This is a genomic window from Paenibacillus sp. BAC0078 (assembly GCF_054483875.1).
Window position 1 is genome coordinate 57,672 of sequence record NZ_JBTLRW010000015.1, and the last position, 57,671, is coordinate 115,342.

51 protein-coding genes (2 of these 51 cut by a window edge) are annotated in these 57,671 nt (G+C 50.9%); 29 read left to right on the top strand and 22 right to left on the bottom strand.

Annotated elements, in window-relative coordinates:
* Both ACX1DY_RS23110 and ACX1DY_RS23115 read left to right on the top strand, forming a co-directional pair.
* Nucleotides 1-1,718: the 3' portion of an iron ABC transporter permease gene (locus tag ACX1DY_RS23110; protein ID WP_458966546.1), read on the top strand. Its footprint begins 340 nt before the window's first position; only the last 1,718 of its 2,058 coding nucleotides appear in the window; its start codon lies off the left edge, out of view; the stop codon is at nucleotides 1,716-1,718.
* Nucleotides 1,719-1,992: 274 nt separating this feature from the next.
* The gene (locus ACX1DY_RS23115; RefSeq protein WP_458966547.1) at nucleotides 1,993-3,117 is read left to right on the top strand and encodes an NADase-type glycan-binding domain-containing protein; all 1,125 of its coding nucleotides are present in this window, start codon (nucleotides 1,993-1,995) and stop codon (nucleotides 3,115-3,117) included.
* Nucleotides 3,118-3,131: 14 nt separating this feature from the next.
* Here ACX1DY_RS23115 and ACX1DY_RS23120 read toward each other — a convergent pair whose 3' ends face one another.
* Genes ACX1DY_RS23120 through ACX1DY_RS23130 form a run of 3 tightly spaced genes read right to left on the bottom strand, consistent with a single transcriptional unit; the run spans nucleotide 3,132 to nucleotide 6,711 of the window.
* Nucleotides 3,132-4,538 (bottom strand): ATP-binding protein, encoded by a 1,407-nt coding sequence (locus tag ACX1DY_RS23120; RefSeq protein ID WP_458966548.1) that lies wholly within the window; start codon nucleotides 4,536-4,538, stop codon nucleotides 3,132-3,134.
* The gene (locus ACX1DY_RS23125; RefSeq protein ID WP_458966549.1) at nucleotides 4,532-5,227 is read right to left on the bottom strand and encodes a response regulator transcription factor; all 696 of its coding nucleotides are present in this window, start codon (nucleotides 5,225-5,227) and stop codon (nucleotides 4,532-4,534) included. Before ACX1DY_RS23125 ends, ACX1DY_RS23120 begins: the two co-directional genes overlap by 7 nt.
* Nucleotides 5,228-5,241: 14 nt before the next feature.
* A complete protein-coding gene (locus ACX1DY_RS23130; protein WP_458966550.1) occupies nucleotides 5,242-6,711 on the bottom strand; it encodes an FG-GAP repeat domain-containing protein in 1,470 nt (489 codons plus the stop codon).
* 251 nt (nucleotides 6,712-6,962) lie between these two features.
* Between ACX1DY_RS23130 and ACX1DY_RS23135 the strand changes: the two genes are divergently transcribed.
* The 6 genes from ACX1DY_RS23135 (at nucleotide 6,963) to ACX1DY_RS23160 (ending at nucleotide 14,108) form a co-directional block, all read left to right on the top strand.
* Nucleotides 6,963-8,792: an APC family permease gene (locus tag ACX1DY_RS23135; RefSeq protein WP_458966551.1), complete on the top strand. Its 1,830-nt coding sequence runs from the start codon at nucleotides 6,963-6,965 to the stop codon at nucleotides 8,790-8,792.
* A gap of 221 nt (nucleotides 8,793-9,013) precedes the next feature.
* The gene (locus tag ACX1DY_RS23140) at nucleotides 9,014-10,366 is read left to right on the top strand and encodes an APC family permease (RefSeq protein ID WP_458966552.1); all 1,353 of its coding nucleotides are present in this window, start codon (nucleotides 9,014-9,016) and stop codon (nucleotides 10,364-10,366) included.
* A gap of 24 nt (nucleotides 10,367-10,390) precedes the next feature.
* A complete protein-coding gene (locus ACX1DY_RS23145; RefSeq protein ID WP_458966553.1) occupies nucleotides 10,391-11,170 on the top strand; it encodes a hypothetical protein in 780 nt (259 codons plus the stop codon).
* 33 nt (nucleotides 11,171-11,203) lie between these two features.
* Complete coding sequence (locus ACX1DY_RS23150) at nucleotides 11,204-12,460, top strand: aminotransferase class III-fold pyridoxal phosphate-dependent enzyme (RefSeq protein ID WP_458966554.1); 1,257 nt, start codon at nucleotides 11,204-11,206, stop codon at nucleotides 12,458-12,460.
* 97 nt (nucleotides 12,461-12,557) lie between these two features.
* Nucleotides 12,558-13,223, top strand: coding sequence for a TetR/AcrR family transcriptional regulator (locus ACX1DY_RS23155; protein ID WP_458966555.1), 666 nt, complete (start codon nucleotides 12,558-12,560; stop codon nucleotides 13,221-13,223).
* A 147-nt stretch (nucleotides 13,224-13,370) separates the two neighbouring features.
* Nucleotides 13,371-14,108 carry a hypothetical protein gene (locus tag ACX1DY_RS23160; protein ID WP_458966556.1) on the top strand — a complete coding sequence of 246 codons (738 nt, stop codon included), beginning with the start codon at nucleotides 13,371-13,373 and terminating at the stop codon, nucleotides 14,106-14,108.
* A gap of 10 nt (nucleotides 14,109-14,118) precedes the next feature.
* On the opposite strand, the gene ACX1DY_RS23165 is transcribed toward ACX1DY_RS23160, so the two are convergent.
* On the bottom strand, nucleotides 14,119-14,385 hold the full coding sequence (locus ACX1DY_RS23165) for a hypothetical protein (RefSeq protein ID WP_458966557.1): 267 nt from the start codon (nucleotides 14,383-14,385) through the stop codon (nucleotides 14,119-14,121).
* Between the two features lie 259 nt (nucleotides 14,386-14,644).
* Between ACX1DY_RS23165 and ACX1DY_RS23170 the strand changes: the two genes are divergently transcribed.
* Entirely contained in the window at nucleotides 14,645-15,352 is a 708-nt protein-coding gene (locus tag ACX1DY_RS23170) for a hypothetical protein (RefSeq protein WP_458966558.1), read from the top strand.
* 321 nt (nucleotides 15,353-15,673) lie between these two features.
* Here the strand turns inward: ACX1DY_RS23170 and ACX1DY_RS23175 are convergent, their stop codons facing one another.
* Nucleotides 15,674-18,013, bottom strand: a complete 2,340-nt coding sequence (locus tag ACX1DY_RS23175) for a helix-turn-helix domain-containing protein (RefSeq protein ID WP_458966559.1) — start codon at nucleotides 18,011-18,013, stop codon at nucleotides 15,674-15,676.
* A gap of 184 nt (nucleotides 18,014-18,197) precedes the next feature.
* Between ACX1DY_RS23175 and ACX1DY_RS23180 the strand changes: the two genes are divergently transcribed.
* Nucleotides 18,198-19,718 carry an extracellular solute-binding protein gene (locus tag ACX1DY_RS23180; protein ID WP_458966560.1) on the top strand — a complete coding sequence of 507 codons (1,521 nt, stop codon included), beginning with the start codon at nucleotides 18,198-18,200 and terminating at the stop codon, nucleotides 19,716-19,718.
* Nucleotides 19,719-19,738: 20 nt separating this feature from the next.
* On the opposite strand, the gene ACX1DY_RS23185 is transcribed toward ACX1DY_RS23180, so the two are convergent.
* Nucleotides 19,739-20,158, bottom strand: a complete 420-nt coding sequence (locus tag ACX1DY_RS23185; RefSeq protein ID WP_458966561.1) for a hypothetical protein — start codon at nucleotides 20,156-20,158, stop codon at nucleotides 19,739-19,741.
* A gap of 35 nt (nucleotides 20,159-20,193) precedes the next feature.
* Nucleotides 20,194-20,442 carry a hypothetical protein gene (locus tag ACX1DY_RS23190; RefSeq protein WP_458966562.1) on the bottom strand — a complete coding sequence of 83 codons (249 nt, stop codon included), beginning with the start codon at nucleotides 20,440-20,442 and terminating at the stop codon, nucleotides 20,194-20,196.
* Nucleotides 20,443-20,875: 433 nt separating this feature from the next.
* Here ACX1DY_RS23190 and ACX1DY_RS23195 point away from each other — a divergent pair, with 433 nt between their 5' ends.
* The 5 genes from ACX1DY_RS23195 (at nucleotide 20,876) to ACX1DY_RS23215 (ending at nucleotide 27,145) form a co-directional block, all read left to right on the top strand.
* Nucleotides 20,876-22,429: an extracellular solute-binding protein gene (locus ACX1DY_RS23195; protein ID WP_458966563.1), complete on the top strand. Its 1,554-nt coding sequence runs from the start codon at nucleotides 20,876-20,878 to the stop codon at nucleotides 22,427-22,429.
* Nucleotides 22,430-22,564: 135 nt separating this feature from the next.
* Nucleotides 22,565-23,533: an ABC transporter permease gene (locus ACX1DY_RS23200; RefSeq protein WP_458966632.1), complete on the top strand. Its 969-nt coding sequence runs from the start codon at nucleotides 22,565-22,567 to the stop codon at nucleotides 23,531-23,533.
* Between the two features lie 21 nt (nucleotides 23,534-23,554).
* On the top strand, nucleotides 23,555-24,430 hold the full coding sequence (locus ACX1DY_RS23205) for a carbohydrate ABC transporter permease (RefSeq protein WP_458966564.1): 876 nt from the start codon (nucleotides 23,555-23,557) through the stop codon (nucleotides 24,428-24,430).
* A gap of 53 nt (nucleotides 24,431-24,483) precedes the next feature.
* Nucleotides 24,484-25,596, top strand: coding sequence for a glycoside hydrolase family 88/105 protein (locus ACX1DY_RS23210; protein WP_458966565.1), 1,113 nt, complete (start codon nucleotides 24,484-24,486; stop codon nucleotides 25,594-25,596).
* A gap of 193 nt (nucleotides 25,597-25,789) precedes the next feature.
* A complete protein-coding gene (locus ACX1DY_RS23215; protein WP_458966633.1) occupies nucleotides 25,790-27,145 on the top strand; it encodes a glycoside hydrolase family 28 protein in 1,356 nt (451 codons plus the stop codon).
* A 101-nt stretch (nucleotides 27,146-27,246) separates the two neighbouring features.
* Here ACX1DY_RS23215 and ACX1DY_RS23220 read toward each other — a convergent pair whose 3' ends face one another.
* From ACX1DY_RS23220 to ACX1DY_RS23235, 4 genes are all read right to left on the bottom strand, one after another.
* Nucleotides 27,247-28,254 carry a FecCD family ABC transporter permease gene (locus ACX1DY_RS23220; protein WP_458966566.1) on the bottom strand — a complete coding sequence of 336 codons (1,008 nt, stop codon included), beginning with the start codon at nucleotides 28,252-28,254 and terminating at the stop codon, nucleotides 27,247-27,249.
* Nucleotides 28,251-29,261, bottom strand: coding sequence for a FecCD family ABC transporter permease (locus ACX1DY_RS23225; protein WP_458966567.1), 1,011 nt, complete (start codon nucleotides 29,259-29,261; stop codon nucleotides 28,251-28,253). The genes ACX1DY_RS23220 and ACX1DY_RS23225 overlap by 4 nt, the downstream gene beginning before the upstream one ends.
* Before the next feature lie 5 nt (nucleotides 29,262-29,266).
* A complete protein-coding gene (locus ACX1DY_RS23230) occupies nucleotides 29,267-30,211 on the bottom strand; it encodes an iron-hydroxamate ABC transporter substrate-binding protein (protein WP_458966568.1) in 945 nt (314 codons plus the stop codon).
* Between the two features lie 166 nt (nucleotides 30,212-30,377).
* Nucleotides 30,378-32,018, bottom strand: coding sequence for a helix-turn-helix domain-containing protein (locus ACX1DY_RS23235; protein ID WP_458966569.1), 1,641 nt, complete (start codon nucleotides 32,016-32,018; stop codon nucleotides 30,378-30,380).
* A gap of 258 nt (nucleotides 32,019-32,276) precedes the next feature.
* Between ACX1DY_RS23235 and ACX1DY_RS23240 the strand changes: the two genes are divergently transcribed.
* The 5 genes from ACX1DY_RS23240 (at nucleotide 32,277) to ACX1DY_RS23260 (ending at nucleotide 38,683) form a co-directional block, all read left to right on the top strand.
* On the top strand, nucleotides 32,277-33,287 hold the full coding sequence (locus tag ACX1DY_RS23240; RefSeq protein WP_458966570.1) for a beta-ketoacyl-ACP synthase 3: 1,011 nt from the start codon (nucleotides 32,277-32,279) through the stop codon (nucleotides 33,285-33,287).
* A gap of 775 nt (nucleotides 33,288-34,062) precedes the next feature.
* Nucleotides 34,063-34,683, top strand: coding sequence for a TVP38/TMEM64 family protein (locus ACX1DY_RS23245; protein WP_458966571.1), 621 nt, complete (start codon nucleotides 34,063-34,065; stop codon nucleotides 34,681-34,683).
* 156 nt (nucleotides 34,684-34,839) lie between these two features.
* Nucleotides 34,840-35,985 carry a sporulation protein YunB gene (gene yunB, locus ACX1DY_RS23250; RefSeq protein ID WP_458966572.1) on the top strand — a complete coding sequence of 382 codons (1,146 nt, stop codon included), beginning with the start codon at nucleotides 34,840-34,842 and terminating at the stop codon, nucleotides 35,983-35,985.
* Nucleotides 35,986-36,101: 116 nt separating this feature from the next.
* Complete coding sequence (locus ACX1DY_RS23255) at nucleotides 36,102-36,773, top strand: alpha/beta hydrolase (protein ID WP_458966573.1); 672 nt, start codon at nucleotides 36,102-36,104, stop codon at nucleotides 36,771-36,773.
* Nucleotides 36,774-36,982: 209 nt separating this feature from the next.
* The gene (locus ACX1DY_RS23260) at nucleotides 36,983-38,683 is read left to right on the top strand and encodes an alpha amylase N-terminal ig-like domain-containing protein (protein ID WP_458966574.1); all 1,701 of its coding nucleotides are present in this window, start codon (nucleotides 36,983-36,985) and stop codon (nucleotides 38,681-38,683) included.
* A 12-nt stretch (nucleotides 38,684-38,695) separates the two neighbouring features.
* Here the strand turns inward: ACX1DY_RS23260 and ACX1DY_RS23265 are convergent, their stop codons facing one another.
* Nucleotides 38,696-39,781, bottom strand: a complete 1,086-nt coding sequence (locus tag ACX1DY_RS23265; protein WP_458966575.1) for a M23 family metallopeptidase — start codon at nucleotides 39,779-39,781, stop codon at nucleotides 38,696-38,698.
* Nucleotides 39,782-40,087: 306 nt separating this feature from the next.
* Here ACX1DY_RS23265 and lipA point away from each other — a divergent pair, with 306 nt between their 5' ends.
* Together lipA and ACX1DY_RS23275 are read left to right on the top strand one after the other, a co-directional pair.
* Nucleotides 40,088-40,990 carry a lipoyl synthase gene (gene lipA / locus ACX1DY_RS23270; RefSeq protein WP_458966576.1) on the top strand — a complete coding sequence of 301 codons (903 nt, stop codon included), beginning with the start codon at nucleotides 40,088-40,090 and terminating at the stop codon, nucleotides 40,988-40,990.
* A gap of 414 nt (nucleotides 40,991-41,404) precedes the next feature.
* Nucleotides 41,405-42,016, top strand: coding sequence for a YutD family protein (locus ACX1DY_RS23275; protein WP_458966577.1), 612 nt, complete (start codon nucleotides 41,405-41,407; stop codon nucleotides 42,014-42,016).
* Nucleotides 42,017-42,154: 138 nt separating this feature from the next.
* Here ACX1DY_RS23275 and ACX1DY_RS23280 read toward each other — a convergent pair whose 3' ends face one another.
* The 4 genes from ACX1DY_RS23280 to ylbJ form a co-directional block, all read right to left on the bottom strand.
* A complete protein-coding gene (locus ACX1DY_RS23280) occupies nucleotides 42,155-43,618 on the bottom strand; it encodes a S41 family peptidase (RefSeq protein WP_458966578.1) in 1,464 nt (487 codons plus the stop codon).
* Nucleotides 43,619-43,671: 53 nt separating this feature from the next.
* Nucleotides 43,672-44,844, bottom strand: coding sequence for a stalk domain-containing protein (locus tag ACX1DY_RS23285; protein ID WP_458966579.1), 1,173 nt, complete (start codon nucleotides 44,842-44,844; stop codon nucleotides 43,672-43,674).
* A 174-nt stretch (nucleotides 44,845-45,018) separates the two neighbouring features.
* Nucleotides 45,019-45,822 (bottom strand): NAD kinase, encoded by an 804-nt coding sequence (locus ACX1DY_RS23290; protein ID WP_458966580.1) that lies wholly within the window; start codon nucleotides 45,820-45,822, stop codon nucleotides 45,019-45,021.
* A gap of 86 nt (nucleotides 45,823-45,908) precedes the next feature.
* Entirely contained in the window at nucleotides 45,909-47,159 is a 1,251-nt protein-coding gene (ylbJ, locus tag ACX1DY_RS23295) for a sporulation integral membrane protein YlbJ (protein WP_458966581.1), read from the bottom strand.
* Between the two features lie 406 nt (nucleotides 47,160-47,565).
* Here ylbJ and ACX1DY_RS23300 point away from each other — a divergent pair, with 406 nt between their 5' ends.
* Complete coding sequence (locus ACX1DY_RS23300; RefSeq protein WP_458966582.1) at nucleotides 47,566-47,949, top strand: globin domain-containing protein; 384 nt, start codon at nucleotides 47,566-47,568, stop codon at nucleotides 47,947-47,949.
* Between the two features lie 32 nt (nucleotides 47,950-47,981).
* Nucleotides 47,982-48,686: a DUF2225 domain-containing protein gene (locus ACX1DY_RS23305; protein ID WP_458966583.1), complete on the top strand. Its 705-nt coding sequence runs from the start codon at nucleotides 47,982-47,984 to the stop codon at nucleotides 48,684-48,686.
* Nucleotides 48,687-48,816: 130 nt separating this feature from the next.
* On the opposite strand, the gene ACX1DY_RS23310 is transcribed toward ACX1DY_RS23305, so the two are convergent.
* A complete protein-coding gene (locus ACX1DY_RS23310; RefSeq protein ID WP_458966584.1) occupies nucleotides 48,817-49,047 on the bottom strand; it encodes a hypothetical protein in 231 nt (76 codons plus the stop codon).
* Nucleotides 49,044-49,235 (bottom strand): YycC family protein, encoded by a 192-nt coding sequence (locus tag ACX1DY_RS23315; RefSeq protein WP_458966585.1) that lies wholly within the window; start codon nucleotides 49,233-49,235, stop codon nucleotides 49,044-49,046. The genes ACX1DY_RS23310 and ACX1DY_RS23315 overlap by 4 nt, the downstream gene beginning before the upstream one ends.
* A gap of 154 nt (nucleotides 49,236-49,389) precedes the next feature.
* Between ACX1DY_RS23315 and ACX1DY_RS23320 the strand changes: the two genes are divergently transcribed.
* The gene (locus ACX1DY_RS23320; protein WP_458966586.1) at nucleotides 49,390-51,189 is read left to right on the top strand and encodes a M3 family oligoendopeptidase; all 1,800 of its coding nucleotides are present in this window, start codon (nucleotides 49,390-49,392) and stop codon (nucleotides 51,187-51,189) included.
* Nucleotides 51,190-51,565: 376 nt separating this feature from the next.
* Nucleotides 51,566-51,976 (top strand): O-methyltransferase, encoded by a 411-nt coding sequence (locus tag ACX1DY_RS23325; RefSeq protein ID WP_458966587.1) that lies wholly within the window; start codon nucleotides 51,566-51,568, stop codon nucleotides 51,974-51,976.
* A gap of 122 nt (nucleotides 51,977-52,098) precedes the next feature.
* Here the strand turns inward: ACX1DY_RS23325 and ACX1DY_RS23330 are convergent, their stop codons facing one another.
* Together ACX1DY_RS23330 and ACX1DY_RS23335 are read right to left on the bottom strand one after the other, a co-directional pair.
* A complete protein-coding gene (locus ACX1DY_RS23330) occupies nucleotides 52,099-52,332 on the bottom strand; it encodes a small, acid-soluble spore protein, alpha/beta type (protein WP_458966588.1) in 234 nt (77 codons plus the stop codon).
* A gap of 101 nt (nucleotides 52,333-52,433) precedes the next feature.
* Nucleotides 52,434-53,408 (bottom strand): aldose epimerase family protein, encoded by a 975-nt coding sequence (locus tag ACX1DY_RS23335; RefSeq protein ID WP_458966589.1) that lies wholly within the window; start codon nucleotides 53,406-53,408, stop codon nucleotides 52,434-52,436.
* Nucleotides 53,409-53,848: 440 nt separating this feature from the next.
* Here ACX1DY_RS23335 and trpS point away from each other — a divergent pair, with 440 nt between their 5' ends.
* Entirely contained in the window at nucleotides 53,849-54,838 is a 990-nt protein-coding gene (gene trpS, locus ACX1DY_RS23340; protein ID WP_458966590.1) for a tryptophan--tRNA ligase, read from the top strand.
* On the opposite strand, the gene ACX1DY_RS23345 is transcribed toward trpS, so the two are convergent.
* Both ACX1DY_RS23345 and ACX1DY_RS23350 read right to left on the bottom strand, forming a co-directional pair.
* Nucleotides 54,835-55,029 (bottom strand): hypothetical protein, encoded by a 195-nt coding sequence (locus ACX1DY_RS23345; RefSeq protein WP_458966591.1) that lies wholly within the window; start codon nucleotides 55,027-55,029, stop codon nucleotides 54,835-54,837. The genes trpS and ACX1DY_RS23345 overlap by 4 nt on opposite strands.
* Before the next feature lie 173 nt (nucleotides 55,030-55,202).
* On the bottom strand, nucleotides 55,203-56,207 hold the full coding sequence (locus ACX1DY_RS23350) for a metal-dependent hydrolase (protein WP_458966592.1): 1,005 nt from the start codon (nucleotides 56,205-56,207) through the stop codon (nucleotides 55,203-55,205).
* A gap of 229 nt (nucleotides 56,208-56,436) precedes the next feature.
* Here ACX1DY_RS23350 and cyoE point away from each other — a divergent pair, with 229 nt between their 5' ends.
* Both cyoE and ACX1DY_RS23360 read left to right on the top strand, forming a co-directional pair.
* Complete coding sequence (cyoE, locus tag ACX1DY_RS23355) at nucleotides 56,437-57,369, top strand: heme o synthase (protein WP_458966593.1); 933 nt, start codon at nucleotides 56,437-56,439, stop codon at nucleotides 57,367-57,369.
* A gap of 16 nt (nucleotides 57,370-57,385) precedes the next feature.
* On the top strand, nucleotides 57,386-57,671 hold the start of the coding sequence (locus ACX1DY_RS23360; RefSeq protein ID WP_458966594.1) for an SCO family protein. Its footprint extends 332 nt past the window's final position; the window shows 286 of its 618 coding nt (coding positions 1-286); the start codon lies at nucleotides 57,386-57,388; the stop codon falls past the right edge of the window.

Consider the following 57,671-nt stretch of genomic DNA (forward strand, 5'->3'; position numbering starts at 1 on the left):
TGGTTCTTGGCATGGTTGCTTTTCCGGCTATACAGCAGCAGTATCCGTTTATACTGGCGGCGGCAGGGGGATTGCTGGCGGCGCTTACGGCCTATATCCTGAGCGGAGGGCGGAAGGCGACGCCTGTACGCCTGGCTTTATCAGGTATGATTGTGTCGATGGTGCTCGGAGCGTTTACTTCGGCGATTCATATATTCAAGAAGACGGAAACGCAAAATCTATTCTTATGGGGCTCGGGTTCGTTGATTCAGCTCGACTGGAGCGGCGTTCAGTATGCCTGGCCGTTCGTTCTTGCGCTGCTTGGGATTTCGGTGCTCGCAGGCAGGCAATTCGACACGCTTGAGCTGGACGAGTCCACTGCCCGCTCACTTGGACAGCGTGTAGGGCTGACCCGGGCGATCGGCCTCGGCCTATCGGTACTCATGGCTGCGATTGTGGTGAGTGTGGTCGGACCGATTGGGTTTGTGGGTCTGGTCGCTCCCCATCTTGTCCGCCTTAGCGGGGTTCGCAAGCATCGCTTCCTCATTCCCGCGAGCGCGATCTGGGGGGCGCTGCTTATTACAGCGGCAGATACGCTTGCGCGTATGGTACGCAGCAATGTGGGGGAAATGCCGGTCGGAGCGGTTATGGCGATTATCGGCGGACCTTGGCTGATTTGGCTGGTGCTGACCAAGATGAAAAATATATCCGGCGCAGGCCCGGGGCAGACCTCCATGAATATAGGAGGGGCGGCGCGGCGCATGCGCTTCATTCCGACCGTGACATTAATGGCCGTCTTGCTCATCGTGATTATCTTGGTGAGCTTGTCGCTTGGGGGAACGAGAATTCCGCTTGCCGAGCTGCTGAGCAGCCTTACCCACAAGGGGGAGTCATCGTATTCGGTTCTGCTGAATTTAAGGCTTCCACGCACACTCGTTGCGGCTTGCGGCGGTATTGCGCTTGCCATCAGCGGCGTCTTGATTCAAAGCGCTGTCCGCAATCCGCTGGCTGACGCCTCGATTATCGGCGTGACATCGGGAGCCGGCTTTGGCGCACTGCTTGTGCTGGTCGTATGGCCGGGGCTTACGATATTCGCATTGCCGATTGCTGCAATTGCAGGGGGGATAGTTGCCGCAGCCTTTGTGTTTACTTTAGCCTGGCGCAAAGCCTTGAATCCGTCCGTGCTCATCCTGCTCGGAATCGCGGTATCAGCAATCGGCTCTGCGGGCATACAGGCGATGATCGTCAAGGCAAGCCTGTGGAGCAGCTCATCATTTATCTGGTTAACGGGTTCAACGTATGGCCGGGGATGGGATCAATTTAGTATCCTTTTTGTATTTCTCATCATCCTTGTACCGATTGCCTATTATTTGGGACGCAGATTTGATTTGCTGGCGTTCGGCGATGAGAGCTCGACAGGGTTTGGCTTGCCGGTGCGCGGGACAAGACTCTGGGCGATGATTATCGGCGTACTGCTTGCTTCGGGAGCCGTTGCCAACGTAGGGACGATTGGTTTTCTGGGACTGATGGCGCCGCATGCGGTGCGGATGATGATTGGGCATCACACGAGACGCTCCATTATTTTGTCCGGGCTGCTGGGGGGATTAATGCTCGTCATTGCCGATACTGTCGGAAGAACCATCATGGCACCGACGGAAATTCCGTCAGGCCTCATTATTATGCTGATCGGAGCGCCGTATTTCCTGTTTCTCATGTACCGCTCACTTGTCAGCAAATAAGCACTGTAAAAGGATATGGATCAAGGGATGCCCTTGTTCCATATCCTTCTTTTGTTTCGTTACAGGGTTATTTTCTTAAAAATTCAATGTTCATTCTCCCTTGTATCCTTATTGAACCGTGGGTTATTATGGTCCTGCTGGAACGTGAAAAAATCAGTGCTGCCCAATTGGCGGAATACAAGATTGAGAAAAGGCTGTTTACCGTTTCGGATATTACGGCCTTAAGAATTAAAGCTTTATTGGGGGGCTATGAGAAATAGAAATGAGGATGAAGATGAAATTTCGAAAAAGTATGCTCTGTCTTTTGTTAAATGCTGTAATTTTGTTCTCTCTTTACAGTGTAAGTGCGGTTGCGGCGTCTTCAACTGCAGGCTCATCCGCTGCGGCGTATGGAGGCAAGTGGGTGGACAAGGCATTGGTCGAGGACGAGGACAGTGACGGTACGCTCAATCTTACGGTCAATCAACAGACAGGCAAAGCCAAATTGGAGTATGAGGTCTGGGATGGAGGAGAAACCTACACCTTTCAATCGGCAACCTTCATAACCATTGATGGACAACAACCTGTCAAGTTCACCTACAAATATAAGGAATATGACCAGTCAGGGGAAGAAAGATCTGCTAGCGGTGAGGGGAGCATCCAATTCAAGCCGGGCTTGATTGTGCTGCAGATGGGACAGCTTCCATCCGGTATAGAACCGATCTTTACGAAGCCGCGGAGCTTTATCCGTGATCCTTATGCGAAACAGGCCCCAAAACCCGGAGCTGACTTCGATATCGTATCTAAATACTGCAATTGCAAGCCATCCGCGCTGGTGAAATTCGATTACCCGGCTGGAGACAATGAAAGCAACAAGGAATGGATTCGTTATGTCAGCGTGTATGTAAGAGACATCTTTATAACCGAATACAAGGTCAACCTTCACACCAATACGGCTACAAATCTCAAGGATTCATGGTCGAATGCCTATCAATCCTATAACAAAATCCAGGCTTCAAAAATTACAGCAACCTCTACTCTGCCTAAATCTAAGACATCATCCTACAGCCCCAATCAAGTGATGGATGGCGACTCGGCCACATGCTGGTGCGAAGGGGTTAAGGGGAGCGGAGTCGGGCAAAGCTTCACAATCCAGTTCACCAAACCTATTGAAATTGAAGGTCTCAAAATTTTACCCGGCTATGGCAAAAGCGTCTCCGCTTATCTGGAAAACAACAGTGTGCGCAAAGCCAGAGTAACCTTCTCCGATGGAACATCCACTATTCTGGATTTCACGAAGGGATACTATTTTGAGCTGCCGGAAATCAAAAGGACGAGCAGCATTAAGTTCACTATAATGGAGGTTACTCCAGGCACCAAGTATAACGATACTTGTGTATCGGAGCTGGCTGTTTTCTGACGGAGTGCCTCTTCCTAGCTCTCCTGCTGAATCTGGTAACGCGGCAGCTCCACAATGACGGTGGTTCCTTTGCTGAATTCGCTTTCGATGCGGAGATGGCCGCCGTGCAGCTCGATAATCTCCTTACAGATAGCAAGGCCCAGGCCGCTGCCGGACTGGCGGGATTTGCCCTTGAAGAATTTGGTGCCGAGCTTCGTCAGGTCGTCTTCCTCTATGCCTTCACCATTATCCGCTACTGTAATAATAATTAGTGTTTCATTGGAGATTGCCGAAAGTGAGATTGCTCCCTGGGCCGGGGTGAACTTGAAGGCATTATCCAGCAGATTGACAAAAACCTGCTTCAGGCGGTTGAAATCCCCGTCTACAGGCAGCGGCTCATCCGGAATATCGGCGTACAGGCGGATCTGCTTGGTTGACCCGCGGTACCGGAATTGCAGCAGCAAATCCTCAAGCAGTCCCCGCAGATCATAAGGCTGAAGCACAAGCTTCAGCTCTCCGGCCTGGAATTTGGAGAAATCCAGCAGGTCTTCAACCAATCCGATCAGGCGGTCGGTTTCTCCGGTTACGACCTCAAGCCCCTGCAGAGTCTCTTCCTTATCCGACAAATCACCCACAAGCAGTGTTTCGCCCCAGCCTTTGATGGAGGTAAGGGGGGTGCGCAGCTCGTGCGTGACGGAGGAGATGAAGTCGTATTTGATTTTTTCGCTTTTGATCATTTCCTCTGCCATGTAATTCAGGGTGTCGGCTAAGGTGCCGATCTCATCGTCATGCTGCTTCGCCGCTCTAACGGCAAAATTGCCGGTAGCCATTTCTTCAGCGACAGCGGTTAATTGCCGAATCGGCCCTACAATCCGCTTGGCGATAATTACACTCAGCAAGAAACCGAACGCAATGACCAGCAGCCCCACCCAGGAAGCATTCAGGATAATTTTTAAGATCACACTGTACAAGGGCTCTGCGGAGACAGAATAGCGCAGCACGCCGATATTTGCGCCGGATTCTTTCAGGGCTATGGATACGGCCAGAATCCGTTCACCGTTAAACGGGGTAAGCCCCTGATAGCTACCCTTGCCGTTTGTCAGGGCAGCTTTTACATCGGGGGTATTCACACGTTCGGAGCTTGCGAAGCCGAAGGAGTTGATAATGACATTTCCTTCAGCGTCCAGCACTTCAACCTTGCTGCTCTCTTCAGGCGAGAGGTTCTCCAGTATATATCTGGCCCGTTCGTTAATAGAGTAGCCCTCCAGATATTTATTGAAAAAGGTAGCGGAGGTTGTGGCCCGTGAATTCAGCGTCTCCATGGCGCTGCCCAGATAATAATAGTGGACAGCCGCAATAAATACCCCCTCCAGCAGCAGGACAATCAGAAGGAGAACAAGGGTGATATAGATGATAAGCCGAGACCTGATTCCCTTCAGCAATGTTGGACCCTCCATAGATAGCCGAATCCCCACACCGTTTCGAGGTACTGGGGCCCGGATGGACCCTGCCCGATTTTTTGCCGGATTCGGCTGATATTGACGTCTACAATCTTTAGCTCGCCCATAAAATATTGCCCCCATACGGAGGTCAGAATATCATCGCGGTTCATCGCCTTGTTAGGCTGCTCCATGAGCAGCTTCACAATGGCGAACTCGGTAGGTGTCAGGGGGATATCGAGCTTATCCTTCAGCAATTTGCGTTCATCCAGCATCAGTGTGAAGGGGGGCAGCTCAATGTGGTTCCCGGCCAGTGGCGCTTCCCCTGGATACATCCGCCGGTACAAGGAGCGTACCCGCGCAACCAGCTCCACCGGACTGAACGGCTTGATGACATAGTCGTCAGCACCGGATTCCAGTCCCATGACCTTGTCTATCTCCTGGCTTTTGGCAGTCAGCATAATAATGCCGAGCCGGGGGAACTGTCTGCGCAGTCGTCCGCACACTTCAAAGCCGCTGATTCCTGGAAGCATCAGATCCAGAATTGCGATGTCAAAATCCTTATGATCCCCGGCAACAGCCAGAGCTTCTTCCCCTGTGACGGCTTCGACAACCTCGAAGCCCGCACGCTTGAGATTCACCCGCAGAAGATCGCGTATAGGCTTCTCGTCTTCCAGTACCAGCACCTTCATAGTTCCCCTCCTAATTAAAGCTGAGGCTTCTGCGGTGTGCCGGCCAGCCGCTGTACTTCATCCAATGTCAGCTTAAGCTGTTCATATTCCTGTAGAGAAGGTCCGGTCAGCTTGCTGCCTGCTGTAGCGGATGGCAGAACAGCAACGAGTACCGTAGGCTCCGTGTCATCATCCGTATTCTGTAATTCATAGAGCAGCGTATAAGAAGCATTCTCCGCCAGCAGCTTGGCTTCGGCCGTCTGCCACTCCTTCTTGGTGAGCAGCCGCAGCTCCAGCAGCGGAGCTTTCAGAGAGGAATCGGCGCTCTTGTAGCTAAACATTAGGCTCTTCCACGGAGTAGGGGATTCCCCCGGAGTCTCCAGTATATATTTTCCAGTCCAGTTCTGAGGAATATGGAAATTGAAGCCCCATCGGTCAAACTGTTCTTGAACAAACTTCAGACCCGATTGCCCATCCCATTGATAATATTTAGTGATAAAAGGGGTAGCCAGCGGAGCGAAGCTCTCTGTACCCGCAGGAGGAACGAGAAATCCGATTTCAATAATCCCGTCTTGGTTAACATCCTCGCTGTACAGCGGATAGTCCTTCATCGCGATGCTGCTTTCACCCAGCATGCCGCCGGACTCTGGAGCCAGCCGCTTAAGCACAAGATCCTTGCTGTCCGCCAGAGCTGTATGCTGATAATCATCTGTTGCAAGTATATCAGTAAACCTGCCATTTTCCCAAGTCAGTAGAGAGGTGTAGGAAGAATGCGCGCCAATCGCCGAATCAATGACCAGAGCGTTTATGGCAGGAGCAGCCTTAGCGAATAGGGCCTGAATCACAACACCATTAAGGGTCTGGTCTGCTAAGGTTTGCTGTTTGCCGCCATGAAGCCGCAGTAATTGGAGATGTGATACCTGCTGGGAATCCGCATTGACACTTGCCTGGATCAAGGCAATCTCCGTCTCTCCCTCGTTCGTAAAATCCCCCACTGCCAAATGGTCATAAGGCTGTTTGAGTATTTCAGACCACTTGCCGCCGCTCAGACTGTAGACGGCCAATTCCCTGCTGAGATCCTTGCCGCCGCTGAAGCCAAGCAGCACATCCGCCGCGCCGTCGGCAGTAACATCTGCAAACTTCACGTAATCCAGCTCGCTGCCGACTCCGGTGAAGCTGGTCAGCTTTTTCCATTCTCCGCCGGACTTTGACAGTATGAGTGTGTTGATTTCAAAGTCGGTTTTGTCTGTTTTGTAGAAGGCCAGAATTTCATCCTGACCATCCTTATCAAGGTCCTGCAGCTGGATGGCGCTGCTCGATTCAGAATGGACGGGCACGGTCAAGTGGGCATTCGATGGAAGAAAGGACTGTACAATGCCTGCAATCGTTCCATCGGAGTTGCTCTGCGATGGAGCCGTGAGCAAATCGCTTGGAGTTTTCATCGTGCTGCAGCCTGTTACAAGCAGGGTTAGTACAATAAAGGCGCTTATAGCTGATTTATTCATAAAGTGTGATCTCCTTTGTTATGTCTGTGGCTAGTATATCCCAACCCTCCGGCAAAGTAGTTTCAAAATGGTAAAGGACACTTAACGAATGTTCTATTTTCCTAAAAATGCAATTTTGACGATATATTATAGGAGGATTATGATTTGAAAATAATAGCAACCACGCTTGTTTCAAAAGCGTATAATAAAGAACTGAGATTATTATTTACTTCCAAGGGTAATATAACATTAAAAAGTGATGGGTGAGGCTAATGATGTCTTCGTTGAAAAGATTCCTGATTGGGCGGCCACTGAAGTCTGAACAGCTTGGCGAACAGAAACTGAACAAAACCAAAGCGCTGGCCATTCTTTCTTCAGATGCTCTGTCATCCGTTGCTTACGGTCCTGAGCAAATTTTGCTGGTACTGATTACAATCAGCGCTGCGGCGTTTTGGTATTCGATACCGATTGCGGCAGGGGTTCTGGTCCTGCTGGTGGCTTTGATTTTATCCTACAGGCAGATTATTTTTGCTTACCCCCATGGCGGCGGAGCTTATGTTGTATCCAAAGAGAACTTGGGGATGTATCCTGGGCTGATTGCCGGCGGCTCGCTGTTGGTGGACTACATATTGACGGTGGCGGTGAGTGTCTCCGCCGGAACTGACGCGATTACCTCGGCTTTTCCAAGCTTGCATCCGTATAATGTGCCTATTGCCATTTTCTTCGTTCTGCTGATTACAACCTTGAATCTGCGGGGGGTCACGGAATCGGCGTCATTCCTGGCTTATCCGGTCTATTTGTTCGTGCTCGCATTATTTATCATGATCGGTCTGGGCTTGTTCAAAATCCTGACCGGCAGTGTGCCGGCCGATCTGCACACCCCTATCGGTACTCCGGTAGCGGGCATCAGCCTGTTCTTGCTGCTGAGGGCCTTTTCATCCGGGAGCTCGGCGCTGACAGGGGTAGAGGCCATTTCCAATGCCATCCCTAACTTCAAAGATCCTGCCCCGAATAATGCTGCCAAAACACTGGCGGCGATGGGCACACTGTTGGCGGTGTTATTTACAGGTATTGTGTTTCTGGCCTATTACTATGGTATTTCGCCACGGGAAGATGCTACGGTGGTGTCCATCATTGCCGAAGAGGTTTTCGGCCGTAATTTCATGTACTTCTTCGTCCAGGGAACTACCGCGCTGATTCTGGTTCTGGCAGCCAATACCGGATATTCCGCGTTCCCGCTGCTGGCGGTGAATTTGGCGAAAGACAAGTTTATTCCGCGTATGTTCACTGTCCGAGGAGACCGGCTGGGTTATTCAAACGGCATTCTCATGTTGGGGATGTTCTCCATCATTCTGATCATTGCTTTTGAAGGACGGACGGAGCACCTAATTCCGCTATATGCGGTAGGCGTGTTCATTCCCTTTACGCTCTCCCAGAGCGGGATGATGGTGAAGTGGATCCGGCAAAAGCCGCCGGGCTGGGTCGGCAAATTTATTATCAACACTGCGGGCGCGCTGATCAGCTTTATCGTCACTATTATGTTCTTCCTGACCAAGTTCACGCAGGTGTGGCCGGTACTGGTCTTCCTGCCGCTGATTATCCTGCTGTTCCACCGGATTCACAAGCATTATGAGTCCGTCGCTGACCAACTGCGGATCTCCACCTGCGAAGAGCCGCCGCTAGCCATTGAGGGGAACGTCATCATCCTGCCTGTTGCTGGAATAACACATGTGGTTGAGAACTCGCTCCGTTATGCCAAGTCTCTGGGTACCGAGCAGATTATTGCCGTGCATGTTCCGTTCGAGCGGGAGGATGAGGCGATATTTGAAGAGAAGTGGAAGAAATTCCACCCCGAAATCCGCCTGGTGACGCTGTATTCGCCTTATCGCAGCATCACTCAGCCGCTGACCAAGTTCATCGACACGGTTCAGCGCAAGGCGAGCGAATCGAACTATCAGGTAACGGTGGTCGTGCCGCAGTTCATTCCGAAGAAGGGATGGCACAACATTCTGCATAACCAGTCCAGCCTGCTGCTCCGCGCACATCTGCTGTACCGCAGAAATGTGATTATTACTACAGTACCTTATCATTTGAAAAAATAATGCTGCAGTCTATCCGGGAGCCCCTGTTGTCCATTTTTATGTGGATAGCAGGGGGCTTTTTTTGTTCACATAAAAATTTCAAGTGTTATGTTTATTGACATTTACAATATCTTCTTTTGCATATAAAGTAAGATTACAGCAAGAAATGCTCCGGATCATTATTTATGTGTCATTATTAGTTACATGCATGGAGTGAATTTAATGAAAAGGAGGATGGGTGATTGAAAAATGCAGAGGAAGTCTCACGTATCCCCGTTAGGGTAATGACGCAAGGCAAGCAAATGATATTTGGGATTTCCTTAATGGCGCCGATTGCCATCTTTGGAACGTACGGCGTGGCTAACGAGCTGTCCAAGGGAATGCTGCCTACAGCATATCTGCTGGCTTTTCTAGTGATGCTCATTACGGCTTACAGCTATGGCAGGATGGTAAAGGTATACCCGACCTCCGGTTCTGCCTATGGGTATGTCCAGAAGTCTGTTCATCCGCTCGCGGGCTTCCTGGTGGGCTGGATGCTGCTGCTCGATTATGCTTTTGTGCCGATGCTGTCCGTGCTGTTCCTTGGTCTGGCCTTGCACGAGATGATCCCTGTGATTCCCGTTGTGGTGTGGGTTGCGTTGTTTATCACATTAAGCACCTTAATTAATATCAGAGGCCTGCAAATGGCGGTTAAGGTCAATCGGATCATGGTGGGGATGCAGTTTGTGCTGATCGCTTTTTTCTTCGGAGCCTGTATTTATGCCCTCGTATCACCTTCGCCGGGCCATTCGCTAATCTCCTCGGCCCCCTTCTGGAATTCCAACTTCTCTCTGCTCAGCGTCATTGCCGGGACCGCACTGGTCTGCCAATCCTTTCTCGGCTTTGACGCAGTGACGACGATTGCCGAGGAATCGGTTGAGCCGCAGCGCACCATCCCCCGGACACTGATTTTTGTAACGGTGCTCAATGGGGTTGTGTTTATCCTGATCGCCTATCTGGGCGTGCTTGCCTATCAGGGGCGGAGCTTCAGCAGTGCGGATACGGCGGCTGTGGAGCTTGTGGAATTCCTGGGCGGACCGCTCTTCGAAACCCTGTTCATGCTTGTAACTGCGGCTTCAGTCTTTACGCTTATTGTGTCCCAGCAAGCGGGGATTTCACGGCTGCTGTTTGTCATGGGGCGGGATCATGTTTTTCCGGAGAAGCTGTTCTGCTATACGCATCCCCGGTATGCAACTCCGGTAGGCGGCATTGTTTTTATCGGTATTTTGACGGTAGCGGCCTCTATGCTGTTCGATCTGGTTACATTGGCTTCGCTTGTCAATTTGGGCGCTTTTGTAGCCTTTGCTTTTGTGAATCTGTGCGTAATCCTCCATTACTTCGTCAAAAGCAAGCTTCGTACCCCAAAGGCGCTGCTGCTGTATCTGCTCCTGCCCGCCCTCGGGATTCTGAGCAATGTCTGGCTGCTCTCAAGTCTCAGTCACCAGGCGTTCGTGGTGGGCGGCATATGGTTTGCGGCCGGGCTTCTGTATTTAACGGTAAGGACCAAAGTGTTCACACAAATCCCGGATTGGGGCCTGTTTGACACTTCTTTATAACGATGAATGAAAGGGAGTTAGCGTATGCCAGTGAGCGAGTCTGTGAACACCTCAGTCCATGAGACAAAAGCGGCGGTTAATCTGTATGCGGTTCTGGGGAATTTGGAGGAATTATGCCGCCTTGACCCTATCTCAGCTTCGCTGATTCAAGACAAACGGAATACGATCCGTTTCAAAATCCGCAATGGCCCCTCGGCTGATCTGATCATTGCGGATGGGTCTTGCTCCATGCGTGAACCGGGGGGAGCGGCGTCCATCGTGCTGTACTTCCGCTCGCCGGAGCATTTTAACCGGATGATAGAAGGTGCGGCAAGCCCGATCCCGCTGCGTGGACTGACTCGGCTGGGATTCCTGACCAAAGAATTCACGGCGCTGAGCAAGCGGCTGGAATACTATTTGAAGCCGAGCGGGGAGCTGCTATTGGACAGTGACTATTTCGCCATACATACCCGGCTGCTGCTGAATACCGCTGCTTATGCCGTGGCCTGTATCGGCAGTTACGATGGCATTGGTCAGCGGATTGCGGCAAGAATCCCGGACGGCGTCATTTCGATCTCCATTGCGGAGAGCGGGCAGCAGGTATTCCTGCACTGTGTGAAAGGCCGGCTTAAGGCCATGAAGAGCACTTCATCTGTACCCGGCGCCTTCATGATATTTGATACCGTGCAGTCTGCGAACGATGTGCTAAGCGAGAGAGCCGATGTTCATGAGCTGATCGTTACAGAGAGATTGAAGCTCAAGGGAATGCTGCCGATGATTCAGCACATGAATGATATTTTGGCTAAAGTGCCCCAGTTTGTGTAGGTCCGAGTCAGGGATGAGAAAAGGAGACGAGATATGGAAGCTTATAAATATACAAACAGCAGATTGCTTTTTGAACGGGCGATGAAGGTCATTCCGGCCGGTGTCTATGGACATTTGGGACCTGTTGAGGGCAGTATGATTCCGCCGAGTGCTTTTCCATTCTTCTCCAGGGAGGCCAAGGGGGCTTATTTCTGGGATGTGGACGGCAACCGGTTCATTGATTACATGTGTGCATACGGCCCTAACATTCTGGGCTATAATGACGAGGATGTGGACCGGGCTGCAAGGGAACAGCGGGAGCTGGGAGACTGCGTGACACTGCCCTCGGTGAAAATGGTCGAATTCGCAGAGCTGCTCGTGGATACCGTACATAGTGCCGACTGGGCATTTTTCGCTAAAAATGGCGGTGATGTCACCAGCTTTGCGGTCATGGTTGCGCGTGCCGCTACGGGCAGGAAAAAGGCGGTGCTCGTTAATAAAGGGTATCACGGCGTAGCGCCGTGGACGAAGCTTGCGGGCAATCCCGGTATTACACCGGAGGAGATCGCAAATAATTTATATGTCGATTGGAATAATATCGGGCAGCTTGAAGCGCTGATCAGCGCCTATCCCGGACAAATTGCCTGCTTTATCGCCAGTCCTTATTTCCAGGGAAATTTTGTCGACAATGAGCTGCCGGATCAGGATTATTGGCAGAAGGTGCGCTCGCTCTGCACGAAACATGGCATCGTGCTGATCATTGACGATGTGCGCTGCGGCTTCCGGCTGGATCTGTCCGGCTCAGACCATCATTATGGCTTCGAGGCTGATCTGATCTGCTTCTGCAAAGCGCTGGCCAATGGCTACAATGTCTCTGCACTGTGCGGAATAGATGCGCTGAAAAGCGCAGCCTCGTCGGTGTTCTATACGGGGAGCTATTGGTTCTCTGCAGTTCCTTTTGCCGCCGGCATCGCAACGCTGCAGAAACTGAAGGCCATCGAGGCTCCGAAGCGCCTGCAGGCGCTCGGCAGCAAGCTGACCAGCGGCCTGGCCGAAGTCGCCGCCGGACATGGCCTCGACCTTCGGATCAGCGGCGAGCTGCCCATGTGGTATATGAGAATTGCCAACGATCCCAGCCAGGTGCTGCACCAGGAGTGGATCGCGGCTTGCGTTCAGCGCGGGGTCTTTTTTACCAACCATCATAACCATTTTATCAATGCTGCTCTGACGGAGGAAGACATTGCCTTTACGCTGGATGTAGCAGACGAGGCTTTCCAGGCAGTGAAGAAGATGCATCCGAGTCTTGTGTAGGCGTTTGATAATCAAGTTACGCTATTTTATACTAATTCCAAGTGTGAAAAGGTGGGATGAATGCAGATTACATAAGGAAGGGGCATTTGCTCTTATCATGGCCAGACCGAAAAATATGTTGAAACGGAATGAAATTCTGAAGATTGCCTACCGCATGTTCTGTGAAAAAGGCTATGAGCAAGTTTTTATTAGAGAAATCGCAGATGAGGCGGGGATCAGCAAGGCGCTGGTGCAGCATTATTTTACTAAAAAAAGCGATATTCTCGAGGCTATGCTGCAAGAAATCCTGGAGGTATCATTCAGTTATGTTAACCGCATTCTAACGACACAAGAAAGTATTTATTTACAGCTTTCTGTATATACCAATCTTTTCTTCCAAACCTCAATTCTTCAAAAGGACCTGCGCCGGTTTATAGAAAATATCATCACAGACAAAGCGCTGCTGAAATTGTGGATTAACATCGTGCACCGGTGGTTAAGCACAATTAAAACCGAAGAGATGGCGCATGTGCCGGAACGGGATTTCCAAATCGCCCTATCCTTTGCTATGGGTGGAGGAACTGAGCTGCTGCTTCAACAGGCGGAGTGGGATATTCCCGTATCGTTCATTGCAGAGCAAATGCTCACGTCTTTTATGCGAATTCTAAATACTAGCCCGGAATCTGCCCAGAATGTAATTGCGCAGTCGAAGAACCTTTTGCGGGATTTTGATTTTGATGAATTCAATCAATATTGCATCCAGCAGATTTTCTGGTATGAATGAAGCAAGCCGAACTAATTAAATAATGATTCGAAAAGCCGCCAGATGACGTTTCGTTCGTCAGGGCGGTTTTTTTTGTGATTGACAAAATAAAAAGTTGGCTCTACATTATAACTATACTAGTATAGTTTATTTTGAGGGGATGATAAGATGGTACAAGAAATCATGAATGCCTATACCAACAATCCGGGTCTAGTTGTAATTTCGGCATTTACTTTTTTCATTGGTTATATGGAGTATATCTACAGCTTCAGATTGGTCAACCGGGAGAAACGGGCGCCATACCCTGTCTGGATGCACACCTTTTATTTCGCACATGATTTTACCGGAGCAATTATTTTCTTCCTGCTGGCCTTGCATAATGATTGGTTCTGGTTTTTCTCTGCTGCATCGGCGGCTTTGGTGGTCTGGAACTGTTTTGAGGTGTACAATCTTTATAAAGCTGTCAAAGTGGAACGGCAAGAAATATGGGGCAAATTCTACAGCTCTCCCGTGACCGTACAGCAGGCCCTTTTGCGTGTGGCTGGACAGATCGTGTTAATGTTCGCTGTTGTTAATCTGTTCAGAGTCTTCATGGACGATGTGGTCATGTTCAAATGGTTCGCATTCACCAACATCCTGATTGCGGTCGCACCCGGTTATTTGTGGAATGAACGGAAGAGCCGCAGCGGAACCTCTGTCGGCCTGGCTATTGTGATCTTGATCGGCACCGTCAATACTTTTCTGCCGCCCGGATACGGGATGTGGACGACAGCTTCGGCTTATTTTGACCAACCCTGGTTCTATATTGCAGGTGTAGTTGTATCTGCATATGCGCTGAGAAATCTGATCATGGTTATGAAGTTCCCGCCCAAAGAGCAAATCGGGGAAAAGAAGCCTATCTGGTAAGCAGCGGAATTTACTCCACTAACAATGCCACCCAAATAAAAATCACGTACAATAAAATAGCCACGATAAGTGCGCTGAGAGGAACAATCCATAGCAAATGGGTTTTAAATGGCTTTAATCTTTGAAGCCATTTTTCTTTTGTGGGGAGTAATTCGCGTTGAGCCCTTTTTAGGATTTTTTCAACTTTGTTCTCATCAGAATTTAGAAATTCAATCCAGAGCTGTTCATATTGATTTTGTATCATCTCTTTATTAGAGCTTTCTTTTAAAGGGACCATTGTAACCTCCATAATGGCAATTTTGAAATAAATATCGGAACATAGTTATTCCTCATCATATTACTATAAATTATTACATATTTACATAGAAATAGATTTCTGTCCATCTTGAACTTGCATATCAGTTATCAGATGAAATGAGCAGCTATAGGCTGATGAGAGTGCTTGATGTATGATTTCATTGCACGGTTTGACAGCAGGGGGTTGGGCGGCATAAAATTCCTGAAGGCGTACATTGCAACAGGAAGGGGGGACAGCATTGAAAAGAAAACGAGTACACACCTTGGGACTGATGCTGTTGATGCTTGTCCTGTTGACGGGCTGCGCCAAAGCAACGGCTCATGTGACCGTAAAGAAGAATGGCGGGCTGGATATCGCCTTCAGGCTGCTGCTGGATTCCCGTGCTGAGTCGCTGGTCGGCGGCAAAATCGAGGAGCTGATCACGAGCAGGCTGCAAGCAGACGGCATCGAGCTGCACAAAACCAATGTGGGTAAATCTACAGAATATCAATTTCTCAAATCCTTCGCTTCAATAGAGGATATGCAGCTTAATGCGAGAAGCCTTGATGTTGTGGATACTGAGGTAGCAACGGGAAAAAACTGGCTGTACACCAAATACGATGTAGTGGCGCAGCCCAAGCTGAATGCCTACTCGGAAGAGATTTTAGATGGACTTGGAAAGCTTAGTGTACCGAAGCCACTGGTCCGGCTGATGATGCCGAGCCTGTCGCTGGATTTCCAATTAACGCTTCCCTATAATCTGTACGGGGCCAACAATGCCGCCGAGCAGGACGGGAACACCCTCACCTGGCATATTACCCTGGCCGATACCGAGCCAATGCGTCTAACTGTGTACGTGCCGAATGTCAGAAACATCGCCATCGCTGGTGGCGGTATCGTTCTACTCTTGGCCGCTGCTGTCATCTTGTTCCTGAGAAAGAGAAAATTACGCAAGCCCAAGGCTTGAACCGCAAAGACCCGCAGCCGGATCATTTTGAGTGTGCCGAAATCTTTCTACTTGTGCGGCGGTTTAAATGGAAAAAGTAAACTTAAAAGGAGTTATTCGGATTCCCGAGTACTCTAAGTTGGAAAAAGTATACTTAATTTGCTCCAAAGTAACGCCAAGTCCGGTTTATCGCCGATTTAAGTGAACAAATTCCCACTAAATGCCGCAGCGGCGCAGAATTCAGCGAATTAGGTGGACAAATTCCATTTAGCCGTGAATTCAAAGGAGTTTTCTCCTGGATTCACGGCTTTTGCGCTATATGCCACCATCACTGGGGCCCCCTCAATAATCATCTGGCACCACCCGCTGCCTTGCGCTTGCATGCTCGCGGTATTGGCCGGGGGTCATCCCTTCCTGCTTACGGAACGAGCGGATGAAATTCTGCGAATTGTTGTAGCGGAGCCGGGCTGCGATATCCTTGACGGGCATGTCGGTCTCCTCCAGCCATTTCTTCGCCATTTTGAACCGGTACATGGCAAGGTATTCGCTGAAATAATACTGGGTCTCCTTGCGGAATACGCTGCTGATGTAGTTGGCATTATAGTGCAGGCGGGACGCGCATTCCTCCAGCGTAAGGTCTTTATCGTAATCATGCTGGACAATGTCGATGAGCTTCTCCGAAATATTATGGTACTGGGCATTTTGTCTGCTGCTGAAGATGCGGATCATCGGCTGAATGACCACGCTCCAGAACCAATCCTCAATCTCCGCCACGATATGCAGATCCGTTAATTCCTCGAATAAAGAGCCGTTCACCGGATAGATTTGATTCAGGCTGATTCCCGATTCCTGCATCATAATAAGGATATTGTTCAGCAGCCGGGTCAGCGGAATCTGGTATTCCTGCGGGGAGAGCCCCAGTGCAAAAATACAGGCGAACAGCTTATGCAGCGTCTCCTTCGCACTCTCCGTGTCGGCCAGCTTAATGGCGTCCAGCAGATCATTTTCCTTGTGTGTCGGATAGTTCAGGTTGAGGTAGTGGTTGCCGGAGTTGATATTCTCGTACTGAATAATAATGCCTTTCCCCAGCGTAATCCGGTATTTGAGCGCCTCCAGAGCTTCTCTGTAAGCAATGGATATTTTATCAAAGGCGTGGAAGGGCAGGCTGAGCCCGATGCTGACCTCCAGCTTCAGGTAGTTATTGATCTTCTGCTGCAGCGATTCGGTTAACGAATAGAGCGTTTTGTGAAAAGACTGCGGATCGCCGTCCGCGCTGCCGATTAGCGTAACCACGGCGTGGTCCATGATGACCGGAGCCAGCCGGTTGCACGGCGGGACCAGCTCCTCGATCATATTATGCACGGCGAACAGCAGCAGGCTGAGGTCTTTTTTCTGATAGCTGTTCTCCTCGGAGAAGTCGATGCTGACTGTGATCACGGCCATTGTCTGCCATTCCAGGGTCTGGGCGCGGTAGCCGAATTGCTCCAGCTCTTCGAGCAGCTCGCGTTTTTTGATATTGCCTTGAAAAGCTTTCATCAGAAAAAAGGTGCGCACCTGCTGGATATGCTGGGCAACCTCCTTCTCAAGCTGGGATTTGGATTGGAACAGATGATGCACCTGCTCGCCGATAATCTGGAATTCATTCGCATGCCTGGCTCTGATATCGGGTCTGCGCTGTCCGATCTGGTTGAGCAGCCTTTCAATAGGCGTGTACATCCGCCGGGAGCCCAGCCAAGCCAGCAGAACAGATAACAGCAGCATCAATGTGCAAACATAGACGGTGTAGGTTCCAATTTTGCTTGATTCCTTCGTCAGACTCTCGATGGAAGTCACGGAGAGGTAGATCCAGCCGGTCTGCGGTGAACGTATGTAGGTGACGGAATAATCCTTTTTGTCCATCACCGTTTTGAACTGTCCTGAGCTTTGTGGAGAGCCAGCAATCTGTGTGAATTCGGTAAACCCGCTTGCCCCGGCAGACTGGCCGATCAGGCTGCGGTCCGGGTGGAGCAGAATGCGGCCGGAGCTGTCCAGGATGATAATGCTGTCGAGCGGCTGCACCTCGGAGGTAATGAAATCCTGCAGACTGCAGGCGGGAATATTGGCCAGGGCCAGACCGTATTTTTGCAGCTTGGTGGTCGGGAGCTTTTTAATCAAGCTGATGCTGTATTCACAGCCGGTGACGTTAATGCTCTCCTCGCTGTAGAACAGGGAAGAGGGGTTCAGTACCCATGAGGTTTCATCCGGCAGATTAATCAGGTTGGTGAGCTGCTCATAATTCTTATATTCATTCAGGCGGTAGAGCCCGGAGTTTTTGATCATCCAGTTTTGCCGCTGATTGAGCAGAATCACATCCTCCAGCTTCGTGTCAAAAGACTGCATATTGCGGATTTCAGTGCGTATGTCATTATATAAAATGAAATCGCTTACATTCAGCGGGTTATTCAATGCCTTTTTCAAAACGGAGGAGTTGACTACCTGGTTCAAGGTCTGGTTGACAGTATTCAGCTTATGCTCTACATTTGAGTTAATTTGTAAAATAAGCTCCTTTTTGCTTTCGTTAACATTTTTTTGAATCTCTTTGGAGGATGTAAAATAAGAGAATGAGCCAATGAACAGCACAGGCAGTGTACTGAGGACAAAGGCGAACATCGTTAATTTGCTCAGGAAGCTTAAATGTTTCAATAGATTCAGCACCTTTACATTAGGTAGAGGCAATCGCCTGCTTTAAGTGTATGCATCACGAAGGATAATAACAATAATCATCTGGTGCCGCAATAATCATTTTCTCTAATTATCACTATCAATTGCAATTTATTCATCTATTAGGAACGAAATGTATAATTAATTTTCTAGGAGGATGGCGGGAATGTCCAGACGACGGTTGGGGAGAAAGGATACCTGGTATTGCTGTTTGCTTGTTTTACTCGTTGTTAATTTGTTAAGCGCTTGCAGTGGGGAGGATTCCGTTCAGTCCCGTACCGGCGGGGAGGCTCCGACCATCTCGATTCTGGCGCCGCTACATTTTCCACAGACTCCCTCCAAGGACATTGTTGCCGAGATTGAAAAGCTGACCGGGGTCAAGCTGGATATCACCTGGGTTCCAGAGGGCGTCTACACGGATAAAATGAATACGGCGCTGACCACCAATTCCTTGGGCAAAGTCACCTTTGTCAAATTTACAGATTCTAATCTGGTGAAGAATGCGATCCGCTCCGGGTCTTTTTGGGAGATTGGCCCTTATCTTCAGGATTTCCCAAATTTGAAGCAGCTTGACGCTTCGATTCTGAAGCAGTCGGCTGTGGATGGCAAAATCTATGGCCTCTATACCGAGCGCCCTTCTTCCAGACAGGGGATCATCATCCGCAAGGATTGGCTCGACCGTCTCCATCTGAATAAGCCGCAGACACTGGATGAGCTGTATGAGGTTATGAAGCAGTTCACGTATAATGACCCTGACGGGAACGGAAAAGCAGATACTCTCGGACTCGTTGACCGCAATGATCTGGTCTATGGGGTATTCAAAACACTAAGCTCCTACTTCGGCACGCCGAATAACTGGAAGCTTGTGAACGGCCGGTTCATCCCTGAATTTGAGACACCTGAATATATGGACACGATGAATTTTATGCGGAAATTATATAAGGAGAAGATTATCAATCAGGATTTTGCCTTGACCAGCAAGGAGGTGCAGCGGGATAAATTTATCCGGGGGACGGCAGGCATGTTCATTGGCAGCATGACCGATGCGAAGCGGCTCTCCATTGAGGCCCAGGCGATTAACCCGGAAGCCGAGCTTACCCTGATCAACCGGATCAAAGGGCCGCAAGGCTATAAAGTATGGTCCATCCCCAACTACAACGGGCTGTATCTCTTCTCGAAGAAGGCGATTGTGACCGAGCAGGAGCTGAAGAGGGTGCTTGCCTTTTTTGACCGGACGATGGATAAAGATGTAGCGAATCTGATGATGTACGGAATCGAAGGGCGGCATTATAAGCTTGAAGGCGGAAAAGTGATCCTTCCCGAAGAAACCTCGCAGCTGCGTGTGTACGAAGTGAATCCGCTCTACTCCCTCATGATTGCCGATATCGGCAACAAGAATATTATGGAGGTTGCGCAAAAAGAGCAGCTAACTGCCCTAGCCGACCAGCTTAGCGAAGACAATGAACAGTTTCTGGTCGACGATCCAACCGTCAGCTTGAGCTCCACAACCTTTGACGAGAAAAACACCGAGCTGTCCGCCATCATCATGGATGCCACCTACAATTATATCCTCGGCAATCTCACCGCCGAAGGCTTCCGCGCCGAGGTAGAGAAGTGGAGAGCCAGCGGCGGCGATCTGATTATTCAGGAGTATGGGGAAGCGGAACGGGCGAGGGAGAGAGAATAGGATAACTTTAGAACCTTTGTCTATTTAACTTGAATTTTCAAGGCGTAAATGGCAGTACCTTTCTTCCAAGTAGCCATTACTCCATAGACATGCGTACCTGTACTATCGGGGACATTAAACTGGTTAGAGTCAGTTAAATCTTTGAACTTATACTTACTAAAATGCTCTCTAATAAGTAGTGAATCAGGTGGATGGTCAAATTTAATGTCGATTTTTGATCCGCTGGGAATAACTTCGGCATCTTTATCCTCCATTACTTCCCATGGACCACCATATAAATCTTTGGCCCCCCAATTATATGTACTAACCACCACAGGTACTTTTTCACCGGTATCTAATGTAGCGGTCATTTCAGGTAACGGCATAGAACTGAGTTTGCTACATCCAGAGATAATCACAATAATAATCAGCGTAAATAATATTTTGCTTTTCCCGTACATGGATATCCTCCTCGTGATAGCACTTGTAGGATCAATTAATATAATACATCCACTTTAATTTTTTTCTCCTCAAAAGTACTGGCCAGCAATTCATCACCGATCGTTGCATTTTCCAACAATTCCACATGACTAACATAGTTTTGGATGCTGGATGGGTCATAAAATCTTGTAAAAGAAAATCCGCTATCAATCCTAGAAATAGAATATTTTTCGTCCATGTAAGTAAACTCAATCTCTCTTCCCGACGAAAGGTGTTTTTCTAAATCAGATAAATTGAAGTCCATCAATTACCCTCCCTCATATTACGATAAGCAAACCATATTATCGACCTACCCGATCTTTTTCTGCCCTTCTCCCTTTCCTTTGAACTTAAATCCACCCGCAAGGGAGGTGGGAGTGGCGGAGGGGAAGTTTGGAACTGTAGGAGCGTCAGCGTCCGCCTTTATGTTTGGATTTCTACCGCTAGCAGCGGTCTATAATCAGAGAAATCCAAACATAACAGCGGCCGAAAGTCCAAACATTCCCCGCAGCCACGCCCGCCACCTCCCAAACGCGCGCCAGATTTCCGTTCAATGCCCCCCCGTTATCACGATAATCATTTCCCCAGAACCCCCACCCCACCCCCGCTGTATGAGGAAATGATTGTATTCGTAACCTCCCGGACGCTGTAATGTGGGGCTTGTAACCAATTACAAGTTAAACGGAGGTCAAATTGGCATGAACAAAAAATCCTTCACCCTGCTCCTGTCCGCATTGTTAACGTTCAGTATGTTGACAGCGTGTTCAGGCGGCAACAGCAAGAATAACGAAGCTTCCCCCAGCAATGCGGGAACAACAGGCGGAACGGATGCGGCGACTGCTGCGCCCGAGCAGGAAAAACCGACAGAGATCAAGATTATGCTCCCGCTGAACACGACAGAGACCCCACCGGATACGATTAAGACAGAAGTGGAAAAGTTAACGAATACGAAGCTCACCTATCAGTTCTACCCCGCAGATACGTATGAAGAGAAGCTGAACTCCTCGTTCGCCACCGGCTCCCTGCCGCAGGTTACTTATTTGAAGAATCAGACGACCTTCCTGCAGATGAAGGAGTCGATCAAGGACGGGCAGTTCTGGGAGATCGGGCCGCTCTTAAGCGAGTTCCCGAATCTCAACAAGCTGAAGCCGGAGATCCTGAACAACACCAAGGTGGACGGCAAGCTCTACACCCTGTACATCGGCCGGCCGCTGGCGCGCCAGGGGATGATTTACCGCAAGGACTGGGCAGATAAGCTGGGCCTCAAGCCGCCGGCAACTGTGGATGAGCTGTTCGCTATGGCGAAAGCGTTCACAGAGCAGGACCCGGACGGCAACGGCAAAAAAGATACCACAGGTATTGTGGACCGCAACGAGCTGGTGTATGGCGCATTCAAAACCGTCTCCTCCTGGTTCGGCACACCGAATAGCTGGGGAGAGAAGGATGGTAAGCTCGAGCCGGAGTTTACGTTCCCGCAGTATTTTGACACGATGGATTTCTTCAAAAAAGCCCGCGATGCCGGCTACATGAACCAGGACTTCGCAGCGACGAGTAAAACGGATGCCGTCAACATGTTCGTCAGCGGCAAAGCAGGGATGTATATCGGTGGCTCCATGCAGGATATTGATACGCTCAACAAGGATTTGATCAAAAACTTCCCGAATGCCGTGCTGGATACGCACAGTATGGTTGCCGGGCCGGACGGAAAATTCGCGCAGTGGATGATTCCGGGCTATAACAATGTCGTCTTGTTCCCGAAATCGGCCGTCAAGGATGAAGCCGAGCTGAAGAAGATTCTTGCTTTCTTCGATAAAATGATGACTCCCGAGGTGGCCAATCTGATGTATTGGGGTATTGAAGGCAAGCACTACACGGTTGTAGACGGCAGAGCCAAACCTTCGGATGACAAGGAGCTGATTGAGCGCGAGGTTAAGGGCTTCAAGGACAGTGTGATCGGTGAAGCGGAAACCAATGGTATGTACCAAAGCTTGAATGTGCTGCCGGGCAGAATCCATGCCGAAGAATTGCTGCTGGAGAATGTTAAGGTAGGGGTAGCCGATCCTACGGCGGCGCTGGATTCCGCTACGTATACTTCCAAGGGCGTAGAGCTTCAGCAGATCATTTCGGATGCCACTTATAAATATATTTACGGGCAAATCGACAAAGCCGGATTCGAAAAAGAAGTGCAGGCCTGGAAAGACCGCGGCGGTGCCAAAATCATTGAAGAATACAACGCCGTGTATAAGAAATAGACAGCCAGCATTGAAGTGACTGAGTACAACCAGGAGCTGAAAAGACTGCTAACAACGCATATCCGGCAGTCTTTTCAGATTCTTGCGGCGCGCCGGCAGTCAGGTATCCACTTTGAAGGAGAAAGGAAGAGTATTATGCAGGAAGTCGCCGCTCAGCCAGGTGTCGCTCCCGAGCCGAAGCCGGGGAGATATAAGAGCAGCAGTGAGCTTAAAAAACGACTGTGGAGAAACAAATTGCTCTACGTCATGCTGTTACCGGGTGTGCTGTATTTTGTGATTTTCAAATATTTGCCCATGTATGGATTGATCATCTCTTTCCAGGATTACAAGCCTTATCAGGGGATAACGGGCAGTGATTGGGTGGGAATGAAGCATTTCCAGCGGCTGTTCACCGAGCCGGATTTCCTCAATATTTTGGGGAACACCTTGATTTTGTTCGGAATGAACATTCTGTTTTATTTTCCGATTCCGATTATTCTGGCTTTGATGCTGAATGAGCTGAGAGGCACTTTTTTCAAAAGAACCTTTCAAACACTCATCTATTTGCCCCATTTCATGTCCTGGGTTATTGTCGTTTCGATTTCCTTTGTCATGGTTACGATGGACGGCGGGATTATTAACGAGCTGCTGGCTTATTTCGGTTTTGAAAAGATCAATTTCCTGCTGAATCCAAGCTGGTTCAGGCCGATGTACATCCTTCAGGTCATTTGGCGGGAAGCGGGCTGGGGAACGATTATTTATCTCGCTTCGATTGCGGCCATCGACCCCGGACTTTATGAAGCAGCACGCATGGACGGTGCCGGACGGCTCAGACAGATCTGGCATATTACACTCCCGGCGATCCGCAGCGTCATTATTACCCTGCTTATTTTGAAAATTGGTTCCGTGCTGGATCTTGGATTTGAACATGTGTATCTGATGCTTAACTCCATGAATCGTGAGGTTGCGGAAATTATTGATACGTATGTATACACGGCTGGTTTAAGACAGGGGCAGTTCAGCTATAGTACGGCCATCGGATTCTTTAAATCGGTGATTGGGCTGATTATGGTTATGTCGGTCAACAGATTGTCCAAGAAAATGGGCGAAGAAGGCGTTTATTGAGAATCTGCGGGAGGAATTGAAATGGTAGAAGATCGCACGATTGGCGGGAGAATTTTTTCCGCTGTGAATTTTATACTGCTTGCCCTGATTACACTCATTACGGTGCTGCCGTTTGTCCACGTGGTTGCCGGCTCGTTCACCACAAGCGCAGAGATTGCGGCCAACAAATTTGTGCTAATTCCCAAGGTATGGAGCTTTGAGGCGTATAAGTTTATTTTCTCAACCAATACGATATTTAAAGCTATGGGTGTATCCATTGGCGTTACGCTCATTGGCACATTGTTCAGTATGTTAATTACCTCTCTGATGGCCTACGGCCTTTCCAGAAGGGACCTGGACGGGCGCAACGTGGTCAATTTTCTCGTAGTATTCACCATGCTGTTCCACGGCGGGATGATTCCCACATTTCTCGTGGTGAAGGAGCTGGGGCTGATCGACACGTATTCGGCACTAATTCTGCCGTCGGCAATAAGTGCGTTCAATATGATTATTCTCAAAAACTTTTTTCAGAATATCCCCGAAGGTCTGGAGGAATCGGCTAAAATCGACGGCTGCAACGACTTCGGCATCCTGTTCCGTATCGTGCTGCCCTTGTCCTTGCCCGCGATTGCGACCATCTCGCTGTTCTACGCGGTAACCTACTGGAACACATACATGAGTGCGATTCTGTATCTGGATGACAGCGCCAAATGGCCGATCCAAGTACTGCTGCGGCAAATTGTCGTGCTCGCCAGCGGCATGGATTACAGCTCCTCGCTGGATGCGACCAATCCTCCGCCGGACCAGACGATCAAGATGGCGGTTATCGTAGTGGCTACCTTGCCGATTCTGATGGTCTATCCGTTCCTGCAGAAGCATTTTGCCAAGGGTGCGATGCTGGGGTCGATGAAGGGTTAATATGAAGGTTGAGTGATAAGAGACGGAATAATGAATGGAAAAGGGGTATGGAGATGATAGGCAGTCTGTCGGCAACACCTGTGGAATGGGCCAAAAAAGCCTGTGATTCATTAATGGATACTTATGCAGCGGGCGAGCTGCCTCCGGCTCACCGCTGGCATTATCATCAAGGTGTGTTTCTGTGCGGGATGGAGCTATTGTGGGAGGCGGTCCAGGAGGACCGGTATATTGAATATATTCAGCAATATGTCGATGATCTGGTGGATGAGCAGGGCAATTTGTATTTTGCCCGGGATGAGCTGGACGCCGTTCAGGCCGGACTGCTGCTGTTCACGCTGCATAAGCGGACCGGGAAGCAGAAATACCGGACGGCTGCGGAGAAGCTGCGCCATCTTCTGCTGACGCTGAACCGGACCTCGGAAGGCGGATACTGGCATAAGGATAAATACGCGAATCAGATGTGGCTGGATGGGCTGTATATGGCCGGTGTTTTCTCGCTCAAGTATGCCAATGCCTACGGCGAGCCGGGGCTGCGGGAAACCGTGCTGCATCAGGAGCGCCTGATGCGTAAGCACATGAAGGACGAGGCAACCGGCCTCTTGTATCACGCCTGGGATGAGAGCAAGCGGATGCCCTGGGCCGACCCTCAGACCGGCTGCTCGCCGGAGTTCTGGAGCCGGTCGCTGGGCTGGTACGGTCTGGCTGTCTCGCAGTTTTTGGATCTGCTCCCTGCAGAAGATCCGGGCAGGGCAGAGCTTGCCGCCGAGCTGGGCGGCTTCGTGGAGGCGCTGATCCGCTATCAGGACGAAGAGAGCGGGCTGTGGTATCAGGTGGTCGATAAAGGCGACCGGCCGGATAACTGGCTGGAGACCTCCGGCTCCTGCCTGTTCGTCTATGCGATTGCCAAAGCTGTGAAGCTGGGCATCGCCCCGCCCGGAGCGGCCGCTGTCGCCCGCAAAGGCTACGAGGGCTTGGTCCGGGTGCTGAAGCAGGATGAAGAGGGCAGGCTCATTCTGCCCGACATCTGCATCGGCACCCCGGCGGGTGACTACGAGAGTTATGTCACCCGCCCGAAGGTCAGCAATGACCTGCACGGGGTCGGCGCATTGGTCATGGCCTGCGTGGAGATGCAGGCGTTGTATGAAGGGGCGGAGTCTGTGGGCTGAGACGGAGGCGGCTTGAGAGGTGAGGGGGGGAAGCTTGAGGGCTGAAGCCGATAAAAGCCGAAGCTGCTGGCCGCTCCGGCTTTTATGGCCGGGAAGGCTGGCAACAACGGCAGAAATGCCGTTGTTGGCCCGCCCCCGGCAAGAACCGGGCGGAACAACGGCAGAAATGCCGTTATCCCCAAGAAAGGAGAATATGCGCGTGTACAACATAGTCGATTATGGAGCACTGCGGGATAGCCCGGTGGCGGCTACGGACGCGATTGCTGCGGCCATTGCAGCGGCAAGTGAGGCTGGCGGCGGAACCGTGTACGTTCCAGCGGGCACTTTTCTTACCGGAGCCATTCAGCTCCGCAGCAACATTGAATTGCGGCTGAGTCCGGGAGCGGTGCTGAGCTTCAGCACCAATCCACAGGACTATCCGGCGGTGGAATCGAGATGGGAGGGCGTGAAGCGGCAGGTTCATAGCCCGTGTATTTACGGTGCCGGTCTGGTCAACATCTCCATTACCGGAAGTGGGACCATCGACGGCAACGGTGCGTCGTGGTGGGATAAGCACCGGAATCATCCGGAGCAGCTGGAGTATCCGCGTCCGACCCTGATCGGCTTCAGCGGCTGCCGGCGGGTAACGATCCAGGATGTGACGCTGATCAATTCGCCTAGCTGGACAGTGAACCCTATCGGCTGCAGCAATGTGACGATTCACAATCTGTCGATTCTGAATCCGGCGGATTCGCCGAATACGGACGGCATCAATCCCGAATCCTGCTCGGGGGTGCGTATCAGTAACTGTAATATAGACGTGGGCGATGACTGCATCGCCATCAAAGCAGGGACCGAAGACACACAGGAGCGCATTCCCTGCGAGAATATTACCATCACGGGCTGCACCATGCTTCACGGGCATGGAGCGGTTGTGCTCGGCAGCGAGATGAGCGGCGATATCCGCAATGTGACGATCAGCAACTGTGTATTTAAGGAGACAGATCGTGGCATCCGCATGAAGTCGAGACGCGGGCGCGGCGGAATAATTGAAGATATACGCATTAGCAATATAGTGATGGAGGATGTCATCTGCCCCTTTACGCTTAACCTGTACTACTTCTGCGGACCGCGCGGCAAGGAGAAATATGTCTGGGACAAGAACCCGTATCCGGTTACCGCAGACACGCCTTGTTTTAGACGCATTCATTATGCCAATATTACGGCTCGGAATGTCCACGCTTCAGCGGGTTTCCTGTATGGGCTTGCGGAGCAGCATGTCTCGGAGATTACATTCACGAATATTGATATTTCGATGGCGGAGCATGCGGTGCCAGGGGCTCCTGATATGATGACAGGCCTGAGGCCGATGAAGAGCCGGGGCTTTTACCTGGGGAATGTAAGAGATGTGCAGTTCAATCAGGTGACTATTGAGAACCATGAAGGGCCGGCCTTTTACATTGAAAATGGGGAAGAGGTGGAGTTCATCAACTGCCGCTCCAAAAACACCGCCAAGCCGGAAAAGCTGGTCGAGCAGGTTACGGTGGAGCCTGTGAACAGTCAAGGGTAATGGAGCTACCAGAACAAAACTACTTCTGCATATAACAAAGGGATGACCAAAAGGCTGCTATTACAATGCCCCAGGTCATCCCTTTATTTTCACGTCCCAAGTTACTTCTTAAGCAGCAAATAGGCGAAATAAGGCACGCCGATAAGCGATACCATAATGCCCGCAGGGATACCGTCAGGATCGGCAAGGTTGCGTCCAGCGGTATCCGCGATCAGCAGCAGCCAGCCGCCGAGCAATACAGCAACGGGAATGAACATCTGATTGCGGGGCCCTACCAGCCTTTTGGCAATGTGCGGGGCCATCAGCCCGATGAAGGCGATTCCTCCTGTGACGGATACTGCGGCTGCGGCAGAGGCGACAGCGGCCAGGATCAGAAGGATACGTTCACGCTCCAGATTCAGACCGACGCCAATGGCTGTTTCTTCGCTCAGACTGAGCAGATTGAGCTGTCTTGTTTTGAACAGCGTGAAGGGAATGAGCAGGAGCAGCCAGGGCAGCAGCGCCCAGATGAAAGGCCAATCCGTTCCCCAAATATTGCCGGCAATCCATTTTGCGATAAAATCAACCTTGGCGCGCTCAGCGGAAGAAATAACCACGATCATAACACCCGACAGCGCCAGGGAGAAGCCGACCCCGACCAGCACCAGCCGAATAGGATCAAGCCCTTTGGTCCGGCTGTACGAGAACAGATAGATGCATGCTGCCGTAAGCAGCGCACCTGCAAAAGCGGCCAGAGGCAGCGCATAAATAAATGCTCCGGCGCTGGCCGGGAAGTACAGGAAAAAAACAGCGACAGCCACGCCTGCGCCGGAATTAATGCCAATGATGCCCGGGTCCGCCAGGTCGTTGCGGGTAACGCTTTGCAGAATCGAACCGGATAATGCCAGAGCCATCCCCGAGAGCAGCGTAATCAGGATTCGCGGCAATCGCACAGAGAACAGCACAAAATCCTCCTTGAAGGTTCCGTGGCCGAACAATACGGGGAGCAGCCGGTCAAAGGATAAGGAAGAGTACCCAAGCCCCATGCCGAAAGTAGCCGTCAGTACAATCAGCCCGGTACAGATCAGCAGGATCAGACGTTGTTTACGAACGGAGGATGAAGACATCATGAGAGGGTTTTGCCTCCTTTACGCACAACGAACAGGAAGAAAGGCAGCCCCAGCATCGCCACGACGGCGGCTGTTGGTGTCTCATAAGGAGCGTTGATCGTACGTCCGATTGTATCTGCAAGCAGCATGAAGGCCGCACCGGTGAATATCGAGACCGGCAGGATATACCGGTAGTCGGTGCCGACGATTCTGCGGACAATATGCGGGATCATTAGCCCCACAAAAGCCATGTCCCCAATCAGGGCAACCGAGGCTCCAGTCAAAAGGATGATGAGAATGAACAGCGTTGCTTTGACGAATACCAGCCTTTGACCCAGGCCGATAGCTACCTCATCGCTTAGGCTCAGAATGGTCAATTGGCCCGAAAAAGCCAGCGCCGCCACGATTCCGAGAAGAATGACCGGCGCGATGGCTTGAAGCTGCCCCCAGGTCGTGCCAATCAATCCGCCGGCCGTCCACATGGACACATCCTTGGATATTTTGAAGGCAATGGTGACGCTGCTAGCGATGGCATATAAAAATGCGGACACGGCTGCGCCGGCGAGGACGATGCGGATAGGTGAAAGTCCGCCTTGGCGCATGTAACCAAGAGCGAGAACCAGAGCCGCCCCCAGGGCGGCACCGAAGAAGCACGCGATCATGATTCCGAAATAGTTCAGCCCCGGCAGAAATACAAACGTAAGCGCCAGCGCCATATTGGCGCCGGAGGTCAGGCCCAGCAGGCCCGGATCAGCCAGGGGATTGCGCGTAACCCCCTGCATAATGGCGCCGGACACGGCAAAGGCTGCGCCGATCAGAGCTGCGGCCAGCTCGCGCGGCAGCCGGATCTCACGCAGAATGAGCACGTTGTCTGCCGAAGAGCCTGAACTTATGGCCAGCCACAGGTCATGCAGCGTGGTTTCCTTGGCGCCGAAAATCATCGCGGCCAGGAAGAACAGGACCATCGCCAGCATGCTACCGAGCAGCTTGTACAAGTAGGAGAAGGAAGCTTTTTTCGTGTTCATCATACGTATTACTTGCCAAGGAAGCTTTTCTCGAAGAATTCAAGCTGGTACTCCAGACTGAGCGGATCGTTGAAGTAAAATGCCTTGGCATCAGCCTCGAAGACGCGATTGTTTTTGACGGCAGGAATGCTCTTGTAGATTTCTGTATTCTGGAAGGAATTATCCTCATCCGCATTTTTGCTGAAAATAATATAATCGCCCATATAATCCTTGAGAACTTCCGTCGAGAGGGCAACATAACCGTCCTTTTTTGTGCCTTCCTTCACTTTTTCGGGCATGCCAAGCTTGAAATCTCCATAGAGAAGCTCTGTGCCGCGGCCAAAGTTATATCCGTATACATACAGTTGCTTATTGAAAGTCTCAATGACTGAGATGGTAGCATTCTCGCCTATTTTTGCTCTGATTTCTTCTCCGGCTTTTTGGGTGCGGACCTTGAACTCATCGACCCAAGCCTGGGCTTCCTTCTCTTTATTCAACAATTTCCCGACTTCAAGCTGCTGGGTCAAATAATCGACTTTATTGTAGGTATAAGTAATGGTTGGTGCGATTTGCTTGAATTTATCAATGTTCTTGATATCGGATTGCCCGATAATCAGATCCGGCTGCAGCTCAATGATCTTCTCCACGCTTTCATCACTGACGGCTTCAACATCTTTGAGCTTCTCTTCAAAGCGCGGATTGGTTTTGGACATTTCGTCTACACCCACTACAGGCACACCCAGCGCCATAACATTACCGGTTAAAAATCTTGTAAGCACAACGACACGCTGCGGGTTCTTCGGAACCTCGACCGGTCCATTTTCGGATTCATAAGTGAAGGTGCCGCTCTCCGGCTCAGAGGATGCTGCCGCAGGCGAGCTGCTTGCAGTACTTTCATCTTTGGCTCCATTTCCACCGCAGGCGCTGAGTGCGATTCCCAAAGTAAGTACCAGCGGAATAAATATCTTTTTCATAAAATGACTCTCTCCCCTTTTTCGAATGGCAGTGTTCCAGTGAACAATTCAAATCATCAGCTCATTTCGTGATTGATTATGAGAATCATTCGCATTTGTAATCATTATAGGGATCACTCCTGCGGCGAACCATGCCTTTTTGTTAGGGAAAAGACTTGGATTATTATTAGGCTTCAAACAAAGCCACAGCGCGGGCCAATTGCAAACGAATCGAAGCCGGATTATAAGGAACCCACTCATCCAGATCAAGCATATGGATTTTCTTCTGCTGTACGGCTGGAAGCTGGCTCCAATAGGGGGAGTTAAAGACCGCTTCCGAGTGCGCAGTAGAGCCTTTGGCATCGGGAAATACAATGATCAGGAAGCGGTCACCCGCAAAATCTGCAAGCTCTGATACGTCAACGTGAATCGAATGGAACTGATCGCCCAGCTTCTCTATCTCCGCCTCAATCACGGCTGGCGCTCTCAGCCCAAGCGATTGGTAGATCACATAGCCGGCGTTTCTGGCTCCGTAAATGAGCAGCCCGTCCGGTTTGATGACGAGAATGGTCACGATATCCTTAGTCACTTCGCTGTGCTGCACCAATGCGCGGGCTTCCAGCTCTTCTTGCTCAAACTCAGCCAGCCACTGCTCCGCCCGTTCATTCCGCTGAACCGCCTTGGCGATTAGCCGCAGGTGATCCTTCCAGCCCAGCTCCATCCACGGAATTTCCACAATAGGCGCTATACCCCACAGTTGCGCGGAGTTTATTCCGAATTCCTTCATATGCTGCTCGGCTGCAATAATCAATTCAACGTTCGCTTCAAGCAATACTGATTTCATCTGTTCAACGGAGCTGCTTGTACTAATGAACTTCATCGCCTGCGGTGGCTCCTGGTCGGCAAGGTTCAAATATTCACTGCTCTCTGAAATCGTGACCGCTGGTTCCAGTCCAAGCAACAGCAAATGGCTGGCATACGGAGTGAGCATGACCGCTACCCGCTGGAAGACTGTACGGCTGTAGCCCGACGGAGATGCGCCCGTCTGCTGCTTGAAGCGTCGGCTGAGATAGAATTCATCCTTATAGCCTACCTTTAGCGCAATATCTCTGAGCGTGCCTGAGCCGTTAAGCAATTGTCCCATTGCATGATGGATTCGCAGCCGGGACAAATATTCATTGGGAGAGAAGCCCGTAAGCTGCTTGAAAAGTGTCGAATAATGGGAGAGGCTTACACCCGCCATCGCAGCCAGGTGCTCGCGTGTTATTTTTCCGCTAAAATGATTCTCCAGGTAGGTGATGCTGCGCTCCATGGATGGCTGTTCCGTGACAGCGTATCTGGCTTCCTGCTGCTCCAGCACCTGCAGAATAATCTGATGGAACAGGATCTGATTCTGCACATGGCGTTTTTCATGATCCGGCAGGCGATGGAGGTACAACTCCTTCATATGGGATAAAATAGCCAGCTCATGGGAGAGCAGCAGCAGCTTAGCTGAGGCAATTTCGCTTTCCCGCAGCATCGCATGGGCAGGCAATGTCTGTTCTTGAACACCAATAGTGAGCTTATAGGCATGAAACGGCTGCTGGAGAACTGTAGTTACACAAGCGGGAGTATTCGCGGGAAGAAGGACCACGCTTCCTTCCGTAAGCTCATAAGTATGATTATTGAGTTCCAGGCTGCCGCTGCCGGCAGCAAGGGCAAGCAGTACGGCACTATTCTCGTGTATCTGGACTCTCGGCAGATTTGAGGTTCCATAGATCGACTGAATACTATCAGCGGTATATAAAGGAAAATGGGATTCAGCCCATTCCGGGATCAAGTTATTCAAGACAAAACCTCCAATCCTGTAAAGATACGTACTTCTTCATGTTCAGTGTTCTAATTATAACGTTTGCCGCCCTTCTGCGTAATATATTTACCCGGACTGGGGAATGCATGATATAGAGCTTCTTTTTTTGGGGATATGAAGTATGTGTGCTATAAAAGGCGGCCAAGCTGTTTCTTGATTTTTTTGCAAAATAGAGGGCCGGAGGTTATACTTAGTACCAAGTACTAATATCAGATACTAAATTATGGGGTGATACTCTTGAAAGGTGCCAAAATAACAGCAATCGGTGCTTATGTTCCGGCCCGGAGACTTACGAACCACGACCTGGAGCAGATGGTGGATACCGATAATGAGTGGATTGTCCAGCGGACTGGAATCCGTGAACGCAGAATCAGCCGCGAAGATGAATATACCAGTGATCTATGTGCAGCCGCCGTGCTGGATCTGATGAAACGTTATGGCAAAAGCGTACAGGATGTCGATATGATTCTCGTCGCTACAAGCACGCCTGATTTTTCTTTTCCTTCAGTTGCGGCTATCCTGCAGAACCGTCTGGGCGTTCCGTCTACGACCGGAGTCATAGATATGAGCGCTGCCTGCGCCGGATTCGTCTATGCACTGCATACGGCACATGCCTATGTTGCTTCCGGGCTGCACCGCAAAGTGCTGGTGCTTGGCGCGGATGCCCTGTCCAAAATCACGGACTATACCGACCGGAGCACCTGCATCCTTTTTGGCGACGGAGCGGGGGCGGCGCTGGTGGAGAGTGACGCGCAGCAGGACAGCTTCACCGGGTTCCATATGGGCAGCGATGGCAGCGGGGCGCATCATGTGTACCGCACAAACCTGTCGCACAAGGTAAATGAGGTTGATCTTATAGATACCGGCAAGCTGGTGCAAAATGGCCGCGAGGTTTTCCGCTGGGCGGTACGAACCGTGCCTCAGGGTGTGCAGCAGGTGCTGAATAACGCGGGCGCCAGCATGGAGCAGGTAGATTGGTTCATTCCGCACAGCGCCAATCTGCGGATGATCGAGCCGATCTGTGAACGGATGAATTATCCGTTTGAGCAGGCTTTATACAGCCTTGAGTACTTCGGCAACACCTCGGCCGCAAGCATTCCGCTTGCCCTGGACCTGGGTATCCGTGAAGGCAAGGTGGTGAACGGCCAGCAGGTTCTGCTGTATGGCTTCGGCGCCGGACTCACGCATGCCGGTCTGCTGGTGAAGCTGGCGCTGGACCCCGTGGTGTCGCCTCCTGCTTCTCTATGAGGGGATGGATAGTAATGAAGGTTCTTGAGCAATTTGTATTGTAAGTATTGTAAGAGAGAGTTTGCTGCTGCTTACTAGGTCGCTGAAGAGAGCCGAGGGGGAAGTGGCGCTCAATAGTTACTCTTATTTGTCGGACGTTCACAGCAACAGTTGTGCCCCCGGAGTAAGCTTAGTGTTGTTAAGTGACAGTTCAGCACTCAGAGCCAAGCTTGATGCGCGCTAATCCGTTTAATTGTACTTTGTACAGTAGAATCGCTCATTTTTCGGGTGAAATTTGTTTTAACTGCACTTTGTGCAGTAGAATTTCGAACATTCCGCTTTTTTCGGATGCTGGGCTTATTTTAATTGCACAAAGTGCAGTAGAATGGCTGGATGGCCGATTATTAGCGGTTTTTATTGTACAAAGTGCAATTAGCCCACTGTTGGTGCAGTAGAGCAGAGAGAATAATACTGGGGAATATGCTGAAGCATAAGGAAAAATGCGACCTTGCGAGATAATGAGGCATTAAGATGAATACGGGGAGCATTTCCAGCAAAAATAAGAGTTCTGTATGAACGTTGAGTTTTTGCAGCGGCTGATGTTGTGTGCTATGATGTAGAAAACCAAAGGCTACAATTCTGTAACTTGTACACTTTTGTACTCTAATGAAATGTTCTTTTCATACGCATGGTTATATACAGCAGACTCGTTCAATAAACACCCCGTAAGGGGTGTTTTTCTTGAAGAGAAAGAAATTCAGCTCTGCTTCAAGGAATCCAGAAAGGAGGCTGCTCCATGACAGAGACTATAAACACCTGGATTGATTGGCTGCTGCAGACGCTTGGGCTCAGCGGGCCGTATATTTTGTTCGTCACCGTTCCTTTGGCGCTGCTGCAAAGCCTGTTCGGATTTTTCCCTTTAGCGGCATTGATTGTTCTGCATGTGTCCGTATTTGATGTAATTGGCGGTATGCTGATTAGCTGGCTGGCCAGCAATCTGGGTGCGGTGCTGATGTACTTCCTCTTCCGGCGCTACCTCTTTGACTGGTTCGACCGCAAATGGCGCTCCAAGCTGAAGCGCTATGACAAGTGGCAGCGTTACCTGGACCGATACGGGATCTGGACGCTGGTGCTGCTGCGCACGGTGCCGATCATTCCCAGCAATATTATTAATTTCATGTCGGCCGTTTCACCGATCAAGGCTTCGGCTTTTATCTGGGGAACGGTGCTTGGCAATCTTTCGTACATCTGGCTGTTCGGAACGATCAGCTCAACCCTTATCGTCCCGCGGGAGGAATGGGACGGCTACTTAACGTGGTATGGAGTTTTTATTGTGATTCTGATCGGAATCTTCATCCGCCGCCACTGGGGGCATCTGCAGGAGGATAAGCGGAGCAGGCTGGAATCAAAAGGATAAGTTGAGAAGAACGTTTCCAAGGGCTCACCCGGGGAGTGTTCTTCTTTTTTACTGCTCGCTATAGCCCATTTTTGGGGTTATTTTGTGTTTTGCCCGAATAGCCTATAGTAAGTGGAGGCGGCTTGACCTCCGGGAATCTCGGGAGGGGCGAAGGGCATGGGCAGAATCAGAAAATGGGGGAGCCGAAGAGCAAGGGTGCCGAACCTGGGCCGCTTGCGGCTGCCAAAGCTGAGCTGGGACGGCATTCCAAGAGCAGCGGGACGCAGTCCGGCGTTCAAGGCGCGGCCGTCAAGAGACAGCATTCCCAGGCTGGCGGGGCGCAGTCCGGCATTCAAGGCGAAACCGGCAAAAGCGGGCATCCGCCCGTCCGATCAGGGAGCACAGTATGGGGTCCCAAGAGGCAGAATGCCATTCAGGCCGTTCGGAAGAAGCGTGCGGAAAGAAGCAGCCAACATTCCTGTAGTACGGGGGCAGAAGCCGCGAAGACGAGGCAGATTCTGGATCATCTTCAGCCTTCTGTTCATTCTGGCCGTATTGCAGGGGCTGCGTTACGTGGAGCAGCATTTGAAGCCGCCGATACTTCATCTGGCGCAAATCCGTGTGAAGCAAATCGCTACGGAAGCGATCAACAAGGCGATCAATTCCCAAGTAGCCGACAGTGGAAACGCCGAAGCGCTGATTGACTGGAAGACGGATAAAAACGGCAAAATATCAGGCTTCATGCTCAACTATAAGGAGCATATGCGCATTACCTCGCAGGCGGCGGAGGTTATCCAGTCCACGCTGCAGCAGCTCCGCAATCAGACGGAGCATATCCCCCTCGGTCAAGCGCTCGGCAGTTCACTCATTGCTTCCTATGGCCCGGATGTGCCGATCAAGGTTGAGCCGCAGGGCGCAGTCAAGGTGGAGCTGAACACCCGCCAGAAGGATGCGGGAATTAACATGATTCTCGTCGAGGTCTACATTCACATCGTCACTGAGGTGGCGGTTGTTATTCCGTTCGACATGAAACCTCAGGTGGTTGATACGGAAATTCCCGTCTCCTATCTGATGGTTGTAGGTGATGTGCCGATGTATTACTACGACAATCAGGGCCAGCCTGTGGGCACAAACGGCAGCAGCGCTCCGGGAATTGCCATTCCGGCCCCGCCTGCAAGCGAGGAGAAGAGTGGGGAGACGGAAAAAGACGCTACGGTTGACGAAGGAGGCGGCAATAACAGTACACCGGGCAGTGGAACGGTTAATGAACCGTCCTCAAACGCCGGCAATGCCGGGGCGGACCCCGGGCAGCAAGGAGAATAAGATACAAACCTTGGCGGCTTGACTGCCAAGGTTTATTTTTTCATAATATGGATGAAATGAGGGCGGATAACCATATCGCCAGGACGTACATCATTTACGGCGAGAAGAGGGTGTATATGGACAGTTGTTTATTTATACATGGTTTTACCGGGGGCGAATATGAAATCTCTCCGTTGTCACAATTTATGGAAGGGCATAATTACCATGTCAGAACATTTACACTAAAAGGACACGGAGGCAGCCGGCATGATCTGCTTCAATCGGATAGAAATGATTGGCGGCAAAGTGCTGAGGACGAGCTGCAGGAGCTACTACGCCATGATGGGGGCGGGAAGGTGCATCTGATAGGCTTCTCCACCGGAGCACTTATTGCTTCGGGGCTTTCGGTACAGTACCGGGACCGGATTAAGACGCTCACGCTGCTGTCTGCTCCGGTGTTTCCACTCAACCCGGTAGAGATTCTACGGACACTCGTCAGCCCGGTGATGATTAGAAATTATCTGAGCAAATTCGGCTCCACTCCCGGAAAGGCTACCAGAGAATTTCTGCGTTTGGTCCGCGAGAGTTTTGAAATCTATCCGCAGATCAAGACACCGACGATGATAGTACAGGGCAAAAGAGATCACCTGGTGAAGCCCAAAAGCGCTGCTTTCCTGCAACAGACTATACCCTCCAGCCGCAAGCAATTGCTGCTCGTGGAGAACAGTGGACACATGCTCTGCTATTGCGATGACAGCGAATATGTGATGAATGAGATATTGTGGTTCATTCAAAGCTCCGACGATTGATGCCACCTCTACATATCAGTTATAGCCAAGCCCCCTTCACGAACGCGCGGAGGAGGCTTTTTAGCATGCCAAGGAAGCGTTCTTGTTCATTGACAACGCACAATCGGGTATGATACTTTCTAGTTAGGAAACCGGTTTCCCTAGATGCGATAAACGATTTTATTTTGTGAAAACAGCATCATCCTACAATAAAAGGAGATATGTAAAATATGCCAACCCGCTGGTTTTTGTATCATACCGCTGAAGATCCCTTTGCTTTTCCGGTGGGTCCCGGTGCTTTGAAGCTGCGGCTATTTGTGCAAAATGGCCAGCAGCTGACCTGTACTGTGATTCATTCTGACCGTTACGATTCACCAGGCTGTGAAATTCCGCTGCTGATGGAGCGGGTAGGCTCTGCCGGCGCTTATGAGATTTATGAGGCAATCCTCTATACGGAAACGGGCAAATGCAGATATATGTTCCATGTGCAGAATTCCGCCGGTGAGTATTTGTGGTACGGGGAGCGGGGAACTGCGGAGAGCAGGGAGCGTGCCGGGTCTTTTCAATATGCTTATTTGCATCACCCGGAGGCGCTTAAGCTGCCTTCCTGGACGTCGGATGCGGTTGTCTATCAGATATATCCCAGCAGCTACAACGGGGGAACTCTGAAAGGGATTTTCGACAAAATTCCCTATCTGCAGCAGTTGGGCGTTACCGTTATGTATATGACGCCTATCTTCGAGTCCCCTTCTGAGCATAAATATAACACTTCGGATTACTATCAGGTTGATCCCGCCTTTGGCGATACTGAGGGCTTGAAGGCTCTGGTGGACCAGGCACACCGTCATGGGATCAGGGTGCTGCTGGATGCCGTGTTCAACCATGCTGGCGATACCTTTTTTGCCTTCAAGGATGTATTGGAGAAAGGGGAGGCTTCGAAATATAAGGATTGGTTCTTTATCCGCTCATTCCCGGTAACGCAATCCCCCTCACCGAATTATGAGACCTTTGCCAAAGCAGAGGCGCATATGCCCAAGCTGAACATGGAGAACCCCGAAGTGGCCGATTATATGATGGGTGTAGCCAAGCATTGGGTTCGTGAGGCGGGAATCGACGGCTGGCGTCTGGATGTGGCCAACGAGGTGTCTCCGATATTTTGGACGCGGTTCCGCCGGGAGCTGAAGGCAGAATTTCCTGAGCTGCTGCTGATCGGCGAGGTCATGCATGACTCAGGACCGTGGCTTCGGGGCGACCAGTTCGACGGCGGGATGAATTATATCCTGCGCGATGCGGTGCTGGAATTTTTTGCGGAGGAATCCATCGGCCCGGTGCGTTTTAGTGAACAGTTGCTTCATCTGGAAGCACTGTGCAACGATCAGGCCAATAGCGCCATGTTCCAGTTGCTCGGCAGCCATGATACACTGCGTTTTCTGACGGCCTGCAAGCAGGGCGGACGCGGCTGGGACCGGGAGAACACGGCGCTGCAGCGGATGCGCCTGGCTGTATTTTTCCAGATGACCTATATCGGCATGCCTATGATTTACTATGGGGATGAAGTCGGCATGGAGGGGGCGACCGACCCGCATTGCCGTAAGCCGATGCTGTGGCAGGAGGAAGAACAGAATACCGCACTGCATGGCTGGTACACCAAGCTGATAGCGCTGAGAAAGGAACATGAGGTGCTGCGGCAAGGCTCTTTCCGTCCTTGGTTTACGGATGAAGCCCGCAATGTCCTGGGATATGTTCGCAGCAGCGGGCAGGACAAAATGGGACTGATCATCAATAATTCTCCAAACAGCTATCAACTGGAGCTAAGTCCCTTCCGCTTAGACACTGATGTGCTGACCGACCTGCTGACCGGAGTGACCATCGGCAGCGGGAACCGTGTCCTGGTGGAAGTAGCGCCCTTTGGCTGTCTAATGCTGCAATAGTAACTGGCGCCGTTATTTTTTGTGTTTTTTCAATGCTCTGAACTCCTGGTTCTCCCATTGCTTCAGCAGCGGATAAGGATCAAAGGCCCATTCTGTGATTCCCCGGTCGCGGTAGATCCCGTAATGCAGATGCGGAGGGAATTTGCCCTGTGTCCCGGGTTTTCCGTAGCCTGAGCTGCCTACCCAGCCTATTGTCTGTCCCGGCACTACAATATCTCCCCGGGAGATGGATTTTTCATATCCGGCCAAGTGGGCGTAATAGTGGTAGCGGTTCTCGATATCGCGAATGCCGATTCTCCAGCCGCCAAAACGGTTCCAGCCCTTGGTCTCGACTATGCCGAAGCAGGTGCTGCGTACGGTCATGCCATACGGGGTGAACAGATCTGTCCCTTCATGGATGCGCGCTCCGCCCCAGCTTCTGCCGGTCCCCCAGGTGCTGTTGTAGGAGTAGGTTGTTCCGACCGGCAGGGGAAAAGCGCTGCCCGACAAGTCAAGCCGCCCGAAATGCTCATACAGCTTGGAGAATTGCGCAACCCGCTGTGCGGCGCGGCCGTTATGGTAATATTCCCAGACACCGATGCTGAAGTCGCTGGGGGAATCCCCGTACTTCAGCAGATGGTTCGCCATGCTATAGAGCACGTCGGCGTCATTTTCAGGATCGGCTATCCCATCTCCTGAGCCGTCACGGCCAAAACCTCCAAAAAAACTGATTGATTTCGGTGACCGGTCCTCCTGATCCGGATTAAGCGGACCGGACCATACCGGTGCCGGTATATTGATTCCGGTAAGGCGCGGGTGATCTTGAACCTCATCACTGCTTTTCTTCTTGATCATCGTCCGCTCGTATTGGTCGATGGCGGCGAATCTGAACCAGGAAATCCCTGTGGCCGCGCTCATTTGCTCGTAGAGCTCCTTGCGGGCGGCGGCGCTGTTCTCCTTGCTGTGGACTGCACCTTCGCTGGATGCGGCTGTGGGCAGCTGGTAGTCATGCCCAGCGGCACTTGCCGCGGCAAATTGATTTCCGCTGAGCAGCAGGGAAGCGGCAGACAGACAGAGCAGCGTTCTCCGCTTGGTGCAGTTCTTGAACAGGGTAAGCATGATAACAACCTCCATTTGTCCAAATATAAGGATTTATATGTTTCACGCTATAAATCATCCTTCTATTTCTCGCTGAAACGGATGCCGCCTCTGCCAGAGGACGGCGTAGCCGTTTCTACTTGTCATCGAACGGCACCCGGATAGGGTGCTTTTCTTTTAGATTGAAGCAAAAAGGTAAGTTTTATCCGTTCTTGCCTAAAAGTGTTCACAAAAACAGGCATTTGCCCCTTGCACATGCTATAATATGAGGCAGCAACTTTTAACCATGATGAAGCAAATATTCAGGCGAAAGCGGGGTTCAACCACTTGTCTAATCGAACAGCCAAACAACCCAAGCCAGACTGGATCAAGATCAAGTTAACTACTGGTGATAACTATCAGGAAATCAAAGGCATGATGCGCTCCAAAACCTTACATACCGTATGTGAGGAAGCGCGCTGCCCGAATATTTATGAATGCTGGGCGAACCGCACAGCTACATTTATGATTCTGGGAGACATCTGTACCCGGGCCTGCCGGTTCTGCGCCGTGAACACAGGCATGCCGACCGAGCTGGATCTGCTGGAGCCGGAGCGTGTTGCCGAGGCGGCAGAGAACATGATGCTGAAGCATTGTGTGGTTACGAGTGTAGCCCGCGATGATCTGAAGGATGGCGGTGCGGCGATTTTTGCCGAGACGGTGGCCGCTATCCGCAAGCGTCTTCCGCTGTGCAGTGTGGAAGTGCTGATTCCGGATTTTCTCGGAGACCGGGACAGTCTGGAGATTGTAATGAACAGCCGCCCGGATATTCTGAATCACAATATCGAGACGGTGGAGCGGATGAGCGACCGTGTACGGGCCAGAGCCAAATACCGCCGGTCCCTGGAGCTGCTGCGCAGAGCGAAGGAGATAAAGCCGGATATCCCTACCAAATCAAGCATTATGCTTGGCGTAGGCGAGGAATGGGATGAAATTCTGCAGGCGATGGATGATCTGCGGGCGGTCGATTGTGATATATTGACAATAGGTCAATACCTGCAGCCTACTCCGAAGCATCTGAATGTGGAGAAATACTATACACCGGAAGAATTCTTAAAGCTCAAGGACGAAGGAATGAAGCGCGGCTTCAGCCATGTGGAGTCCGGCCCGCTGGTCCGCAGCTCCTACCATGCGCATGAGCAGGTTAAGTCCGCTACCGCTGCGCGTGAGGAGCGTTCTGTTTCTTTGTAAGCTGTTATAGGCTTAAGTGGAAAAAGTACAACTAATCAGAATCATCATGAGTCCAAACTAACATTAGTGGGAAAAAGTACAACTAATCTGAACGAATAGAGCGAAATAGCCTGTTTATGCTCCGATTAGGTGTACAAAATCCAACTAAATGCCGTGGCACCACCGATTTGAGCAAATTAGTGATACTAATTCCACTTAACCTCCGGCCTTTGGCCGATTTGTATTTAAGATTTTAGGTTGGAGCGCGAGCAATCAACCTGCTCTTGGTTGTTTGCTCTCCCCTCCCGCGTTGAGGGAGTCATGGAGAGGGATTTTGGAATTGTAGGAGCGGAGCGACCGGAAATCCAAAATCCCGCGGAATGACGGCTTCATCAACGCCTCCCTACTCACAACTGAAAGGCAGGCGACAAACGCTTGATCGTTATTGGTGGAAAAGGCTACGAGCTCATGTTGGATCATAAGGACGGCTGGAATCCCGAGGCATTTCGCGGAAGATACAGCGAGGTGCTGGACCGTTACGATTACATTATCGGTGACTGGGGCTACAGCCAATTGCGGTTGAAGGGCTTTTACCGGGATAACCATCCCAAGGTTACCCGGGATACGGCGATTTCGGGCATGGTGGATTACATTAATGAATACTGCAATTTTGGCTGCGCCTATTTTGTACTGCATAAGCTGAAGGAGCTACCTAAAGACGGTGTGTTCAAGGACATTCTGATCAAAGAGCCTTCGGTAGCCGGCGCGGACGAAGAGAGGGAGCAGGATTCCCCTGAATCGGCTGCATTGGAAAAAGAAGAGCAAGGAAGGCCATCCAGGCCGTCTTCGCATCAGGCTCCTGCAGCCCGCGACAAGGGCTTGACCGCCCAGGTTAAGGAGAATGCTGCCAAGGACAGACCCGTGCGGGAGCACCAGAGCCGGAATCACCGGAATAAGGACGCCCAGAACAAGAAAAATTATAAGGATACCCAAGGCAGACCGCCGCAAAGCCAGTCTTCGGGTCAGCCGCAGAATCCTTCGAACTAATCAAACAGCAAGAGTGTCTTTGTTGCCGATATGATAACGGCAGCATGAGGCACTCTTTTTTTGTGAAATAAAAAAGGGTGCCTTGGCAGCCGGTTATTCGCGGCTTCAAGACACCCTTGATATGGAGATCAACGCTTGTTATTTTACAGATAGCTTTAATTGGTTCTGGGAGCTGTTATAGCTCCACGTTAGTGCCGGGAATTTCTTGTGGAAGGCGTTTAATTCAATATAGGTCTCGTTGTCATTGATGATTCCCTCTTTGGTAGCCTGGGCGAATCCGTAAACAGTGCCGGCACCGGTAGTGATAACTACCTTCTTGTTCTTGGAGTCCCAAGCGAGTTCACTTTCAGTAAGGGCGGCAAGCACCTTGGCTGAAGCGTAAATCTTATCTCCCTGCTTCAAGAGTCCTACATTTCCTACAAAAGGAATTCCGTTGACATCGAGAATATGATTGTCACCTGAGGCAGTGATGCTGGTCATTCCGGCAAGCTGCAGGGCGGTAATCAATTGGGCGGTTTTTCCCTTGACTTCAATGTCAGGCGACAGCCCGATGTGGTTGAAATCCTCTTTGTTAGGTGTCAAATATTTCTGTGTCGTCAGCTTGAGCTGTGCTCCACCAGAGACAGGAATGAGGCTCTGAATCCGGGCTTTACCGAAGGAACGTGTGCCGACAACCGTGGCCAGCTTGTTATCGCGCAAAGCGCCGGTCAGCGCTTCGGAAGCACTGGCGGTGTATTCATTGGTCAGCACCACAACCGGCACCCCGATTTTACTGCCGTCGGTAATGGCAACAGGGGTCAAGGCTCCGCTTACATCGGAGGTGTACATCATAATCCCTTTGTCCATGAATTTTGTGGCGATATTATAGGCGGAATCCATGTATCCGCCTGTGTTGTCACGCAGATCAAGCACAAGGGATTTCATCCCGGCGGCACGCATCTTGTCCAGTGCGGCGGAGAATTCCTCGTCGGCGTTTTGGGTGAAGCCGCTGATGGAAATGTAGGCAACCTTCTGTCCGAGAATTTTGCTGGTCACAGATACCGATTCAATATCGCTGCGCACGACACTGTAAGTTTTAAGAGCACCGTTTCTTTTTACGAGCAGTGTGACTTTCGTGCCAGCTTTGCCGCCAAGCTCGTCGCCTTGCGTATCTTCGATCTTCACACCATTGATTTTCAGAATGGTATCTCCGCGCTTCAGGCCGGCTTTTTCTGCAGGAGAACCAGGCATTACCTCTTCAATGTACAGATCATTCGAGCTGTACATCATTCTGACACCGATACCCACATATTCGAGATCGACCTGATGGCTAAATTCAGCCGCTTGATCAGCGTCAAAGTACTGGCTGTAAGGATCATCAAGCGTGTCCACCATACCGTCAATGGCTCCGCGGACGAGCGTATCCTTGTCCACTCCCTCAACGTTGTATTTCTCCAAATACTCCATAATTTCATTAATAAGATCGGTGCTCGAAGCCGCCTTGGTGCTGTCAGCAGCGTCAGTAGTCTGAGTGCTGTCCGCTGCCAGTGCAGCCGGCGCAAGAACAAGGGATACAGCCAGACAGCCGCTAAGAACTGTGGTCATTAACTTTCCTGATTTCATGATTGGATACACCCTTTTTTATATGATTTATAATGACATGGTTCTTAAGATTATCATTCAGAGTAGGCAACATGGTAGTTGTCGTCAATGGTCCATGCGCCGCTGTCCGACTTGGAGAATATAAAAATTAAGGACTGCTTGTAGCTCTCTCCCGAATCGGCGTCTTTAACCGAGGTTTCCGCATAAACGGCAGCTTCATCCCCGCCATAATAGAAGATATTCGCATCATTCAATGAGTAGCTGATGTTGTACTTTTTGAAGAAGTCTGCTGTATCCTCCTTGCTCGCGGCATCATATTCTGCTCCGTATGAGGTCATTAGCGCATGGACGCTGTCCAGATTCTTAGCGCTCATGGCTTGTAAATATTTGTTCAGATTGTCTTTAATCACAGAAGCGTCATTCTGCGGAACCACCACAGCGGCCATTCCTTGCTCCCGCGTCAGCAGAATTGAACGATTCTGTACCTCCGTGTCGGAGATCTTCCACACCCCGTTCTTGCGGACCAGACTGTACAAATATTCAAGCTTCTCGTCAGGAAGATAGCGGCCGCTTGTCCGAACGGAGTGTTCTTCGGTATATACAGTAGCTTCGTTGCTCTGAAGGCTCAGGATTTTAAGGCTATCAATGGTGTTTTTTACATCATAGCTCTTGAAATAATCGTTCATGTTGTCAATAGCTTCCGTCTGACCCGGCCCTGAAATGAAAAGGGAATAGAAACCTTTTGCATCCTTTTCATTATAGTATTTGGCAGATGATTGGATAAGCGCTGTAATCTCCTGCTCATCGGCTGCAGCGGATACGGCGGTGGTGATCTTTACCGTTCTGCCGGCTGAATCCCAGACGGCTGTGCCGCCGGTAGCCTCTGCTATGAACCGCAAGGGTATGTATGTCGTGCCGCTAGTTGCGACAGGCGCTGTAGTCAATTTCTTGACAAGCCCGTTGACGGTTGCCCGGTTGCTGCCGACTTTCAGCCGGATTGCCAGATTCGGACCGGTTCCGGTGACTGTTCCTGTCTTGGCATCCCAGAGCACCTTGAGCCCCAGCTTCTCAAATACTACCCGGAAAGGGACCAGCACCGTATTGTTGTGCAGATAAGGAGAGCCGGCGGTAAAAGCAACATTGCTTCCGTTAATATAGACCTTAATCGGTTTTTCTGCGGCAAAAGCGGGAACAGCCAGCGTAAGGGCCAGCAAGCTCATGCCAAGCAGGGATAATAATCTCTTCAATAATCTCTCTCTCCTTTAAAATAACAGCTCTTTGTAAAATAGGTTCATTATACCATCCGTTTTTTCCTGCTGTCTATCCAAACATGTAAGCTTATTTTAAGCGGAATGTTAACGGGTTAAAGCCCATAAGAAAACCGGAAATGCTCCCGCATCTCCGGCTTTCTGTTAGCTAAATTAAATCAGGAACGATCCGCGGACCCGTTCCCAGAACGGAAACGGCCTGTACCTGGCAAAGCTGATTTTTTGGCTGGATACCTGACAACGGACAGAGATCAGATCATCCACCGGAATGTTGTTGTGGTCAACCGTCAGCAACAGGCGCTGATCCTTGCGCGAAAAAATATCGCAGTGATGATGCTTGGGCAGCAGCAGAGGCGAGCCCATTGTCCGGAAGACCCGGTTGTTGATCGACGCAATCTCGGCAATCTGCAGCGCATCAATGGTCGGATGCACCATGGCGCCGCCGAGGCTTTTGTTATAGGCAGTACTGCCTGACGGGGTGGAAATGCACAGGCCATCGCCCCGGAACATTTCAAAGGTAACATCATTAATGTCAACCTGGATAACAACAGTGCCGTCCACCCCTTTCAGCGTGAACTCGTTAAGGGCAATATGCGAGGTAGTGCCGGATTTCTGGTGGATCTCGAGTTCGAGCAGCGGATACTTGACTATCCGGGGCTTATGAGGCCCGGAATCGCCGATTCCACACATATAATCAATCAGGGTAGGCAGCTCATCCGCCTTCCAGTCTGCATAGAAGCCCAAGTGCCCGGTGTGAACACCTACAAAGGCCAGATTGGGAATCTGATTAATAAAGGTATGAAAAGCATGCAGCATGGTGCCGTCCCCGCCAATCGAAACAACAATTTCAGGAGATTTGGCATCCAGCTCCAGGTTCCGCTCCGCTGCCAGCTTGTGAAATTGCTCTGCAAGTTCGATGGACAGTTCGTCTCCGCGGTCCAGAACATAATATCTCAAGGTGTATAGGCTCCTTTGTCTGATTCAGTCATACACCGATCATAATCAATCTTGACCCGGAACACAATATTTGTTGCAGCGAAAAGTCAGCGGCGGCGCAAGCGCGGTATCCTGCGGAGCAGCCAAGCCAGCAGCGAGAATAGCAGCAGCGAGCCGAGCAGAATGCCCAGCAGGCTTAGACTTCCGGCAAGGCCGGAACCCGGAGAGACAAAGCCTGCGGCGGCTGGCGTCGAGCCAAAATCCCTGGAGAGCCCCGAGCCTACCACGGGCTTCCAGAGCAGCAGGAGCAGTCCCGCTGACAGGAAGGCATGTATCAGCCGGGCGGCCATAAAGGGCAGGTAACGCAGCCCGGTGCCGTTAAGGATACTGGCTACCTGCGCATGCACAGACAACCCGCCCCAGGAGAGGATAAAGGCGGCTGCGGCAGCTTTAAATTGCAGCGGGACTGCCGATGCTGCCGCTCCGGCTGAACGGGCGCCCAGTGTCACCTCGAAGAGGCCGCTGACCAGAGCTTTGGACAGCTCCAAAGGAAAACCCGCCAGATTCAGCAGATTTGCTGTACCGGCAAAGAGTACGGACATGATTCCTGCGCGGGACAGCAGCTCCATCAGCACATTAAAGAATACAACCAGCCCCCCTACGACAATAATAAGCTGTAATGAGGACCCAATCGCACCCTTCAGGAGTTCGCCCAGGCTCCGGCCGTCCTTCCGCCGGGCTTCGGCCATGGATCGAAGCGCCAAGGCAACTCTTCCGGAGCTGGAAGCAGCTGGAGTGCCCTTGTACCCATCCGGCACAACCGGCCCGCTGGATCGAGGTTCCCGCCGTCCGTGAAACGACATGAGCAGTCCGACAATTAAGCCGCCCCCATAATGGGCGAGCGCCAGGATCAGCCCTAATGAAGCATCGTGGAAGAACCCGACGGAGACAGCGCCCAGCAGGAAGATCGGGTCGGAGGAGGTGGTGAAGGCCACCAGCCGCTCGCCCTCTACACGGCTAATCAGCTCCTGCTCGCGCAGCTTGGCGGTTAATCTGGCGCCAACGGGGTATCCTGATACATATCCCATAGCCGCCACAAAGCCGCCGCTGCCAGGAATGTTGAAGAGCGGACGCATAAGGGGATCAAGCAGCGCGCCAAAAAGATGAACAACGCCGAAGCCCAGCATGATTTCGGATATCACGAAGAATGGAAACAACGAGGGGAACAGCACATCCCACCAGACAGCCAGTCCGCGCAGCGCAGCCTCCAGAGAGCTTGCCGGATGGATCAGCATCAGCAGCATGCACCCAGCCAGAATACCGCCCATCAGGGGGCCGTAGGTTTTTTTCAGAATCATCATCAACGCCTCCCGGTATATGGTTAGATGTATGCGAAAATTAGGACAAACAGCACAAAAAATATAGGTAAGCGGTTACAGTTTATTGTGCTTTTTCGCTGAAATTATGGTATTATAAAATTAATTAATGCACACCTTATAAGGGATGGAGTGATGGTGATGAGTGTAGTTGCCGGAGTTCTTGTTTGTGCTTTTGTATATGTCATCCGGGTCTCTCTCGTCCCTCCTGGTGATGAGGAATTTCGGACCTATTAAAATACTCAAGGCGCTGAACAAATTGTTTGGCGCTTTTTTTCTGATTGTAAGGAACAAATAAGTATACTTAAAGGCAGATAACCGTGCGGCGTAAATTTTGGTATAATACTAATGGCGTTATATTAATATGGAAGAAAGCTGGTAACCTCCGATGAATCCAAATGACAGCATTTACGACAGCCTGGGGGGCGCTGAAGGTCTTCACCGTCTGGTGGAGGTATTCTATGCCAAGGTACAGCTTCATCCGCAACTGGGACCATTATTCCCTGCAGACATCACTCCGGTTATGGAGAAGCAGTATCAATTCCTGAGTCAGTTTTTCGGCGGTCCAACGCTGTATTCAGATCAGCATGGCCATCCGATGATGAGAGCAAGGCATATGCATATTCCTATTACGCCGGCGCGCGCGGAGGATTGGCTGGAATGCATGAAAGAGGCGCTGGAGGAGACGGGGGTGGCGGAACCCCTGCGTTCGTTTGTAATGAGCCGGCTCGCGGGACCTGCGCATCATTTTGTCAACATGCCCCAGGAGTAAACGCGTAGATGATCGTGAAAGGATGAGGGCATTTGCCGGAATTAATACCTCTTTACTCTATTAAAGTTATCTGCTGCAATTGTGAACATGAGTTTTCGACCTCAAGAGTGCGTCCAAGCCTCAAAAAGGCTATTCGACGGGACGCGGATTTCTGCTCCTATTACAAGAACGAGAATCCTGATTATTATGTCGTGCGTGTCTGTCCAAGCTGTGGCTTTGCTTCTACGGAGAATTCAGCGGACAAGCTGGCTGACTGGCAGCGCAAGTCATTCAGTGATCAAGTGGGCAAACGCTGGATTAGCCGGGATTTCGGAGAGAAGCGCGACTGGGAAGCTGCACTTGAGACGTACAAGCTTGCGCTTATCTGTGCCCAGAGCATCAAGGACAAGGACCGGATTATCGCCAGCCTGCTGCATCATATCGCCTGGATGTACCGCTACAAGGGCGATACGGCGCAGGAGCAGCGTTTCTTGCAGTATTCGCTTGATATGTATGTTAAGGTGTTTGAAAATGACGGCATTGTCGGGAATGATGCCCGCCTGATGTACCTGATCGGTGAGCTGTACCGCCGCATCGGCGAATTCGGCAATGCCGTGAAGTGGTTTTCCCGCTTGATCAATGATCAGAAAATTACGGATGCCGCGATGATTCGGGCAGCCCGCGAGCAGTGGGCCATTCTTCGCGAACAAATGCACGGGGATGGGGTAAGTCCGGATGGACTGCCTTCAGCTACATAGAGCGCTTCAGGAAGATACCCATCAGCGCTTGCTGAAGGGTGTCTTCTGAAACATCAGTCCAAAAAACGCACAAGGATGCTTGTCCTAGTGCGTCTTATGGGTGTGCCTGGGCTAATCTGTACACACAGGATCAGCGTACAGCCTGATCAAACAGCAGGTAGTCGCTATCATTGTCGATGACCGTCAGGCTGGTGTTGCAGCAGGGAAAGACCAGCAGCTTTTTTTTGCCGTCGCGGACCGTCTGCAGTTCCTTCGGCTTCATGGGCAGCAGGACGTTCTCCTTGCTGCAGAACGGGCAGTACTGCACGTACAGGTCGCCCAATAGAATGTCATAAGGCCAGGTATGGCTGAATGGTATCATTGCTTTTCCTTCTCGGGGGGCAGGGTTTCCGTTTTGTCTTGCGGTTCGCCGCCGTCTTGCTTCTTGGATAATTCCGCAATCTTTTGCAGCAAAATATGTTGAGGCATATGCATCAAGTGTTCCAGCGGAACGCCAAGTTGTTTGGATAACGTGATGGCCGTCTCAGGTGAGATTTTCAGTGGCGCCATGTGAATGCCCTCCTAAAATATTATTGTTAGCGATATTATGCCGCAAGCGTAAGCTTGATCTTGCCGGCATGTGCTGTATCGTACTTCACTTTACCATGGCTTCAGGCCAAACACAAAGAAAACCAAATGCGAATAGAAGGAATGGTGAGACTACATGAAACATCCTCTGTCATTGACTTGGGAGCTCGATTCCCTTTTTCCGGGAGGATCGGCTTCACCGCAATTTGAGAGCTACTTGAAGAAGCTGGAGACTGATATTGAGGCATTGGGGCAGCAGGTAGCGGCTTCCGTGCCTCCAACCGATGCTGAATCAACGAAGAAGCTGGATAGTGTGATAGCGCTTCTGCAGAGCTGCTCCGGCCGTCTGCTTCAGGCTGCGGAATTCACCGGCTGTCTTGGCGCCCAGGATCAACTGGACAAAGGAGCTGTGCGGCTCTCCTCTAAAGTAACAGGAATGCGCGCCGGATTTGAAGGATTCAGCTCACAATTTGACAATGTGCTACGTCAAACATCGGATGAAGTATGGAGCCTATGGATGGCCCGTCCAGAGGTTGCCCCGCTGGAATTTGTGCTTAGCGAAAGCCGTAATCTGGCCCGTGAGAAGATGAGTCCGGAGCTGGAAGGCCTTGCGCTGTCCTTGGCTGTCGACGGCTATCATGGCTGGGGCGAGCATTATGAAACGATTGTCGGCGCAATACAGATCCCCTATGAAGATGAAGAAGGGACCAAGCTGCTGTCAGTCGGACAGGCATTCAACAAGCTGGATGATGCCGATCCGAATGTGCGCAAGACGATGTTCCGCAAATGGGAAGAGGCTTGGGGAGGCGCTGCGGATTACTGCGCTGATACCCTCAATCATTTGGCCGGATTCCGCCTGAATCTTTATAATGGCCGGGGCTGGGAGGATGTGCTCAAGGAACCGCTTGGCATCAACCGCATGTCGCGTGAAACGCTGGATATGATGTGGGATGTCATCACGGGGAGCAAGCCGGCACTCGTCTCTTACCTCAAACGCAAAGCCAAGGTTCTGGGGCTGGAATCCCTGGCTTGGGTGGATGTGGATGCGCCTGTAGGCAAATCTTCCGGCAAAATTCCTTATGATGAGGCAGCAAAAGACATTGTTGCGCAATTCCGCAAATTCAGTCCGAAGATGGCGGATTTTGCCGAGCGCGCTTTCGACAGCAACTGGATTGAGGCTGAGGACCGTCCGGGCAAACGTCCCGGGGGCTTCTGCGTTTCTTTCCCGGAAAGCAAGGAATCCCGCATCTTTATGACATATGGCGGCACGCCGTCCAGTGTTTCGACACTGGCGCATGAGCTTGGACATGCCTATCATTCCTTCCTGCTGGATGATCTCCCCTACTTCAACCAGAATTATGCCATGAACGTAGCGGAGACGGCTTCAACCTTCGCCGAGGTCATTGTGGCGGATGCTCAGGTGAAGGCGGCGGCCAGTGATGAAGAGAAGCTGGCCCTGCTGGAAACGAAGATCCAGAACAGTGTGGCCTTTTTCATGAATATTCATGCCCGCTTCTTGTTCGAGACCCGTTTTTATGAGAAACGCAAGGAGGGGCTTGTGAATGCCGAAGAATTATCTGAGCTCATGGTAGAAGCCCAGAAGGAAGCCTACTGTGGCGTGCTGTCTGAATATCATCCGCATTTCTGGGCGGCCAAGCTGCATTTCTATGCTACCGACGTTCCTTTCTATAATTTCCCGTATACCGTTGGGTATATGTTCAGTACGGGGTTATACCGGCTTGCGCTGCAAGAGGGGGCTTCTTTTGCCGACAAATACGACAGCTTGCTGCGGGATACGGGGATCATGACGCTGGAAAATCTGGTATCCAAGCATCTCGGTGTGGACTTGACCCAGCCGGATTTCTGGCAGGGAGCGGTGGAGCTGATCACGGCGAATATTAACGAATTTTTGAGAATGACGGAGCATTTGGCCTAAGAAATTTGTCTGAACTAAGGCATTTCATATTTTTGCAGCCTGAAATCAATGCTTATGAGCCTTGTATGAACACGCAAAGACCCCTTTTTGGGGTCTTTTTTGTTTATTTTATTGCTCGAAAATTTGTCGAATTAAGACGATTCGTAGAAGGATATGTATAATAAAATAATGCAATTTGCGCATTTATAGGGATTAATGCCCAATTATGTTGAATAATGTTGAAGCCCCCTTGGTAGTGGCCTATAATGAGCCTAAAGCCTTATATAAGGCGTGCTAACAGGTAAGTTAAGCGCACAAAACTAAGAAAATTACGAAACAAGTTTTGTACGAAGAACAGCCAGGTAGTTATGCTCACAAAACTTTTAGGGGGATACATATGTTAAGAACGGAACAACTATCACTGGCACGACAGATTGATTTGGTGTTTAAGGAACTGCAGGAGGAATTGTCAGGATTGTCTTCCGGTACGGTTTTCGTGCAAATCAGGAATAACGCCATTGGCAAATTCGGCATCCGCCACAATCCGCTGAACGGGCGAAGCGGCACGTTTGAGGAAGAGCAGGAGGGATTAACCGCAAGCCAGCAATCCTCCTTCCGGCTTATGGCCTTAGAGAGCCTAAAATTCAAGCGGCGCTGGACACATGGAGAAATCAGCTACGAATTCGCAGTCCGCAAGGGAATGGTAGTAGTCGATGCCACGCTGGAGTCCAATTACAATATGGCCAACCTGATGATCCGTTATCCCCGCAATGTTCAAACGGGCAACACTGATCAATCCTTCGGCTGAGTTATACATAGATATACGCAAGCAAAAGCCCTCCTGCGTTCTGGCGAGAAGCGCGGGAGGGCTGAGAAGCTAGTCCGCTTCAGGCATTTGGCCTGGCGGGATACTTATGATAAGGCTAGTTACTATGCACGACCGGACAGTTGTTGCTCTGCCAGCTGCACCAGACGTTTGGTGATGTAACCTCCCAAAGAACCGGTTTCGCGGGAAGTGTAGTTCCCGTAATAACCGTCAGCTGGGATTGTTACACCTAGCTCTTGTGCTGCTTCATATTTCAATTGCTGAAGAGCTGCAGTTGCTTGGGGAACGACCAGGTTGTTGGAACGGCTACCGCGACCTTGTTGACCTGCTTGACCCATGTTTGTTCACCTCCTTCGCCCGTTGTGAAGATAGTATGAGCGCTAGGAGAAGAATTCATGCACGGGTTCGAAAGGTTTGAAGGGTGGTAATTATATGAAATTTATAGCCCGGGATAGATCATTTCAAGAGCGCTTGTCAGAGCCAGAGTCTGGCCGGGCTCCAGGATGATCATGCCTGTAAAAGAAGTATCCTTGGGCAGATTCGGTGCATCCGGCAGCCAGGTATAGGGCTCTATGCACAGAAATTGTTCGGCTTGCCCTTTCGTATATATCACCCAGTGACGGAAGAAGTCTTTGTCTGCAGAATAGCGGAGCCCATAGCCGTCATTACGCATCAGCACAGCCTCTCCAGGCTGCTGCTCTCCCATCCGCAGTACGGTGTCAAGATCAGTGTTCTCCAGGTTCATGCCTTGTTGTAGTGCCTCCAAATCGCCTAGAGGCAGCAGATTGCCGCTCGTCAGCAGCTCATCGTTCAGCTCATAGACAGCTTCAGCCGGAAGCTGCAGCTTCCAGCGGCCAGGCTCGCCATCAAGCATGAACCAGGTGTGATATCCGATGCCAAAGGGAATACGTTTGTCTCCTAAATGCGTGACCTTCAGAGTCTGCCGGAGCCGGTTATCCTGAAGCCGGAACGTCATTTCAAATTTGAGCGGAGCGGGGAATTGCTCCATCCAATGTGCATCATCAGTGGTAGTGAATTCCGTAGTTACGGCGCAGCCGTCCTCATCCTCTTCAATATCGCTGACGCACCATGACTGTGTCCGGTGGAGCCCATGAATATGGTTGCCCTCCGCCGTATTCTGCTCGAATTGATAGCTTGTGCCTTCAAACTGAAATTGTCCCTGACGGATTCGTCCGGGGGGAACCAGGAGCGGAATACCGAAATGATATGGCTTCTGCATATAATATTCCAGGTCGCTTTCATCGGGCCGGCGCAGAATTTCCCGGTTCTCCTTACGGTCCAAGAGCGAAATAACGTTGTTGCCCAGTCGCGGCAAAAGCGTGACTTCCAGCTCGCGGCTATGCAGAATATACGTATCATAACCGCCCCACTGCCCTTTGGTCACCTGTTTCATGAGATATATGCTCCTTTGAAATAACTGTGATCTGATTCAAACACGAATAACCTTATCATACCAGATTTATGTTCCCGTGGTTAAGTCATTTGACAACTTCTCTGTATCGCACTATGATGAATGCATTCATGAAAATGACAATGTGATGACAGGGACAAGTAAGCGGCAAGTGTACCTTCAGAAAGCCGGTGGTTGATGCGAACCGGCGGGATGCTGCCGTCCGAATGGACCCATGAGCGCCGCGATTGAACAGGCCTTCAGAAGCCTTAGTAGACCGGCCGGCTCTTCCCCGTTAAAGGAAGCCAAGGCAGCTTGCTTATGCCTCTCTAAGGGGGATGCAAGCGGCGAATAAGGGTGGCACCACGGTCTCACGTCCCTTGCGGATGTGGGGCTTTTTTGCGTGTTTCCTGAATCAGATAACATCAAACGGAGGGAATATTATGGCTAAAAAAGTATTGTCCGGCATTCAGCCCAGCGGTTCACTCACCTTGGGCAACTACATCGGAGCGATCAAGAACTTCGTCAAGCTGCAGGAGGAGCATGAATGCTACTTCATGGTAGTGGATTTGCATGCGATTACGGTCTCCCAGGACCCGGCCGCACTGCGTGAAAATTCGGAATCCGTGGCCGCGCTCTATCTTGCCGCAGGTATTGATCCGAAAATTTCGAATGTCTATATGCAGTCACATGTACCGCAGCATGCGGAGCTGGGCTGGATTGTGACGACGCTCACCGCAATGGGCGAGCTGGAACGGATGACACAATTCAAGGATAAATCCTCCGGTAAAGATTCTGTGGGTGCGGGATTGTTCGTGTATCCCTCGCTGATGGCTGCGGACATTCTGATCTATAATGCAGACTTGGTTCCCGTAGGAGAAGACCAGAAGCAGCATCTGGAGCTGACACGCGATTTGGCGGGACGCTTCAATCACCGGTTCGGCGAATTCTTCACTGTGCCTGATCCGTATATTCCGGAAGTGGGTGCGCGTATTATGTCACTGGATGACGGCACCAAAAAAATGAGTAAAAGCAACCCGAATCCGGGCAGCTATATCGCACTGTTGGACCCGCCGGATGTTATCCGCAAAAAAATCAGCCGGGCGACAACCGACTCCGGGCGTGAAGTTATTTTTGATCCGGCGAACAAGCCGGAGATCAGCAACCTGATGAGCATTTACGCCGAATGCTCGGGAATGACCCTGCAGCAGATTGCCGACCGGTACGAAGGGCAAATGTACGGGGGCTTCAAAAAGGATCTGGGAGAAGTTCTCGTGGCAACGCTTGAACCCCTCCAGCAGAAATATAAGGAAATCCGCAGCTCCGGCGCCCTGAGCGATATTCTCGCCGAAGGCGCAGAGCGGGCTCGCGAAGTTGCTGCCCAGACACTTGCAGGTGTTAAAGAGCGGATGGGATTCCTGCCGCTGCGTTAAGAGGAACGCTGTGCTGTGGCTTCAGCCTTGCGTCTCAGTCTCGCCTTAACGATAAAACCCCAGCCAATGTTGAGTATGCACAAGACGCCAAGCAGCAGAGCCAGCCAGATATTATAGCTGATGGAGATGGAAGCTGCGGTAAGAATAAGAATGGAGGAGCATGCGAACCAGAGCGATAGACCTTTACCCATAAACGCAGCCTTCTTTCTGAATAGTGAGTGAGCGAATCCCGGAGCGTTGTATGCGCTGCGGGATTTTGTGTTTTTTGCAAAAGTGAAAACGCTTTATGGTGATTGTGCCCTATACGGCAGCAGGCGTCAAGCTGAAAAAAAGCGCCCGCAGCACGGACGCCTTTCCAGCAAAGCTATAGCTTCATCGACCCCGGATCAATGGCGAACCGTTCATCCAGCTTTTCACTGCTGAGCCAACCTACATAGGTGTTGAGTGGATGATATTGCTTATCCATAACAAGCACTGCGACGAACGGAAATTGCTTGCGGTGTAAATAACGCACATCCCCCCAGCGTACAATATAACCTGAGGGCAGCACTTCAACTTCGGCAACCGCATAGGAGGTAAAGTACAGAAAGGACTGAATGTCAGGATGGGCTTTGGAACGCTCAACTGCCGGATGAGTGGAGCATACCGCATGCTTGAACCATTCGAGCTTTCTTCCGTTTAGCTGGCCGACATTGTAGCTCCCGTCCGGCTTAGCCTTCACTACGTTCCAGCGTGTCGGGGAAACGGTGGGAATCACAATATAGCGGTCGCCGGCATGGTGATGGGTATCTTTATTCTGAATATTCCTTGTTAGCCGCGAATGGACCAGAGTCCGCCAAACATAATAAAGCGCAGTGCAGCTGTACAAGGTGATGAATAAGGGGGCTGGAGGAATGATCCCGCTGATCCAGAGAATAATTGCCGCCGAGTGGCTGCCGAAAATAAACGGATCGAAGATATGGATAATATTCCAGGCAATCCATTTCTCAGTGAAGGGACGCGCAGCCTGGGTGCCGTAGGTATTGAACAGATCAGAGAATACGTGAACGGCCACACCGATGAGGCTCCATAGCGCGATATGGCTCAGGAAATGAAAATTTGTGAATCCGAATACCGGTCCGATGACCAGTGTGATCAAAGCGGGCCACAGCAGTAAAAATGGCAAGGAATGCGTGATTCCCCGGTGGTTACGGATATACATCGCATTACCCTTCAGGCGAAGCGCAGTATCGGCATCGGGTGCCTGAGAAGCAAGTACAGTAGCGACCATGACGGCTCCGGCCAGCGTCGGGTGGGAGGCGACAACAGGATCGACGAAGGAAAGTCCGGCGAGTCCGAGGCCCATAACAAAGTGTGTAGCGGTATCCATTGGTCAGATCTCCTTTGTACGTAGGTTCTCTATTAATTACTACCCAATTTCATGTCCAGTTATTTAAAGGGGGCTAAATAAATTTTGTCACGTAATTGTCAAAATGATGAACATTAAAGTCAATGATTGTCAAAGTATTTTACGGTTTGTTATGATAAAGTTAACAGCGAAACGAATGACATTCTCAATACAGAACGTTAGAAGTCCCAAAGAAGGAGGAACACCAAACGTGGACAATCATTTGAGATATCAGGCTTCGTCCGATTCCGCGGCCCTGTCTGCCAAATCGCCCAAGGAAGGTGCGAACTGGCGCGATTTCATTACTGTGACGAAACCCGGCATCATCCGCTCCAATTTGATCGCTGCTTTTGCAGGCTACTGGGTAGCTTCAGGCTGGGATGTGCAGTATGGCCGGTTAATTCTGACTCTGCTCGGCACAATGCTGGTTATGGCTTCGGCCTGTGTATTTAATAACTATTTCGACCGTGATCTGGATATGAAGATGGAAAGAACGCGTGAGCGCGGTCTTCCAACGGGAAGACTCAAGCCGAATACCGTGCTGCTCTACGCCATCGGGCTTGGGATAGCCGGACTGGCAGTACTGTTTGCCTTCTCGGGCGTATTGGCCGGATTGTTCGGCATTGTCGGCATGTTCGTTTACGTAGTAGTGTACACCCTTTGGCTGAAAAGAACATCTACATGGAGCACATCGGTAGGGGCCATCTCCGGCGCTATGCCACCCGTTATAGGATATGTGGCAGTTACCGGAAATGTTGATTTGGGTGCATGGCTGCTGTTCGCTATGCTGTTTCTCTGGCAGCCGCCTCATTTCTGGGCGCTTGGCATCCGCCGCAAGGAGGAATACAGAGCTGCGGGATTCCCGCTCCTTCCGGTGGTTAAGGGAACACGGCGCACCAAGCTGCAGATGATCCCTTATGTGGCGCTCCTGCTGCCGGTACCGGTGCTGATGTATGCATATGATTATGCGGGCATCTTTTACCTCGTTATCTCTGCGGGCTTATCGCTCGGCTGGCTGTACTTAACCCTGAAGGGGTTAACGGCAAAGGATGACGAAGCCTGGGCGAAGCAAAATTTCCTCTTCTCCATCAATTACCTGACGGTCAGTCTGATTGCGCTTGTGCTGAACACGATTCACGGTTAAGAGAGGAGAATGTCCTGTGCAGACCTTGAAACGTTACAAATGGACTTGGCTTCTGCTGCTGCTGGCAGTGGGCATGGCCATTTATCTGGCAGTTAATTCTTTGAGCAATGGTCCAGGGAAGCTGCCGATCATTGGGAAAGTACAGGACTTCTCACTTGAGAATGTAGACGGGAAGCAGGTCACTTTGGCCGATACGCAGGGCAAACCAAGACTGGTCTATTTCTTCTTTACTGAATGCCCCGATGTGTGTCCTGTTACCACTTACATGCTATCGCAGACCCAGGATTTGCTGGTCAAGGACG

Bases quoted from the DNA above. Each gene is read 5' to 3' on its own strand.
- ACX1DY_RS23150 (WP_458966554.1), top strand. From the start codon at position 11,204: ATGGAAGCTTATAAATATACAAACAGCAGATTGCTTTTTGAACGGGCG.
- ACX1DY_RS23115 (WP_458966547.1), top strand. From the start codon at position 1,993: ATGAAATTTCGAAAAAGTATGCTCTGTCTTTTGTTAAATGCTGTAATT.
- ACX1DY_RS23180 (WP_458966560.1), top strand. From the start codon at position 18,198: ATGTCCAGACGACGGTTGGGGAGAAAGGATACCTGGTATTGCTGTTTG.
- ACX1DY_RS23145 (WP_458966553.1), top strand. From the start codon at position 10,391: ATGCCAGTGAGCGAGTCTGTGAACACCTCAGTCCATGAGACAAAAGCG.
- ACX1DY_RS23330 (WP_458966588.1), bottom strand. From the start codon at position 52,332: ATGGGTCAAGCAGGTCAACAAGGTCGCGGTAGCCGTTCCAACAACCTG.
- ylbJ (WP_458966581.1), bottom strand. From the start codon at position 47,159: ATGATTCTGAAAAAAACCTACGGCCCCCTGATGGGCGGTATTCTGGCT.
- ACX1DY_RS23245 (WP_458966571.1), top strand. From the start codon at position 34,063: ATGACAGAGACTATAAACACCTGGATTGATTGGCTGCTGCAGACGCTT.
- trpS (WP_458966590.1), top strand. From the start codon at position 53,849: ATGGCTAAAAAAGTATTGTCCGGCATTCAGCCCAGCGGTTCACTCACC.
- ACX1DY_RS23265 (WP_458966575.1), bottom strand. From the start codon at position 39,781: ATGCTTACCCTGTTCAAGAACTGCACCAAGCGGAGAACGCTGCTCTGT.
- ACX1DY_RS23350 (WP_458966592.1), bottom strand. From the start codon at position 56,207: ATGGATACCGCTACACACTTTGTTATGGGCCTCGGACTCGCCGGACTT.
- ACX1DY_RS23225 (WP_458966567.1), bottom strand. From the start codon at position 29,261: ATGATGAACACGAAAAAAGCTTCCTTCTCCTACTTGTACAAGCTGCTC.
- ACX1DY_RS23125 (WP_458966549.1), bottom strand. From the start codon at position 5,227: ATGAAGGTGCTGGTACTGGAAGACGAGAAGCCTATACGCGATCTTCTG.
- ACX1DY_RS23155 (WP_458966555.1), top strand. From the start codon at position 12,558: ATGGCCAGACCGAAAAATATGTTGAAACGGAATGAAATTCTGAAGATT.
- ACX1DY_RS23230 (WP_458966568.1), bottom strand. From the start codon at position 30,211: ATGAAAAAGATATTTATTCCGCTGGTACTTACTTTGGGAATCGCACTC.
- ACX1DY_RS23165 (WP_458966557.1), bottom strand. From the start codon at position 14,385: ATGGTCCCTTTAAAAGAAAGCTCTAATAAAGAGATGATACAAAATCAA.
- ACX1DY_RS23335 (WP_458966589.1), bottom strand. From the start codon at position 53,408: ATGAAACAGGTGACCAAAGGGCAGTGGGGCGGTTATGATACGTATATT.
- ACX1DY_RS23160 (WP_458966556.1), top strand. From the start codon at position 13,371: ATGGTACAAGAAATCATGAATGCCTATACCAACAATCCGGGTCTAGTT.
- ACX1DY_RS23135 (WP_458966551.1), top strand. From the start codon at position 6,963: ATGATGTCTTCGTTGAAAAGATTCCTGATTGGGCGGCCACTGAAGTCT.
- ACX1DY_RS23185 (WP_458966561.1), bottom strand. From the start codon at position 20,158: ATGTACGGGAAAAGCAAAATATTATTTACGCTGATTATTATTGTGATT.
- ACX1DY_RS23215 (WP_458966633.1), top strand. From the start codon at position 25,790: ATGCGCGTGTACAACATAGTCGATTATGGAGCACTGCGGGATAGCCCG.
- ACX1DY_RS23320 (WP_458966586.1), top strand. From the start codon at position 49,390: ATGAAACATCCTCTGTCATTGACTTGGGAGCTCGATTCCCTTTTTCCG.
- ACX1DY_RS23280 (WP_458966578.1), bottom strand. From the start codon at position 43,618: ATGAAATCAGGAAAGTTAATGACCACAGTTCTTAGCGGCTGTCTGGCT.
- ACX1DY_RS23205 (WP_458966564.1), top strand. From the start codon at position 23,555: ATGGTAGAAGATCGCACGATTGGCGGGAGAATTTTTTCCGCTGTGAAT.
- ACX1DY_RS23200 (WP_458966632.1), top strand. From the start codon at position 22,565: ATGCAGGAAGTCGCCGCTCAGCCAGGTGTCGCTCCCGAGCCGAAGCCG.
- ACX1DY_RS23315 (WP_458966585.1), bottom strand. From the start codon at position 49,235: ATGGCGCCACTGAAAATCTCACCTGAGACGGCCATCACGTTATCCAAA.
- ACX1DY_RS23210 (WP_458966565.1), top strand. From the start codon at position 24,484: ATGATAGGCAGTCTGTCGGCAACACCTGTGGAATGGGCCAAAAAAGCC.
- ACX1DY_RS23300 (WP_458966582.1), top strand. From the start codon at position 47,566: ATGAATCCAAATGACAGCATTTACGACAGCCTGGGGGGCGCTGAAGGT.
- yunB (WP_458966572.1), top strand. From the start codon at position 34,840: ATGGGCAGAATCAGAAAATGGGGGAGCCGAAGAGCAAGGGTGCCGAAC.
- ACX1DY_RS23195 (WP_458966563.1), top strand. From the start codon at position 20,876: ATGAACAAAAAATCCTTCACCCTGCTCCTGTCCGCATTGTTAACGTTC.
- ACX1DY_RS23325 (WP_458966587.1), top strand. From the start codon at position 51,566: ATGTTAAGAACGGAACAACTATCACTGGCACGACAGATTGATTTGGTG.
- ACX1DY_RS23310 (WP_458966584.1), bottom strand. From the start codon at position 49,047: ATGATACCATTCAGCCATACCTGGCCTTATGACATTCTATTGGGCGAC.
- ACX1DY_RS23255 (WP_458966573.1), top strand. From the start codon at position 36,102: ATGGACAGTTGTTTATTTATACATGGTTTTACCGGGGGCGAATATGAA.
- ACX1DY_RS23130 (WP_458966550.1), bottom strand. From the start codon at position 6,711: ATGAATAAATCAGCTATAAGCGCCTTTATTGTACTAACCCTGCTTGTA.
- ACX1DY_RS23220 (WP_458966566.1), bottom strand. From the start codon at position 28,254: ATGATGTCTTCATCCTCCGTTCGTAAACAACGTCTGATCCTGCTGATC.
- ACX1DY_RS23345 (WP_458966591.1), bottom strand. From the start codon at position 55,029: ATGGGTAAAGGTCTATCGCTCTGGTTCGCATGCTCCTCCATTCTTATT.
- ACX1DY_RS23260 (WP_458966574.1), top strand. From the start codon at position 36,983: ATGCCAACCCGCTGGTTTTTGTATCATACCGCTGAAGATCCCTTTGCT.
- ACX1DY_RS23190 (WP_458966562.1), bottom strand. From the start codon at position 20,442: ATGGACTTCAATTTATCTGATTTAGAAAAACACCTTTCGTCGGGAAGA.